The sequence below is a fragment of the Lachnospira multipara LB2003 genome (assembly GCF_000702205.1).
GTDB classification, from domain to species: Bacteria; Bacillota; Clostridia; order Lachnospirales; family Lachnospiraceae; genus Lachnospira; species Lachnospira multipara_A.
In genome coordinates this window covers 57,672-115,342 of sequence record NZ_JNKW01000007.1, presented here as the reverse complement: position 1 = coordinate 115,342, position 57,671 = coordinate 57,672, and the positions used below count along the sequence as shown (strand labels likewise).

General features: G+C 31.9%; 51 protein-coding genes (2 of these 51 cut by a window edge). All 51 read right to left on the bottom strand.

Annotated features, from left to right (window positions below):
- A protein-coding gene (locus T537_RS0105925; RefSeq protein WP_031556700.1) for a FliH/SctL family protein crosses the window boundary here: on the bottom strand, positions 1–453 show its beginning. Its footprint begins 624 nt before the window's first position; 453 of the gene's 1,077 nt are visible here — the first part of the coding sequence; the start codon lies at positions 451–453; the stop codon falls past the left edge of the window.
- Positions 446–1,471 carry a flagellar motor switch protein FliG gene (gene fliG, locus T537_RS0105920; protein ID WP_027437850.1) on the bottom strand — a complete coding sequence of 342 codons (1,026 nt, stop codon included), beginning with the start codon at positions 1,469–1,471 and terminating at the stop codon, positions 446–448. The genes T537_RS0105925 and fliG overlap by 8 nt, the downstream gene beginning before the upstream one ends.
- Positions 1,472–1,488: 17 nt before the next feature.
- Complete coding sequence (locus T537_RS0105915; RefSeq protein WP_031556699.1) at positions 1,489–3,102, bottom strand: flagellar M-ring protein FliF C-terminal domain-containing protein; 1,614 nt, start codon at positions 3,100–3,102, stop codon at positions 1,489–1,491.
- A 37-nt stretch (positions 3,103–3,139) separates the two neighbouring features.
- Positions 3,140–3,478 (bottom strand): flagellar hook-basal body complex protein FliE, encoded by a 339-nt coding sequence (locus T537_RS0105910; RefSeq protein ID WP_031556698.1) that lies wholly within the window; start codon positions 3,476–3,478, stop codon positions 3,140–3,142.
- 80 nt (positions 3,479–3,558) lie between these two features.
- On the bottom strand, positions 3,559–4,047 hold the full coding sequence (gene flgC / locus T537_RS0105905) for a flagellar basal body rod protein FlgC (RefSeq protein ID WP_031556697.1): 489 nt from the start codon (positions 4,045–4,047) through the stop codon (positions 3,559–3,561).
- Between the two features lie 23 nt (positions 4,048–4,070).
- Positions 4,071–4,463: a flagellar basal body rod protein FlgB gene (flgB, locus tag T537_RS0105900; RefSeq protein WP_027437846.1), complete on the bottom strand. Its 393-nt coding sequence runs from the start codon at positions 4,461–4,463 to the stop codon at positions 4,071–4,073.
- A 264-nt stretch (positions 4,464–4,727) separates the two neighbouring features.
- Positions 4,728–5,486, bottom strand: a complete 759-nt coding sequence (gene codY, locus T537_RS0105895; protein ID WP_031556696.1) for a GTP-sensing pleiotropic transcriptional regulator CodY — start codon at positions 5,484–5,486, stop codon at positions 4,728–4,730.
- Positions 5,487–5,502: 16 nt separating this feature from the next.
- Positions 5,503–7,575 carry a type I DNA topoisomerase gene (gene topA, locus T537_RS0105890; RefSeq protein WP_031556695.1) on the bottom strand — a complete coding sequence of 691 codons (2,073 nt, stop codon included), beginning with the start codon at positions 7,573–7,575 and terminating at the stop codon, positions 5,503–5,505.
- Between the two features lie 61 nt (positions 7,576–7,636).
- On the bottom strand, positions 7,637–8,782 hold the full coding sequence (gene dprA / locus T537_RS0105885) for a DNA-processing protein DprA (RefSeq protein WP_051637175.1): 1,146 nt from the start codon (positions 8,780–8,782) through the stop codon (positions 7,637–7,639).
- Between the two features lie 7 nt (positions 8,783–8,789).
- Positions 8,790–10,337: a YifB family Mg chelatase-like AAA ATPase gene (locus T537_RS0105880; protein WP_031556693.1), complete on the bottom strand. Its 1,548-nt coding sequence runs from the start codon at positions 10,335–10,337 to the stop codon at positions 8,790–8,792.
- A gap of 141 nt (positions 10,338–10,478) precedes the next feature.
- Positions 10,479–13,058, bottom strand: a complete 2,580-nt coding sequence (locus T537_RS0105875) for a DUF5057 domain-containing protein (protein ID WP_031556692.1) — start codon at positions 13,056–13,058, stop codon at positions 10,479–10,481.
- 9 nt (positions 13,059–13,067) lie between these two features.
- Complete coding sequence (locus T537_RS0105870; RefSeq protein ID WP_027437840.1) at positions 13,068–13,709, bottom strand: PilW family protein; 642 nt, start codon at positions 13,707–13,709, stop codon at positions 13,068–13,070.
- Positions 13,710–13,724: 15 nt separating this feature from the next.
- Positions 13,725–14,297, bottom strand: coding sequence for a pilus assembly FimT family protein (locus tag T537_RS0105865; RefSeq protein WP_031556691.1), 573 nt, complete (start codon positions 14,295–14,297; stop codon positions 13,725–13,727).
- Positions 14,297–16,813, bottom strand: a complete 2,517-nt coding sequence (locus T537_RS0105860) for a hypothetical protein (protein WP_031556690.1) — start codon at positions 16,811–16,813, stop codon at positions 14,297–14,299. The genes T537_RS0105865 and T537_RS0105860 overlap by 1 nt, the downstream gene beginning before the upstream one ends.
- Positions 16,814–16,821: 8 nt before the next feature.
- Positions 16,822–18,081 carry a prepilin-type N-terminal cleavage/methylation domain-containing protein gene (locus tag T537_RS0105855; protein ID WP_031556689.1) on the bottom strand — a complete coding sequence of 420 codons (1,260 nt, stop codon included), beginning with the start codon at positions 18,079–18,081 and terminating at the stop codon, positions 16,822–16,824.
- A complete protein-coding gene (locus T537_RS0105850; RefSeq protein ID WP_031556688.1) occupies positions 18,074–18,808 on the bottom strand; it encodes a hypothetical protein in 735 nt (244 codons plus the stop codon). Before T537_RS0105850 ends, T537_RS0105855 begins: the two co-directional genes overlap by 8 nt.
- A gap of 18 nt (positions 18,809–18,826) precedes the next feature.
- On the bottom strand, positions 18,827–20,398 hold the full coding sequence (gene pilM, locus T537_RS0105845; RefSeq protein ID WP_031556687.1) for a pilus assembly protein PilM: 1,572 nt from the start codon (positions 20,396–20,398) through the stop codon (positions 18,827–18,829).
- 11 nt (positions 20,399–20,409) lie between these two features.
- On the bottom strand, positions 20,410–21,183 hold the full coding sequence (locus tag T537_RS0105840; RefSeq protein WP_027437834.1) for a prepilin peptidase: 774 nt from the start codon (positions 21,181–21,183) through the stop codon (positions 20,410–20,412).
- Positions 21,184–21,197: 14 nt separating this feature from the next.
- Entirely contained in the window at positions 21,198–21,704 is a 507-nt protein-coding gene (locus T537_RS12385) for a type II secretion system protein (protein ID WP_051554950.1), read from the bottom strand.
- A 53-nt stretch (positions 21,705–21,757) separates the two neighbouring features.
- Complete coding sequence (locus tag T537_RS0105830) at positions 21,758–22,963, bottom strand: type II secretion system F family protein (RefSeq protein ID WP_027437833.1); 1,206 nt, start codon at positions 22,961–22,963, stop codon at positions 21,758–21,760.
- A 135-nt stretch (positions 22,964–23,098) separates the two neighbouring features.
- Entirely contained in the window at positions 23,099–24,163 is a 1,065-nt protein-coding gene (locus T537_RS0105825; RefSeq protein WP_027437832.1) for a type IV pilus twitching motility protein PilT, read from the bottom strand.
- Positions 24,164–24,169: 6 nt separating this feature from the next.
- Positions 24,170–25,885, bottom strand: a complete 1,716-nt coding sequence (locus T537_RS0105820; RefSeq protein ID WP_027437831.1) for a GspE/PulE family protein — start codon at positions 25,883–25,885, stop codon at positions 24,170–24,172.
- A gap of 122 nt (positions 25,886–26,007) precedes the next feature.
- On the bottom strand, positions 26,008–27,219 hold the full coding sequence (locus T537_RS0105815) for a hypothetical protein (RefSeq protein ID WP_031556685.1): 1,212 nt from the start codon (positions 27,217–27,219) through the stop codon (positions 26,008–26,010).
- 3 nt (positions 27,220–27,222) lie between these two features.
- Positions 27,223–29,031, bottom strand: coding sequence for an aminopeptidase P family protein (locus T537_RS0105810; protein WP_031556684.1), 1,809 nt, complete (start codon positions 29,029–29,031; stop codon positions 27,223–27,225).
- A 62-nt stretch (positions 29,032–29,093) separates the two neighbouring features.
- The gene (locus T537_RS0105805) at positions 29,094–30,356 is read right to left on the bottom strand and encodes a peptidase U32 family protein (RefSeq protein WP_031556683.1); all 1,263 of its coding nucleotides are present in this window, start codon (positions 30,354–30,356) and stop codon (positions 29,094–29,096) included.
- 32 nt (positions 30,357–30,388) lie between these two features.
- A complete protein-coding gene (locus T537_RS0105800) occupies positions 30,389–31,030 on the bottom strand; it encodes an O-methyltransferase (RefSeq protein WP_031556682.1) in 642 nt (213 codons plus the stop codon).
- 27 nt (positions 31,031–31,057) lie between these two features.
- Complete coding sequence (locus T537_RS0105795) at positions 31,058–31,423, bottom strand: hypothetical protein (protein WP_027437826.1); 366 nt, start codon at positions 31,421–31,423, stop codon at positions 31,058–31,060.
- A 43-nt stretch (positions 31,424–31,466) separates the two neighbouring features.
- Positions 31,467–31,817, bottom strand: a complete 351-nt coding sequence (locus T537_RS0105790) for a YlbF/YmcA family competence regulator (RefSeq protein WP_027437825.1) — start codon at positions 31,815–31,817, stop codon at positions 31,467–31,469.
- 89 nt (positions 31,818–31,906) lie between these two features.
- Positions 31,907–33,577, bottom strand: a complete 1,671-nt coding sequence (locus tag T537_RS0105785; protein WP_027437824.1) for a ribonuclease J — start codon at positions 33,575–33,577, stop codon at positions 31,907–31,909.
- A 46-nt stretch (positions 33,578–33,623) separates the two neighbouring features.
- Positions 33,624–33,878 (bottom strand): DUF1292 domain-containing protein, encoded by a 255-nt coding sequence (locus T537_RS0105780; protein ID WP_031556681.1) that lies wholly within the window; start codon positions 33,876–33,878, stop codon positions 33,624–33,626.
- A gap of 99 nt (positions 33,879–33,977) precedes the next feature.
- On the bottom strand, positions 33,978–34,436 hold the full coding sequence (gene ruvX / locus T537_RS0105775; protein ID WP_051637173.1) for a Holliday junction resolvase RuvX: 459 nt from the start codon (positions 34,434–34,436) through the stop codon (positions 33,978–33,980).
- Between the two features lie 6 nt (positions 34,437–34,442).
- On the bottom strand, positions 34,443–34,700 hold the full coding sequence (locus T537_RS0105770) for an IreB family regulatory phosphoprotein (RefSeq protein ID WP_027431389.1): 258 nt from the start codon (positions 34,698–34,700) through the stop codon (positions 34,443–34,445).
- Positions 34,701–34,944: 244 nt separating this feature from the next.
- The gene (locus T537_RS0105765; RefSeq protein WP_031556679.1) at positions 34,945–36,168 is read right to left on the bottom strand and encodes an NAD(P)-dependent oxidoreductase; all 1,224 of its coding nucleotides are present in this window, start codon (positions 36,166–36,168) and stop codon (positions 34,945–34,947) included.
- 158 nt (positions 36,169–36,326) lie between these two features.
- A complete protein-coding gene (locus T537_RS0105760) occupies positions 36,327–40,109 on the bottom strand; it encodes a hypothetical protein (RefSeq protein WP_031556678.1) in 3,783 nt (1,260 codons plus the stop codon).
- A gap of 159 nt (positions 40,110–40,268) precedes the next feature.
- Positions 40,269–40,964: a DUF4956 domain-containing protein gene (locus T537_RS0105755; RefSeq protein ID WP_034244330.1), complete on the bottom strand. Its 696-nt coding sequence runs from the start codon at positions 40,962–40,964 to the stop codon at positions 40,269–40,271.
- Entirely contained in the window at positions 40,916–41,716 is an 801-nt protein-coding gene (locus T537_RS0105750; protein WP_031556676.1) for a polyphosphate polymerase domain-containing protein, read from the bottom strand. Before T537_RS0105750 ends, T537_RS0105755 begins: the two co-directional genes overlap by 49 nt.
- A 177-nt stretch (positions 41,717–41,893) precedes the next feature.
- The gene (locus T537_RS0105745) at positions 41,894–42,253 is read right to left on the bottom strand and encodes a hypothetical protein (protein WP_027437819.1); all 360 of its coding nucleotides are present in this window, start codon (positions 42,251–42,253) and stop codon (positions 41,894–41,896) included.
- Positions 42,254–42,341: 88 nt separating this feature from the next.
- The gene (locus T537_RS0105740; protein ID WP_027437818.1) at positions 42,342–43,271 is read right to left on the bottom strand and encodes a hypothetical protein; all 930 of its coding nucleotides are present in this window, start codon (positions 43,269–43,271) and stop codon (positions 42,342–42,344) included.
- A 197-nt stretch (positions 43,272–43,468) separates the two neighbouring features.
- Complete coding sequence (locus tag T537_RS0105735) at positions 43,469–44,140, bottom strand: ABC transporter ATP-binding protein (protein WP_031556675.1); 672 nt, start codon at positions 44,138–44,140, stop codon at positions 43,469–43,471.
- 2 nt (positions 44,141–44,142) lie between these two features.
- A complete protein-coding gene (locus T537_RS0105730) occupies positions 44,143–45,252 on the bottom strand; it encodes an ABC transporter permease (protein ID WP_027437816.1) in 1,110 nt (369 codons plus the stop codon).
- An 18-nt stretch (positions 45,253–45,270) separates the two neighbouring features.
- A complete protein-coding gene (locus T537_RS0105725) occupies positions 45,271–46,473 on the bottom strand; it encodes an ABC transporter permease family protein (protein ID WP_027437815.1) in 1,203 nt (400 codons plus the stop codon).
- A gap of 12 nt (positions 46,474–46,485) precedes the next feature.
- Positions 46,486–46,776, bottom strand: a complete 291-nt coding sequence (locus T537_RS0105720; RefSeq protein ID WP_027437814.1) for a LytTR family DNA-binding domain-containing protein — start codon at positions 46,774–46,776, stop codon at positions 46,486–46,488.
- A 94-nt stretch (positions 46,777–46,870) separates the two neighbouring features.
- Entirely contained in the window at positions 46,871–47,230 is a 360-nt protein-coding gene (locus T537_RS0105715; protein ID WP_027437813.1) for a hypothetical protein, read from the bottom strand.
- A gap of 183 nt (positions 47,231–47,413) precedes the next feature.
- Positions 47,414–48,154, bottom strand: a complete 741-nt coding sequence (locus tag T537_RS0105710) for an amino acid ABC transporter ATP-binding protein (protein WP_027437812.1) — start codon at positions 48,152–48,154, stop codon at positions 47,414–47,416.
- Positions 48,144–49,679: an ABC transporter substrate-binding protein/permease gene (locus T537_RS0105705; protein WP_027437811.1), complete on the bottom strand. Its 1,536-nt coding sequence runs from the start codon at positions 49,677–49,679 to the stop codon at positions 48,144–48,146. The genes T537_RS0105710 and T537_RS0105705 overlap by 11 nt, the downstream gene beginning before the upstream one ends.
- A gap of 183 nt (positions 49,680–49,862) precedes the next feature.
- On the bottom strand, positions 49,863–50,750 hold the full coding sequence (locus tag T537_RS0105700) for a mechanosensitive ion channel family protein (RefSeq protein ID WP_051554948.1): 888 nt from the start codon (positions 50,748–50,750) through the stop codon (positions 49,863–49,865).
- Between the two features lie 14 nt (positions 50,751–50,764).
- Positions 50,765–53,215: a 1,4-alpha-glucan branching enzyme gene (gene glgB, locus T537_RS12000; RefSeq protein WP_034244327.1), complete on the bottom strand. Its 2,451-nt coding sequence runs from the start codon at positions 53,213–53,215 to the stop codon at positions 50,765–50,767.
- A 29-nt stretch (positions 53,216–53,244) separates the two neighbouring features.
- The gene (locus T537_RS0105690; protein WP_031556674.1) at positions 53,245–54,168 is read right to left on the bottom strand and encodes an alpha/beta hydrolase; all 924 of its coding nucleotides are present in this window, start codon (positions 54,166–54,168) and stop codon (positions 53,245–53,247) included.
- 13 nt (positions 54,169–54,181) lie between these two features.
- Positions 54,182–55,417 carry a DUF1015 domain-containing protein gene (locus tag T537_RS0105685; protein ID WP_031556673.1) on the bottom strand — a complete coding sequence of 412 codons (1,236 nt, stop codon included), beginning with the start codon at positions 55,415–55,417 and terminating at the stop codon, positions 54,182–54,184.
- 257 nt (positions 55,418–55,674) lie between these two features.
- Positions 55,675–57,015, bottom strand: coding sequence for an MATE family efflux transporter (locus T537_RS0105680; protein ID WP_027437806.1), 1,341 nt, complete (start codon positions 57,013–57,015; stop codon positions 55,675–55,677).
- Positions 57,016–57,095: 80 nt separating this feature from the next.
- Positions 57,096–57,671, bottom strand: partial view of a phosphoglycerate dehydrogenase gene (locus T537_RS0105675; RefSeq protein ID WP_027437805.1) — the end only. Its footprint extends 588 nt past the window's final position; 576 of the gene's 1,164 nt are visible here — the last part of the coding sequence; the start codon falls outside the window, past its right edge; it ends in the stop codon at positions 57,096–57,098.

The window sequence follows — 57,671 nt, the reverse complement described above, 5'->3', positions numbered from 1 at the left end:
TTCACTATTAAATTCACTATTTAGTTCACTATTAGAATTACTAACTTGTTCACTGCCATTATCAGCTTCTAAACTAATACCCTTAGCCTCCATTAGTATTTCAGCCTTTTGCTGCATTAGCTGTTCTCTTCTATTAGCCCTTGCTAGGTTTATAGCTTCTATTTCCTCATCAGAAACATCCGGGCCAAAGCCTCTTTTTTCCATTTGGTCTAGTCTTAATAGTTCTTCATCTATATCTGCAGTTAAATCAGCATATTCATCGGCATCCTCAAAAAGCGCATCATAATCTGGTAATTCTACTTCTTTTGCATCTAAGCCATTTACGAAGCCATCCTCGTCTTTTCTTTGCATTTTTTCTTTAACGGCTAAAATCTTTTTTTGTATTAAATCATTATAATCAATTACTCTTTCATCTTTATTTACTATCATTCCTCGTCTTACTAGATTAGACAATGATTTCGTCACCTCCACCTCTAGCAATAACAATTTCTGCAGAATCCTCGAGTTTTCTAATAATATTAACAATCTTTTGCTGTGCTTCTTCAACATCCTTCATACGAACAGGACCCATAAAGTCCATATCTTCCTTGATCATAGAAGCAAGACGGCTTGAAAGGTTGTTAAGAACAACATTTTGTACTTCCTCAGTAGCACCTTTAAGGGCAAGTGAAAGGTCTGCATTTTCAACATCACGAAGAACTCTCTGAATTGATCTATCATCAAGTGAAAGAATATCTTCGAATACGAACATCTTCTTTCTGATTTCATCAGCAAGCTCTGGCTCTTCAACTTCAAGAGTTTCCATAATATGTTTTTCAGTACCTCTATCAACTGTATTAAGGATTTCAACAATGGCATCAACACCACCAACAATTGTGTAATCCTGGTTAACAAGACTTGATAATTTACGCTCTAATACCTTTTCTACCTGCTTAATTACATCTGGACTTGTTCTATCCATTAAGGCTATACGCTTTGCAACATCTGCCTGTTTTTCTGGTGCAAGGGAACCTACAACCATTGAAGCCTGACTTGCAGGAAGATAAGATAAAATAAGGGCAATGGTCTGTGGATGTTCATCCTGAATAAAGTTAAGAAGCTGTGAAGAATCTGTTTTTCTAATAAACTCAAATGGACGAACCTGTAAACTTGCTGTTAACTTACCAATAACATCCTTAGCCTTATCTTCACCAAGGGCTTTTTCAAGAAGTTCCTTAGCATAAGAAATACCACCTTCGGCAATATATTGCTGAGCTAAACATACTTCATAGAATTCAGAAAGAACAGCTTCCTTAGTCTGTGGTGAAACACTACTAGTATTGGCAATTTCAAGGGTTAACTGCTCAATTTCCTCTTCCTTTAAATGTTTAAAAATCTTTGCTGATTTTTCTGGTCCAAGGGCAATTAAAAGTGTGGCTGCCTTCTCAACGCCATCCATTTCATGCTCTCCATTACTATTTGTCTTAGCCATAGGCTACACCTCCCTTATTAATTCCAATCTTCATTAAGCCAGTTACGAAGTAGCAGGGCCACCGCTTCTGGATTTTCATCCACGAATTTTTCAATAGCAATTCGAGTTTCTGATTTTTCTTGAACATCAATATCATCAACTGTCTGTTGGGCAGTTGCTTCCTTAGTTGTAGCTAACATATCTTCAACGGATAACTCAGGCTCTGTTTCCTCAACTGTAAGAGGTCTAGTACTTCTAAGAACAACTAAGATAAGAATCACAAGAATAGCAATTGCAAGTAAGACCTGAATCCAGAAACTTGCTGTGCTTAAGATATTGCTTGCTGGCTTATCTTCAAAATATGGCACCTGGTAGGCAACAACTGAAATATTATCAGTATTTGTAATACCTGTACCTTTAGCAATAATTTGAACCCAGTCATTGTCCACATCTAGTTTTACTGATTCCGCATTATCTATCTTATACTGTTCCCATGTAGTACCGTCTAAGAGTCCAGCATCCTTCACCTCCTGTTCTTTATAAACCACCTTTTGAATAAGAGTTACACCTATAGTCGATGAATCATATATTATTTTTCCTGGTTCACCATTAGTAGTTTTTACAATTTCATTTGGCATATATGAATATTGTTTAACTGTATAGGTTGATGTGGAATTGTTTCCATCTGTAATATCATATGTAGTCTCATCATTACTTGTGGTTCCAGGAGTTCCACTAGCACCTGTTGTGCCAGTAGACTCTAATTCATATGATTCCTTATAAAGTCCTTCTTCTCTACCTTCCTGTGCTGTATATGTTGTGGCAATTTCATTAACCGTATCCCAGTCAAGGTCTAGATTAATTGCAATATTTGCCTCATCATATAGGCCACTACTTGTTATTGCCTTTTGTAGTGATAAAGTAACTGTATTTTCAATTGTTGACTTGTATTTCAATCTTGAATTTAGGGTAAAAGTTGATGAGGAACCTGAATTGATTCCGCTAAATAACACATCACCATTATCATTAGTAATAGTGACGTTATTAGTTGTTGAATTACCTACTGATGCTGCCAAAAAAAGTGCTATTGCTTCTGCAGATTCTTCATTGAAAGCACCTGTAGTTGTTAATTTTGCAGCAACAACTGTCTCAGCTGTCTTGGCATAAAAACTTGATGTATCCTCTGGAATTGTAACATTAACCTCTGCTGCCTTAATACCATTGTAACCTGTTAAATCCTTAGCCAATTTACTTCGCAAAAAATTAGCATACTTTTTTAATCTGTCAGAATCTGTAGTTGTTAAGTTATTAGACATTGCCTCTTCAAAAGTATATCCATCAGCTGTAAAATTTCCAGACGCAATCTTTATTTTAGCATTGGTTAAGTCCTTTTTCTCAACATAAATAGTCAAGTTGTCGATTTTATGATGTATACCTTCTGATGTAAGTAACTCATCTACCTCTCCAAGAGTTTCATAATCAGCACAAGTTTTTAAAATCTCATACTTGGGCCTAGATAATACAATCGACAAAATGGTTACTGCTACAATAAAAACAGTAACCCCTATGGCAATTATAATTTTTTGAACCTTAGAAAGGCTCTTTAACATCTCAAGTATCCTAGTCGGTATTTCCCTCAATCTCTCTAACATAATTTACACCCCAAATCCTTCAAAATTGGTTTATCCCTTAAATGTTCATATTCATAATTGTGTTATAGCTCTCAAGAGCCTTATCTCTTATAGCCACTGTATATTGAAGAGCTATATTAGCTTGCTGCTGATAAACCCCTAATTCATGTGGATTTTTAATATTACCAAGGGCAAAATCCACTTCAGCCTGCTGTGCTTTTTCAATATAGTCATTGGTGCTTCCAAGTAAGCTTGATACAGAAGAATAAACTGCACTAAAAGCATCTCCACTTGTTTTAGCTGCAGCTGTACCTCCTAGCACTCCTGCTTTCATTGCATCTTTAACCTTTACGACATAATCGGAGTTTAAGGCTGATACTGCATTAGTTAGCTCCATAGCACACCTCCATCTTTAATTACAAAATCCAAATCTCTTTATATTATCTCTTTATATTATCTCTTTATCTTTAAAAATAATTATTGTTCCCCTATTGTTAGGCCCTTTTGAGCCATTGCTTTAGCTGCATTAAAAGCTGAAATATTAGCTTCGTAGGTTCTTGATGCATCAATTAAATCCGTCATTTCCTGAACTACATTTACATTTGGATAGGTTACATATCCATTCTCATCAGCATCAGGATGATTTGGATCATATACAATATTCATATCCTGATTAGTATCCTCATAAATTCTTGTAACCTTAACGCCATTGCCTACGACTCCACCATTTGCCATTCTTAGTGCATCTGCAAAAGAGGAATAGCCACTATATACACTCCCCTTTTTACCAAGATATGTTCCTGTTAGGGTTTTTTCTGTAAATACAACGTTTTTCTTAACATAAGGTTTACCAGTTGAAGTTCTTGTTGTATCAGCATTGGCAATATTTTCAGCAATAACATCTGTTCTTAATTGTTGTGCTGTCATACCCGACGCACTTATATTAAAGCTTGTAAAAATAGCCATAAATCACGCTCCATCCTTAAAACTTACTTAATTACATAGCCAAATCTTTTAAATTCGTTATTAATACTATCAACTAAGCCTGTGTAATTTAGTTGTTCTGAAGCAAGTTCTACATTTTCAGTTGATAAATCCACGTTATTACCATCAAGTCTATAAGACAATGTACTATTATCTGTATAAGTTCTAATAGCAATATCGTTATAATTTAGTTTACTCACCCTTTGAGTTAAAGAAGTAGCATCGCTTCCAGCTCGTTGTAATGCGTTTTCTAAAAATGTTGTAAATTCAATGTCTTGCCTTTTATAGTTTGGAGTATCAACATTTGCGATATTGTTACTAAGTACTTCTTCTCTAGCCCAACTGGCATTTGCTGCTGTGGTAAGCAAATTCACATAACCAAATGCTCCCGTTGACATAAATTTCTCCTTTCATAAGAAAAAGCCTTGTATTAAATTTAATTCACGTAAATACTATCTTAATTATAAAATATTTTTAGAAAAACACAAGTTGTTTTTCCCTTACAGCCCTTCTAAAAATAAGACGAAACTAAGATTTTGGGATAAAAACAAAAATGGACCCACTTTCGTGGATCCATCCATTCGTCGCTTCATCCTCCTTGGATAGTACTATTTTACTATTCCAATAGTGAAAAAGCAAGAGTATTTGTTTATTTTATTCTTTTAGAAGGTTTTTATCTCATCAAAGACCAAATCATTAACTACTTTGATATATGTTCCCTTCATACCAGAAGATCTTGTTTCAATTATGTTAGCGCTTTCAAATTTTCTTAGAGCATTTACAATAACTGATCTTGTAATACCAACCTTATCAGCAATACGAGAAGCGACTAATATTCCTTCAAAACCATCTAATTCGTTTAATACTGCCTTCATAGCAATCAATTCTGAAGAGGAGAGGGTTGAAATTGCAAGCTTAACTACCTGTCTTTTTCTTGCATCTGTTGCTGACTCCTCATTAACTGACTGCATAAGACTTAAACCTATAACTGTTGTACCATATTCACTAAGTATAATATCGTCTATATCATAATCATTTTCATCTCTACAAATAAAAAGTGTGCCTAGTCTTTTTCCGGCAATGTAAATTGGTGTAATTAAAGCACTTATATTAGCTATTCTATCTTCCTTAAATCCTAAGGTAGCTAGATTTACATTTTCATTTGTACTAAGAATACTTAAGAGTCGTTCATTTAATGCTTTATCAATAAATCCGCCCTTAGTAATAGCTATATCTAAAATCTGAAAATCATTATGTCTTGCTCTTCCTAAAACTTTTCCCTTCTTAGAAATCACCAAAATATCTGATTTTAGAATATCTGATAAGCAAAGACAGATATCTGTAAAATTTATCCTTAGCATATGGTTATTATGTAATATTTTATTTATTTTACGAGTTTTGTCTAATAATTCTATACTCATAAAAACCACCTATTATTTATTCTTTACTTATTACTTCAACATGACCGCACTCAGGATTTGCACAAGCTAGCTTCTGACCCTTTATAACCATATAGCCGCCGCAATCTGGACATTTTTTTGTTGAAGGTTTCTGCCATGAAACAAAATCACATTCTGGATAACCTTCACAACCATAGAAAATTCTGCCCTTCTTAGTCTTTTTAAGAATAACATCCTTACCACACTTAGGGCAGGCAACACCTATCTTTTCTAGATATGGCTTAGTATTTCTACAATCTGGGAATCCTGGACATGCAAGGAATTTACCATGAGGTCCATATTTTACAACCATATTTCTACCACAATTTTCGCAAATTACATCTGTAACCTCATCTTCAATTGTGACATTTTCCAATTCTTTTTCAGCTAAATCAATAGCTTCTTTTAGGTCTGGGTAGAAGTTTCTAATAATGTCTTTCCATTCCACATTACCCTCTTCTACACCATCAAGTAAGCTCTCCATATTAGCTGTAAACTGTGTATTTACAATAACTGGAAAAGCCGTCATCATTGCATTATTTACTGCGCTACCAAGTTCTGTTACATATAGGTTTTTTTGTTCCTTAGCAACATAGTGTCTAGCAATAATTGTTGAAATTGTAGGTGCATAAGTAGATGGTCTACCAATTCCAAGCTCTTCTAGAGTCTTTACTAAACTTGCTTCTGTAAAATGAGCTGGTGGCTGTGTAAAATGCTGTATGCCTTCAATATTCTCAAGGCTAAGCTTAGTATCAAGGTCAAGGCCCTTAGCTAGGGTATTACTCTTCTCATTATCATCAGCTTCCTTATAAATTGCCATGAAACCTTCAAATTTAACCTTTGTTGCAGCAACTGAGAATCTATATTTACCAGCCTTAATCTTAACTGATGTTGTTTCATAAACTGCGCCTGCCATCTGGCTTGCAATAAATCTCTTCCAGATAAGCTGATATAGTCTAAACTGGTCTCTTGAAAGAGAATCCTTAACAACTACTGGAGATAAACTAAGGTCTGTTGGACGAATTGCTTCGTGAGCATCCTGAATACGCTTTTCATCACCCTTTTTATCAGTTCTTTTACCAGCTGCATATTCTAGTCCATAATTTTCCTCAATAAATTTAGCAGTTGTTTCTACAGCCTCATTAGCAACTCTTGTAGAATCAGTACGTAGGTATGTAATTAAACCAATACTTCCTCTTCCTTCAATTTCCACGCCTTCATATAACTGCTGAGCAATTCTCATAGTTTTTTGTGTTGCAAAATTAAGAGCCTTAGCAGCTTCCTGTTGCATTGTACTTGTTGTAAATGGAAGTGGGGCTTTTTTGTTTCTTTCACCCTTCTTAATTGAATCAACGCTAAATGTATTTTTCTTTACTTCTTCTAGTATTTCTTCCATTTGAGCTTTAGTCTTAATTTCAATCTTGCCATTCTCATCTCCAACAAATTGAGCAACTATTGGCTTTTTTTCATTCTTAATATTAAGAGTTGCCTCCATTGTCCAATACTCTTCAGGAATAAATTCATCTATTAAATTCTCTCTGTCGCAAATTATTCTAAGCGCAACTGACTGTACTCTACCTGCTGATAAACCTCTTTTTATCTTAGCCCATAAAAGTGGACTAATACCATATCCCACAATTCTATCTAAAGCTCGTCTTGCCTGCTGTGCATCAACTAAGTTCATGTCGATTTTTCTAGCATTCTTTAATGATTCTTTAACTGCACTCTTAGTGATTTCATTGAATGTAATTCTATAAATGTCTTTTTCTTCCAATTTAAGTGCAGCTGCTAAATGCCAAGAAATAGCCTCTCCTTCACGATCGGGATCGGTTGCAAGATATATCTTATCAGCCTTTTTAGCTTCCTTTCTTAAGGCTGCAAGTAATTCACCCTTACCTCTAATTGTTATATATTTAGGTTCATAATCATTCTCTACATCAATACCAAGTTGTGACTTTGGAAGGTCTCTTACATGACCTTGCGATGCCATTACTTTATAATTAGATCCTAAAAATTTGCCTATTGTTTTAACCTTTGCTGGCGATTCCACTATAACTAAATACTTAGCCACTTAAAACTTTCCTCCGTTTCTTTAAGCCCAAAATCTGGACTTATTAGCAATAATGCTATTTCTAACTTATCTGTATCTTTGCATAGTAATTCTTAGCTGTTTCCTCTACTAAGCCCTCTAACTCAAGTTCTAATAAATTTTCTACCACGTTACTTAAAGGTAACCCTGTCTTCTTCACTAAATCATCTAAGGAACAAGGATACAAATCGAGTTCACTATACACCATATTTCTAGGGCTTGCAATAGGGGAATTTAAAGAATTGTGTCTAAATTGTGTATTTTGACTTGAAATTGTCTTGCTTTGGCTACTATTAAATAATTTCTCTTTTACTCTTTCACATTTACAAATATCAGCTGGCTCAAGTATAAGATTTGCCCCATCTGAAAGCATTTCAAGACAGCCATATGACAACTCGTCTCCAATTCTTCCTGGAACCACAAAAATATCCTTTCCATTTTCAAGGGCATGCTCAACTGTTATTTTAGTTCCACTTTTTCTTCTTGCTTCAACCACCACTATGGCATCGGAAAGTCCACTAATTATTCTATTACGCATAGGAAAACTTGCTGGAATTGCAGGAGTGTGCGGCTTATATTCTGATAAAACTCCACCCTTTATTTTCAATTTTTCATATAAATCATAATTATATCTTGGATAACATAAGTCCACGCCACATCCAAGCACTCCAAGGGAATAGCCACCATTATCAATAGCTCCCTTTTGTCCATAATAGTCTACTCCAAGTGCCATTCCACTTATTACTTGAATTCCCATCTTAGCAAAAGCCTTGCCAAATTCATAGGCTATCTTTCTTCCGTAATTTGTGCACTCCCTTGTACCTATTATTGATACTATTGGTTTATTCTCATCTGCTAGTTTGCCATAATAAAATAAATTAACTGGATAATCATTTAGATTAAGTAATGCTTTTGGATAATCATTACTTACTGGATATGTAAAATTCATGTCTGATTTTATCAATTTTTTATAGTCATTATATATGTATTCGCTTTTTTTGGCTAAATCAATTTGTTTGGCATCATTAATAGATATTTTAGCTACTTGCGTATAGTCTTTAAAGCTTGCACTATATATATTTTTAGGGCTTTTAAATCTATCAAGAAGATTGTGTATCTTTATATTACCAACTCTTGGTATATTATTTAGCCAATACCAATAAAAGCCTTCTTCTACATCTTTTGTCATAAGCCTCCTATTCATTAACACTTCTATAAGAAAAGCTCTCTGAAATGTGGCTCCATTGTATATCTTTGCATCCTTCTAGATCTGCTATGGTTCTTGCCGTTTTTAATATCCTTGTATAACCCCTTGCTGTAAGTCTCTTTTTTTCATAGAACTTTTCCATTAGTTTTTGTTCCTTTTCTTTCAATTCACAGTATTTATTAACCATTTTGGAATCCATCTGAGAATTAAAATTAATGCTTGTACCTTTAAAGCGTTCAAGCTGAATCTTTCTAGCAGCAAGGATTTTTTCCTTCATTTCTTTAGTACTTAATTCTCCTTTATTATTCTCTTCGTTATTATTATCTTCGTATATATCCCTAAATTTAATTTCATTTGTCTTAATACAAATGTCAAATCTATCCCATATGGGATTACTTATTTTTCCAATATATCTTTTTATTTCATTCTCCTTGCAATGACACCTGTTCTTATCAGGATAATATCCGCATTTACAGGGATTCATTGCAGCTACAAGCATAAAATCTGCCGGATAATCATAGGAATAATTTAGTCTTGAAACCCTTACTCTTCTATCTTCAAGAGGACCTCTAAGACCTTCTATTACCTTAGAATCAAATTCTGTAATTTCATCTAAAAATAATACTCCCTTACTTGCAAGGGTAATTTCTCCTGGTTTGGCATAAACTCCACCGCCCATTAAAGCGCTTGTGGTTATATTGTGATATGGATTTCTAAAGGGGCGTTTTTTTACTAAACCCTTACATTTTATAAGATTTCCTGATATACTTGCAATTTTTGTTACCTGTAGCATTTCATCTCTTGTCATATCTGGCATTATTCCAGGTATTCTACTAGCTAACATAGTCTTGCCACTTCCTGGTGGTCCAATATACATAATATTATGCATTCCTGCTACTGCTATCATTGTGGCCCTTTTAGCACTAATTTGGCCCTTAACCTCACTAAAGCAGTTATAAAGCCTAGTATTATCATCTTCCTCTTCTTCATCTAAAGAGTAAGTCCTATTTATGGGATTAGATGGTAAGCCCTCATTTATTAACTTTACACATTCCCTTAGATTATTGGCAGTAATAATATTTATTCCTTCAACAATTAATCCTTCAGCTTCATTTTCTTTTGGAATAATTACGTTTTTAATTTTCTTATCCTTTGCCATAAGGACGCAGGGTAAAATACCTTTAACCCCTTTAATACTGCCATCTAGACTTAACTCACCAATGCAAAGTGTATCCTTTATGGCATCTAAATTTAAGATTTTTACTGCCGCAAGTATTCCCAGTGCTATGGGTAAATCAAAGCCTGTACCATCCTTTCTTATATCTGCAGGAGAAATATTAACCACAATTTTTTGCGGTTCTAATTTAAAACCAGAATTTTTTATAGCTACCTTTATCCTTTCCTTAGCCTCCTTAACTTCGCTACTTAAAAGGCCACTCATATTAAAGTCTGGCAATCCAAGTGATACATCTGTTTCAACATGAACAAGAAAAGCATCTAGTCCATAAACAGAAGCGCAATTAATACAACTATACATTTTTTCCTTCTTTCCTTTTAATTTCTTTGGGATATAAATTCGAATTGAATAAAAAGAATTGCTTATGAATACAAGCTTTTTCGATAATATCATATAAATAAAAATAAAGCAAATTCTAAGTCGAATTTGCTTTATTAAAATCTAATCAAGATTAAAAAGATCTCTTCTTGATAACTTTATTATAGCTGTTCCCCTAGATTTATAGGCATCCTCTGTTATAACTCCAATATTAAGTGTTCCCTTATTTATGGCATCCCTTAAAGTCTCATTTTGTCCATTTTTTAAATCTAGATAATCTCTTAAATCAATGGCAGTTTCTATATTATTTCTTAAATAGTCCCCATCTTTATATTCCTTTATAATTACATCTATATTAGCATCATAACTTCCATCATTATCCACATCCCAAAATGCAAGACCATATGGAAAGGCACCATTAGATATACCCATATCAATATCTGAAGGAGTAAATCTAACATAATTAGATGCTGTATCTAATGGATTCTCAGAATAAATATCAGTTATTCTTATTGCCTGCTCATAAGTTGTCTTATTTATCTTTACACCTGAAGCAACCACAGAAACTGGAGCTGAATTACCAGATTTAATAGCCTTAACAACTGTATTTACAAAAAGTTCAATTTCTGCATCTCCTGTAACTCCAGAATGTCCGCATCCTGAATAAGTTATATTATTTTTAGAATAAATATAATAATTATTTAGAGCATCTGCACCTGATAAATTGTAGTATGAACTATTACTATCTGAATAAAGAGAATACCATACAACCACATCATCACTTGAATCCAAAAACTTAGAGTTACTTGACTCTAAATCAAGGGTAAACCACTGTGAATGTGTCTTTGAAACATTAATTTTATCGCCAATATTATATGGATATTCTGTAATCTGTCCCTTATTAATACATGTTACTGTTGTAGTTGTAAGAACGGAGCTATTAACCTTATCTGCTATATTAGTATATAGTTTATAAGCATTTCCATTATCACTTCCTCTTCTCATCATAAAAAGATTGGTATATCCTTGGAAATTGTCATTAAATGCATAGCTTTTATTATTCCCTGCTACACTTATCTTATCCTTATTAGATACTCCATATCTATCCATTCCAGCAAGATTTCTAAATCTAGATGTAAGCTTAAAGGCTGTTGATAGATTTTGGTCTGTACTTTTTCCTGAACTTACCTCATCTACCTTAATATTTTCATAAGTATCATCTGAATATGCAGAATAAATAAAATTATCATGCGTAAAAAGGACTGAATTTCCCATATTTATATAGTCTTCTAAATTATTTAGTGCATCTTCATCGCTAATATCCTGTCTATTAAAGTTATCATAAAAACCAATTACTACCATGTCATAATCCATAAGCTTATTTTTCTTACTGTCATAGTAATCTGATGAATTTATTCTATAATTAATATTCTTATACCAGCTATTAAAGGTTTTTGTACTTACTGTATCCACATCTAAACTTATTCCAACCACATCTTCAACTTGGCTAAATTTATTTTGAAACTCTGTTCCTGCTAATAAAAAATTGCCATTGCTTACATTATCAAGGGGTACAATTTGTAATACCTTAACCTCTTCTTTTTTCTCTTCACCTACAATAAATGAACCAGTTGCCTCTCCTGATATTCCATCTGAATTTGTGGCAATAACTTTTATACCAACATAGCCTCTTAATTCTTGTGGAAGGGCTATACTAAATTCAAAATGTCCATTTTTATCAGTGGTTATTTTATTATCATAGGATTTAATTGATGAGTAATAAACCTCATATTCTTCTCCTGGCATTTTTGATAAAATTCCATCACCATTCTTATCAATTAATACTTCAAAATCATAAGTATCTGAAACAGTACCAACATATCCACTAACTAGGAAATACCCTAAAGTAGAAGCATCTATCTTAGTCTGACTTATTATTTTATTTCTATATGAAGCCTTAAATTTAGAATCTAGTACAACATTTGGGCAAAGTATATAATTTAGTTTGGCACTTTCATTATTTTCATTTGCTATATTGCTTGTATTATGTCCGTTTTTTTCAAGGATGTATTTTGATAGCTTATACATATTTACATCATAATTTGTATTTGAAGTACTAGTGTCCTTTGTTATGGAATTTATAATACTATCTGCTAGAATAAGTGGCTTTCCTGCATCAATATATTCTTCTAACTTTAGTAAGGATTTAATGGTTAAATCATTGCCACTCATAGCTGCATAAAAATTATTAGTAGTCCCGCTTTTTGCTAGGTTAAGCATTAAATATTTACCACTAGGCCCATAGATACCATTTCCTTGAATAGCATCCCCTGGCATATAACCACTTGGATTATAATCGCTTATAATTATAAGATCATATATGTTTTTTACATCTCCATTAACTCCAATAAAACCATTAGATGGAAGTGTGGTTATCTCCACATAATTCTTATAATTACTAGAGGTCATTTTGCTATTAGTTATTCCAAGCCATTTTAAAATCTTTTTTGCTCCATTATAGTTATTGTATTTAACAGCACCACTTGGCTCAATTTCTAAGACCTTAATTGGATATCTAACAGTTGTAGTTGCTTTTATGTCGCTTTTTTTAATAACAAGCAAGCTAAAAAGACAAACAATTAATGCAAGTAACGCTACTAATACTATCCATTTTATTTTCCCTTTTAATTTAAAAAGATTCATATCTTACACCTACCATTTTATAAATGCATCTCTCATGTCCTTAGATATTCTAGTAACTTCTGTATCACTCTTATTTATTTTTACAAAGCTTAAAACACCATCATTATTTTCCATTCCAAGATATAAGGAATCCCTAGATTTATTTCTAGTTGTAAAGCTTTTAGTTAATTCTCTTTTTTGTCCATTTATTTCAATCCCAATTTTTACATCCACCATGATTTTTTCAGATAAATCGTTAATTGTAACTCTGCCATCATCATCTAATGTCTGTTTTATACAATCCTTATTTAGTTTAAATTCACAAAGATAAACATTATCTGCTATAAAACTTTCATCACTTCCGTCAATATATATTAAACTTTTGTTGTCTTTATCATATCTAATGCCCAGCAATTCACTAGTTGTATTAACTCTTAAATTGTATTCCCCATTTTCTATATAAATTTGCATTCCTGTGGCATTTAGAATTTCTTTCTCAATTATGCTAAATGAATTATCTAGACTTGTTTGAATCCTTGCATCTATGCTTTCGTTTTTGTAATTTCTTGCACTTTGAGTAACAAGCACACTAAGACCCACAAGGACAATTCCAGAAACAGCCAGGGCTATCACTAATTCTATTAAACTAAAGCCTTTATTATCTGCTTTCATAATAATCCTCCAAATTTACTTAAATAAACCAGTCTTAGTATAAAGCGTTAATTTATTAGTCTTTCTACCCTTAATAATAAAGGTTATATTATTATTATCCTGATAATTTGTTCCCCCATCTATTTTGGTTCTAATATAGCTTATTCCATCCAAACTTTGTGTTTCATTTATTACACTACCATTTAAATTAAAAACACTGACACTACCTGACTCCTTAGAAAACATAATATAAAGACTATCACCCTTTTCTAATTCCTTAGTAGTTGTATTATCTGCATCTGTAAAGCTTAAATTTATTCCTATTCTAGTTCCAAGTTTTTTAGTATATAATAGACTACCATTTCTGTAACTATAAACTACTATTCCCTTATCTTCATTAGATATTTTCACATAAAAATCCTCAGAAATAGCCTGACTATTTATTCTTTCAAGTTCTAATTCACTTCTAATTATTTCAACTGCTGCCTTAGAATCTGCACTTGATAATACTCCTATGCCAATAGTTGCCATGGATACTGTCACAACTATAATTGCAAGTGCAACTAATAATTCCACAAGGCTAAAACCCTTACTATTAACTCTACTCATTAATATCTCCAATTACTAATTTCAACCATGTCCTTATAAGACATTTCTGGATTACCTTTGTTTTCTGTGTTTTGTTTTTCAAAGCCATATAAGAAAATTGACTTAAATGGATATGCATAATCTATAACCTCTGTTGTAACTCCCGTATCTGAATTAATCATATTTAATATTTCAGATTCACTAAGTGAAGTAACTCTTACATTACCCTCTACAGTTATTTTTCCCTTACTTAAAATCACTCCTGTAAAATTAGAGCGCACTACCACATCTCCTGTGGCTACAATAACGCCCTTACTTGTCTTTAACTCCATTCCCTTATAATTGCTTTTTGATAGGCTAGAATCAATTACAACGGCTTTCCCATTAATTCCTTCATTATCAAAAGCTGCCAACATGTAATCCCCGTATAGATTAACTCCATAATTATGGGCAGAAACCCCTCTATTGGCTATGTATTGTCTAAAGCCCTCCATAGATACAAAATTTAAGAAAACATTGTCAGAATATAGGCTTACATCTGGCACATTTTCATTTCCCACGTCTTCATTTTTTAAATAAAGAGTATCTGGATTTTCCACCGGATACAAAATTTTTCTTAAAATATTATATCTAATTGCATAATTCGTATATTTTTCCTGATAGTTACTGTAATCAAGGCTAATACTGTCTCCATTCATATTAACCCCATTATTATATAGATCATAAGTACTATCAGATATGGAATCCATATTGGCAAAAGGGCTTAAAAATATATCACTTTTAGTACTTGCTGAATTAATATTTAGGGTATCATGTAGGGAATTTCTATGATTATCATAGTTTTCTCTCTCCATTGTTGTGGCCTGTTTATAATAAGTGCTTCTGGCTCTATAATTTAAATAAGCCTCATCATCCTCAATTAATTTGGCATAAACTGCCTTTAGGGCAGAATTTTTAAAATTAAGATAATAATATGCACTTCCATATCCGTCACTGCTTTTTAATACCTTCAATACAAAAGGCTTCTCCTCATCTAACAATGGATATGCAAAAAATGAATTATCTAGGCTTATTTCTACATTTTTTCCCTCATATGAAACCCTGCCTGTATTACCTGCAGTATTATAAATAGCCTCAGTTAAAAGAGGCACAGGGTTTACCCTAGAACTTATATAAGCTGATGGCACAAGATAACTTTCCTGATCTCCATAGCTTGCATAGGAAAAACCAGTTTCATAAGGAATTGCCCCTTCATTATATGTAATATAAGCATTACCTGATAAAAGCACATTAGCGCTAGAATTTATATTAATTTTGCTATTATTACTATTAATTATTAAGGAGCTACTGTTTTCATGGCCTCCTCCATTAGTAGCCACGTAACCATATCCATAATAATCCCCATTTATATTTACATTACTATCATTAGCTCTTAATTCAAGGTCATCCTTTGCATAAATATGGGAATTGGCTTGGAAATTTATGCTTGACTTACTAAGGGTAGTAAAAATATTATTAGTCCAAATTCTACCTCCATTAGCATTTACTGACCCACCATTTACAACCAGATCCTTACCACTAATTACATTAGTAGAACCATTTCCATAAATGTTAAAATTAGCCCCATTATTAACTCTAATACCTAGACTTCCACCTCCATAGACACTTCCATATAAATTAAGAGTAGATGGATTTGTTAGTTTATTTGCTGTATTAACCTTATTATCATCACTTCCAGAGACTAATATTCCTTCATTGGCAATAAAGGCATAATTTGCAAAATTAGTTCTTCCCTCTAATTCATTCTCAATTAATGCTACAGTTTCTTGTGGAAAGCCTATATTAATATCAATAGTTACTTCTGAAGTATAGCCTTGTTTATTAAGATAAGACACTGTTAAGTCTGTAATTTTCAAATAATAATTTTCTATATTTGTACTATTAAGATATTCATCCTCAATTTCTTCATTAGAAACTACAACACTTGCAGAAACTAATTCCTTAACATCTAATTTTCCCACATCTTCTTCTAAATAGGTTCTTAATCTATTAGTAAGCTTTTCCTTTTCTACTACATTTAATTCTCTTTCTAACTCACTAAAGCTATTATCCTCTGAATAAATATTATTTAAATAGCCCTCTCTATCACTATCACTAATAATACTTAAATTGCTAAGAAGTCTTGTCATATAGTTTTTTCTTAGTCTTTCATTGGCATAATTATTAGTTATATAGGAAATAGAACCATCTAAATTAATACTTCTATTAGCAGATATATGAGTTAACTCATCAACATAGGCTGCATTAAAGCTATCCATTGAAACCTTACCTAGACTTACATAGATTTCATCAACTGCTTCTTCTGCTGTGTAAAAAGTGGACTTTAAATTGCTCTTTGCCATCTTCATGCGCAAATTAAGCATAACTGTAGAAGTAATTGCACTTGCAAGAATCATAACAAAAGAACACATAATTAGAACCATAATAATTGTGGATCCCTTTTTATTAAGTTTTTTATTCAGACTTAGAAGTTTCATATATCCACCTACCAAACCTTAGTTGTTATCATTGTAGTTACTAAACTATCCTCATTTTTTTCTCTATAATAAACTTTAACAATTAATCTATAGATGTAATTAGTCTGTCCTGTTTGAATTCCCTCATTTAGGTTTAATTCCCAGTTATAAATATTAGAATATACACTTGCCACAAAGTCTTTTGATAGGCCAAAAATCTCACTATTAGCGTTTTTTGACTTAAGTCTATCCTCATAAAAATTAATATTTACATTATCTTTTTTTATTCTTATCTGTCCATTAGTTTCACCCTTATTTTGCTCCACAAGATAAAGGTTTAGTCCTTCAAATTTAACATTTGGATTAAAGTTTTTATCATAGGAATAGCTAATATTTATTTTATCCTTAGCATATTGCACAGGCTTTCCATCAACTATTTCAATAATTCCATTACTATCAAAGTCATTATAAATTGTGTAGAAGAAATATATAGGCTTTGCAAAACTGCTATACTTTGGATTGCAAGAAATAACTAACTCTCCATTAACATCACTTGCCTTAACTGCTTGGTTACCTACAATAAAGCTTCTCTCATAGTCATCTACACTTCCCACATTTCCTGTATTATCATGATATTTATACTTAATTGAGGCTGTTACAGTCTCAATATAATCTGCTAAATCAGAACTAGATGTATCCTTTATTATCTTTACATCAAAATTGGTCTCCTTAGTTATACACTGCTTATTAAAGTAAACACCTGTAGCTTCCTTAAAATAAGTGCTTGCTTCGTTATTAATTGTGTCATCTCTATAAATAATATTAGAATCAGAGCTAACACTATAAGTAGATGTAAGACTGTAAGAATTTACATTATTACTAGCATTAACATCTCCCTTAACTTCTCCATCTGTATAAAAAGTAGGATCAAGAGTTGCTTCTATATAGAATTTTTCATTATTGTTTCCTAGGAAAAAATCCTTATTTTTAGAAGAAATCATATATTTATAAGTCCCATTATCATTGCTTTCTTCTAATTCATAATTGTAATTAAGATTAGACCCTTCTAAATCCTCTAATTTAGTATTTTTAATTTCTTCAATTATATTACTTGCTGCAACCTGAGCATTTTCAACTCTCTTTGCCTTTGAATTTCCTTTGGCTGCCCCTGTAAAAATTGATAGAATTGGCAAAGAAACAAGAGCTAAAATTGCCATAGCAATAAGGACTTCCACAAGTGAGAAGCCCTTTTTATTTTTTATTAGCCTTAATTTCTTTACTCTATTCACTTACCCTTACCTCAACTACTGAATTATTAGTTTCATTGCTAGAAAAAATATTAGCCTTACCTGTTGCAATATTAAAGTCTGGTTCCACAAACTTTCTATCTTCACTAGTTATATAGTACATATTAAGAACCATTGTTCCGCTTACTGTGTTGCTTGATTCATCAAAGGATGCAGAAATAGATTCGATTGTATTTTTGCTAAAATATGAATTTATATAATTAATTAATGCCTTCCACTGATTATAATCTCCTTCATAGCTTATGGTTTGACTAAGTTTAAAGCCTCTCATATCTGTTGTATAACTTGTATAGCCTGAAGGATTAGAAGGCGCTATTCCTCCAAATGTATAATTTACAACAGGAGTTTGAAAGCTTGCTGATCTAATCCATATGCCATTAGTTCCCTCTGCATTAGATAAAAAGCTTAATTCACTTACTATACTGCTGCCATTGGCATAATTACTTATTATTTTTTCTGTTTCTTCATTATAACCCTTGGTATCATCAATATATGTTTTCTTATGTCTGTTTTTTTCATCTAAATCTCTTACCTGTCTTTCAAGAGTAGAAATCTTAGTTTCACTTTTTATGTTTTTTGCTTCCATCTTATTAAAAGCAAAATAATATGACAAAAATACCATTAACACAGCACACGCCACATATAATAGTTTTTTATCCCTTGATGATATTGAAGTTTCAATATTTAATTTCTTAAAAATAGATTTCATAGCAAATATCTCCCTTCCCTATTCCTTATCCTCTGTATTAGCAAAAGAGAAAGTTAAACTAAAGTTCACATATGTTGTATCTGTACTGTCCTTGCTTTCTTGAATACTAGGAACTACTACATTACTAACGCCCTTAATACTATTTAGTTGCTTTATTAATTTAGCCACGGATTCCTTAGAACTTGCCTTTCCTGAAATAGAAACATTACCATTTAAATTAGACATGCTCTCGATATTAACATCTACAGGAATTTTTTCCTCAAGACTTGTTATTAAGTCTCCTAGCTTATCATTATTATTAACTGTAAGGCTTTTAAATGATACAGCATCTAAATAAGCATCCTTAGCATCATAATAATCATTTACAACATTAACGATTTCCTTCTTGTTCTTTATTTGTGTATTTAAATCATCTATTGTTTTTTCTAGGAAAAATCCTCTAAGAATTGGATATACAATAAATACCAAAGATACAAAAATGGCTCCCGTAAGTAAGAGCTTATATGCTCTAAAGCTTTCCTTATTAGTTTCTTTACTTGAAAACTCTTCTGGTATAAAGTTAACAGGTTCAATTAAAGCGCCCACATTGTTTAAATAAGAATGTAGTCTTCTTTTTTCAAAGCCTGTTTTTTTATCACAAACCACATTATTAAGATCAATTATATTAGTTACTTCTTTTCTTATTTCATTAGATAATAACTCATTAAATCCCTTAATTGTAGTTGCATTACCAAGTACATAAGCCCTAGCAATTTCATCGCCCTTATTTCTTGAAGTGTAATAATCCATAATTCTATTAATATTGCCAATTAAATATCTAATGGATTCTGTAACCTCGTCTCCATCAAATTCAGTATGTAATACCTCTTCATTTTGTAATTTAGTAAGAGCTGCTCTGTAATCTAAATTATATTCACTCATTACAGCATCTACTAAAAGAGACTTTCCATAAGGAACCATTCTTTGTAATTTTAAGACATTGTTTTTAAAAATATTAACAACAGAGCCATCATTCTCAATTTCAACCACTAAATTAACATTATTATCTAGTTGATGTCTTACTAATTGATAGGCACTGTTGCCTGTATAATCAAGGTATAAAAGATTCATACCTAATTTGCTTGCTAATTCATAATAACTTTTAGCAGTCTCATCATTTAGAGCTGCCACCATGATTTTTAGCTTATCATTGCCATCCTCATTAATTTTATCAATAACAGAATATTCAACTATATGGTCATTAATATTTACAGGAAAATAATCTGGTGCATTAGTTTCCACAAGTTTTGCGATTTTCTTAGGATTAATATTAGGTATAACAACCTCTTTAGTTGCTATCTTTGTAGAACTAACTGCAAAACAAATATTATTGCTTGTAAAGCCTTTTTCCTTTAAGGCTTCCTTCATCCTTAATGCAAGTTCATCGCAGTCGTTTAAAACTCCATCGTTTACGCATCCCTTTGGAGTTGGTATAGTTACTGCCCTGTGCACAATAATTTGTTTACTAGTTTTAGTAACTTCCATCATCTTAATAAACTCATTATTAAGAACTGCACTTATTAATTTTCCCTTATATTTAATACCAGACATAGTTCCTCCATTTATAAGCTAAAATTTAATAATCCCATGTAAAAATTAAGCATGTCCCATCCAAATAACATACTTATAAATATTCCAGCGCAAAGATATGGCCCAAATGCCAATACATTGCCCACATGTTTAAATCTCATTCTCATTAAATGAATTACACTTCCTAGTATACAGCCAATAAAAAAAGCCAGAACAATCCTTCTTCCTCCTAAGAAAAGTCCTGCGGCTGCCATAAGTTTTATATCTCCTCCACCAAAACAATCAATATTCCTTAATGCCCTAAATAATATTAATAGTAGATACATAAAGCCACTTACTAGAACAAATCCTAAAATACGTTCTAGAATATCCTGTGTAAAAAATAGACTTATTATAGCTATGACTACTAACACTATATTAAGAATATCCGGAATCTCAAAAGTTCTATAATCTATAACTGATATAGCAATTAATATTGAAGAAAAAAAACACATTAAACTAGTAGTTACACTAAAGTCAAATTTTAGAAAGATGATAATATAGATAATTCCATTTAACCCCTCTATTATAGGATACTGAGCACTGATTTTTTCATTACAGTATCTGCATCTTCCCCTCAAGCAAATGTAGCTAAACAGTGGTACTAAGTCGTACCACTGTAATTTATGGCCACATTTTGTACAACTTGAACTCTTTATTACTATGTCTTCTTTTTTTGGTAATCTATAAATTAACACATTTAAAAAACTACCAATTATTATTCCGTAAATAAATATTATAAGATACACGTATATTTCTTGTTGCATGATTTTTGTCCTATTTATTTTACAATAAAGTGTGCATCTGATACTCTAGCACATTCAACTGCATCTGAATCTTCTGGTAATTTAGTTGCATCTGTTGGCTTAGTCTCTGATACTAATACACAGACAGCTGAGTTCTTAGTAATAACAATATAGATATTACCTGACTTGCCTTTAGTTGACTTCATTGTAATAGATGATGTTAGTGTTGCACTTAATTCTTCCTGTAGCTTTGTGTAAGATGATAAGTCAGATGAAGAAAGAGAGGCACTATCCCCTTTGCCTAAATCAATGATAACGCCATTACTTACTTCTGAATATACACTTTCATCTGAAGTAGCTACGACTACAGCTTCTCTAATTGAGTCTAATGTCTGTAAATCAGTTGATTCTCTTGATCTTTCCACACTTCTTAAAAGTGTAGGAGCAAGAACACCAACTAAAACTACCATAATAGCAATAACAACTATTAATTCAACTAATGAGAAACCTTTGTTACCTAATCTTTTTTGTTGTCTTATCATGTTTATCTCCTTTTTTCTTTTTATATAAACCCATAAATAAGGTTTATAGCTAATTAAATACTGTTATAAAGTTGTATCATTGGCTGGTAAATAGCCATAATTAATAAGACTACTAAAACCGCCATAATTATAATAATTAAAGGCTCTAAAAGAGATGTCATAGAAGTTGTTGTAATTTCTACTTCTTCTTCATAATAATTAGCACAGTTGCTTAACATTTCTTCCATATTACCTGTTTCTTCACCTATTCCAAGCATATGAGTTAACATTGCCGGGAATATATCATAGGATTGCATTTGAGTTGAAAGAGGAATACCTAGTGCAATTCCACCCTTCATCTTTTTTAATGCATCCTGATAGTGAATATTATTCATTGTAGCCTCTACAATCTCTATTGCATCAATTATTGGCATACCTGCTTGAATAAGAGTTGCTAAGGTTCTTGATATTGAAGCACAGTTTTGTTTAATACTAAGCTTACCAAAAAGTGGTAATTTAAGCTTTATTCTATCTATTACATGTCTTCCACTATCCGTTCCCTTATAAAGCTTATACAAAAGCACAATTAGAATTACCCCTAAGATATACATATACCAACTATTCATAACACTATGACTTAGTCCAATAACAATCTTAGTAGATAAAGGTAACTCCGTATCTAGCTCCTCAAACATGGTCATAAAATTTGGAACTACAAATGTAAGCATAACAACTAACACACCAATCATTACAAAAAGTAATACAATTGGATACATCATAGCCTTCTTTATAATACCCTTTAACTTAGCTTCCTTTTCATATTGGATAGCCATTCTATCAAGGGATTTTTCAAGACTTCCTGAAGCTTCACCTGCCTTTACCATTTCAACCAAAATCGTTGGAAATGCGTCGTTTCCCCTCATGGATTCTGAAAGGGTTTCGCCTTTCTCAACACCAGCCCTTGCACTTTCAATTCCAGCTTTCAAAACCTTGTCTTCAGTTTGTTCCTCTAACATATTAAGAGCACTAATAATAGAGACACCAGCCCTTATAATGCTTGAAAACTGTCTACAAAAAACTGCTAAATCCCTTGTTTTTACCTTCTTTTTAAAAAAAGTAAAATCTAGGTCTTTGTTTAAAAGTGTCTGCTTACTTACAGAAATAGGTACTAATCCAAGTTCTTTAATCCTTTGACTAGCATCCTTTTCGTTTTGAGCTTCAATAGTTCCTTTTTTAGACTGTCCATCGGAGGTTATGGCTTGATAAATAAAACTTTCCATATCCACCTCACATATTCACTTGCACATTCTTAACAATTTCAATAATCTATGTATATTATAGCAAATATAACTGTTTTATTCAACGTTATGTATCTTTTTAACATATAAAAAAAAGAGAGGAAACTTCTTTCCTCCCTATAATGAATTATTAATTTTTCTATCCACATAAGACATATCCTGTGAAAAACTAAGGGCATCTTCTAAACTTATCTCTCCCTTAAAATACAAATCAACTAAAGAATCATCCATAGTGATCATTCCATCTTTCTTAGATGTTTGCATTATTCCAGGAATTTGATATGACTTAGCTTCTCTTATTAAATTCTTAATAGGAATTGTGGCATGCATAACCTCAAAAGCTGCAACTCTTCCCCTTTTATCCTCAGTAGGTATTAACTGCTGTGATACAACCGCCTCAAGACACACTGCTAGCTGTATTCGGATTTGTTGCTGCTGATATGGTGGAAATACATCTATTATTCTATCTATAGTTGATGCCGCCCCTATTGTATGAAGGGTAGAAAAAACCAAATGTCCTGTTTCAGCAGCTGTTATGGCTGTAGATATAGTTTCAAGATCTCTCATTTCACCAACTAAAATAACATCCGGATCTTCTCTTAGGGCAGCTCTTAGTGCCCCCGCATAATTAGCTGTATCAATTCCTATCTCTCGCTGATTTATCATTGCCTTTCTATGGGTATGTAAATATTCAATTGGATCTTCTAGTGTAATAACATGAGCATTTCTCTCATCATTGATTTTATCAATAATTGAGGCAAGTGTTGTGGATTTACCTGAACCTGTTGGCCCTGTAACTAATACTAGTCCCCTTTTTTTATCATATAAATCTATAACAGACTGGGGAATACCAAGGCTTTCCGGCTTTGGTATATTAGTTCCCACAATACGCATAGAACAAGCAATTGATCCTCTTTGTTTATATACATTTACTCTAAATCGACCTACCCTCGCTATAGAAAATGAAAAATCAACCTCACCTGCTTCTCTAAAAATGCTCATAAGTCTTTCATCCATAATGTCTTCTATTAGTTTTTCACAATCATCAGGTGATAATCTTGGATAATCAAGATTAACTAATTCTCCATTAATTCTAACCTTTGGAGGTAAACCTACAGTAATATGAACATCTGATGCCTTTTTTTCTTTTGCTAACATTAATAGTTGTTCAACTGTTACCATATCTTATCACTCCATATCGTCAGTTTCATAGGTTACCTTAATCATTTCAGCAATTGATGTTACCTTTGATAAAACCGCCTGTCTTGCTGCATCCTTAAGGGTTGTCATTCCTTCCCTTTTTGCCTCTTCATTAATCTTATCAACATCTGCCTTATTAGATATAAGTCTTTTGATATTAGTTGTTATAGGCATTATTTCATAAATACCTGTTCTTCCGTAATATCCTGTATTATTACAAAGCTTACATCCCTTAGCTTCGCAAATTTTTACTTCTCTTGTTTCATCCTCAATACCAAGCATTTTCTTTTCCTGGGGTGTAGCAAATCTATCCACCTTACAACTGCATAATTTTCTTACAAGTCTTTGGGCAATAATACCCACAAGTGAATCCGCTATCATGAAATTTTCTATTCCCATATCCTGTAATCTAGTAACTGATGAAGCAGTAGAATTTGTATGCAATGTTGAAACAACTAAATGTCCTGTAATTGAAGCTCTTACAGCAATTTGTGCTGTCTCTGCATCTCTGATTTCACCAATCATAATAATATCTGGATCCTGTCTAAGGATTGATCTTAGTGCACTTGCAAAACTTAAATTAGCTTTTGTATTAACTTGAACCTGATTAATTCCATCAATATTAGCTTCTACAGGGTCCTCAACTGTAATTATATTAACATCGCTTGTGTTTAATTCACTAAGCGCTGTATAAAGTGTAGTTGATTTACCTGAACCTGTTGGTCCTGTTACAAGAATTATTCCATGGGAATTTTTTAATATTTCATCAAAAGTCTCAAGATCTTTAGGTCCTAAACCTAGCTTTGATTTATCCTTATTAAAGCCTTCCTTTGCCGCAATTCTCATAACTACCTTTTCGCCATAAACAGTAGGTAGAGAAGAAACTCTTATATCATATTCTTTATTATCTACAAGCATAGTAATTCTACCATCCTGAGGAATTCTTTTCTCTGAAATATCCATACCAGAAATAATCTTAATTCTAGTAATAATTGCTCCAAGTAAGCTATTATCGTAACTAAGTATTTCCTTTAAACTTCCATCAATTCTATATCTAACTCTAATTTTATCTTTACATGGCTCAATATGAATATCTGAAGCTCTGTTTCTAACAGCTGCTTCAATTAAGTTATTAATAAGCAACACAATAGGAGCAGATTCAATATCTGCCTGTCGATTTTTTTCCTTATTTAATTCCTCTTCATTGAGTTGTAATTCCTGCTCTTTTTTATATTTATCTACAATGCTTTGAGCCTCTTTAGAGCTTAATTTTCTATCAAGAAAGGCCTTAATTGCAGATGCATCTGCAAGGCAAGGTATAACCTGCTTTCCCGTAATTATATTTACATCATCCATTGCATAAATATTGGTTGGGTCAGCCATTGCTAGTCTTAGCATATTAACGTCCCCATTTTCAAAATTCAATGGAACAATTAGGTCTTTTCGCATTACAGACTCATCTAGCAAATTAAAAACTTCATCAGGAACATCTACTGCTCTCATGTCAACAAAATCAATACCTAAGTTTTCGCATAAAGCTTCATTGATTTGTTTTTGATTAGCAAAACCTAGAGCTATAATCGTTTCACCAAGCATTAACTTTCTAGTTTTTTGCTCCGATAAGGCCTGCTCTAGTTGTTCACTAGTAATAACATTTTTTGAGACAAGTAAACTACCAAGCTTAACTTTTTTTCTATAATTCATTAGTAGCCTCCTAGAAAAAACAATATTCAATTCTACCAAACTTTTAATTAAATGATAGCATCTGCCCCCTTTAAAGTCAAGAAAAGGAGAAGATAGACACAAGTCTACTTCTCCTATATTTACTAGAAATCCTTTAATTCTGTAATTGTATATCTACTATTTTGAGAATTAACAAGGGAATTTATTAGGGCATTACTATCTGTACTTACCTCATAATTTTCATTAGACATTCCTCTTGTCATTTCAAAATTTCCATCTGGTGTTAAATAATTATTGTAATATGAAAAAGCAAAATATACCGTCTCGCTTTTTTCCTTATTACTAACAGTGGTACTATAGATTAATATAATCACATTATTATAATCGCTTCCATTAGTACCATTATATAATAAATATTTAGACATTAACTGTATATCTGTTACAGTTTCTTCATTGGTTTGCTTTAAATAATCCTTATTCTTTGTAGCCTTATATAGCATTCTAAAGGTTGTATTATTAGTTTCACTAGTTATTGCATCACTAGCTTCCTTCTTTATTTGATTAAATACATCTTTATTGATATCATTAACTCCATTTATATATTTACCTAGCTTATCAGCTGTATATGTAGCATAATCAGAATCAATAATATATCCATGCCTTTTTATATCATCACTAGATGTATCGCATCTAACAGTTATTGTATCTCCAAAGGCTATATTCTTTGTCTTATCTGCACTAAATGTTAAACTCTTTAGATATTCATCCTCGTTTTTATTAGTTATTGTAACACTTGCCTCTGGACTAATACCATTAAAGGTAACTTCAATAGTGTCAAAAAGAGAGATTTTCTTACCCGATGATACACCGCTTACCCTTAAATCAAATTTTGTTAGATTAAGTTTTACCTTAGCAATATCCATATATGAACTATCATAAGAAATATTTACTTTTATCTTATCGCCATTTGATACATCAGTACTATTAGAGCTTACCTCCATAGAATTAACAAGGTTATTAATTGCTAATAGCTTTTGAGAATCCTTAGAATCCCCTATTAGTCTTGTTTTTAGGTTTTCCTTATCAATAGTAAATTGCGGTGTGGCATATCCATTAGCTCCCACATAACTTACCTTAATATAATCTCTTATATCAAATCTGTGGCTATGAATAATTACGCCTATCACAATTCCTATAATGGCGACACCTACTAATATAGCTCCTAAAACCTTTATTGGAACCCTACAAGATGCCTTTTTATCAGAATCCTTTTCAACTCTAATTTTTCTTGATGTATTATTAATTGCAAGCTCAACCTTTTCTTTATTATCAGATTTAAACTTATATTTACTCATTAATTATATCGCCCTTGTAGCCATCTTTAATTCTTCTAATTCTTCACCTTCAAAGAATTCTTTAATATTCTCATATACAGTTGCATGATAATTATTAAGTCTTTCAATGTCAGTCTTATCAAGATATGCCTTATCCACAAGCTCAAGATCAATAGGTGCCATTGTAAGATTATCAAAGCTTAAGAATGTACCATATTCATTATCATAATCCTTCTTTGTGACAATTTCATTCTCAATTCTAATACCAAATTTACCTTCTTCATAAACACCTGGTTCATCAGATGTTACCATACCTGGTTCAAGAACTGCTAAATCATTAACTCCAGGAATGTGCTTCCATCTAAAACCATTAGGTGATTCATGAACATTAAGTAAATAGCCTACGCCATGACCTGTTCCACATCTATAATCAATGCCATCATTCCATAATGGACCACGAGCTAGAATATCTAGACTAAATCCATTACAGCCATGTAAAAATCTAGCATTTGAAAGATTTAGCATTCCTTTAAGTGTAAGAGTAAAGCACTTCTTCATTTCCTCTGTTACGGGACCTAGTGCAAAAGTTCTTGTTACGTCTGTTGTTCCTCTTAAATACTGTCCGCCTGAATCAACAAGTAACATTCCCTCTGGCTTTAATACGCTGGCATTTTCCTTAGTTGCATGATAATGCATCATAGCAGCATTAGGACCTGTAGCTGAAATTGTATCAAAGCTAAGTTCAATATAATCACTAATCTTAGCACGAAGCGAGTCAAGATACTCTGCTGCATCAGCCTCAGTTATCTGCTTTCCTTCTTTAACTGCTTTCTTAGTCCAGAAGATAAATTTAGTTAAGGCTGCTCCATCTTCTCTATGTACTGATTTTAAATTAGCAATTTCAGTTTCGTTTTTTATAGCCTTAAGTAAAACACTTGGGTTCTCCTTAAAAATACATGTTAAGTCACTGTTAGCATTGCAAATATTATAAAGACGAGTATTAATTCTCTTAGTATCAAGTAATAACTTTCCCTTTAATTTAGCTGCATCTTCATAAACACTATTATATGGACGAATCTCCACATTGCATTCCTTAAATTTAGCTAAGATTTCATCATTAAATCTATCTCCATCTGTATAAAGAATAGCCTTTGATTCATCAATATATGCATATGCCATAATCACTGGATTACACCAAACATCATTACCTCTAATATTAAATAACCAGCACACATCATCAAGACTTGCAATAATATGGCAAGTTGCATTTGCTTTAGTAAGACTTTCTCTAATAGCCACAAGCTTTTCCTTTATTGTAGCTCCAGAATATTTTTCATCTAAATAAAAAGCCTTACTTTCTGGGAAAGGAGCTCTAGATTCAAAAATAGGAGCAATAGCATCAAAATCATCATTAATTGTGGCATTTTTCTTAGCTGCAATATCTAATAATTTAAGTCCCATTCTTGCATCAACAGTTCTACCATCAAATGCAATGCAAGCACCATCGCTTAATTGCTGTTCTACATATTCAGTAACACTAGGAACTCCAACTGAACCATCCTTCATAAGTTCAAAGCCAGTTCCATCAATTTCTTTTGCTGCCTGAACATAATATCTACCATCAGTAAATAATTTTGCTTTATCCTTCATAATTACAGCTGTTCCTGCAGATCCAGTAAATCCTGTGATAAATTCTCTTTCTTTAAAATAATCTCCTGAATATTCAGAGATATGATAATCATTTGTTAATACGAGATAAATATCGACACCTGTCTTAGCCATTGTTTCTCTAACAGCTGCCAATCTCTCTTTAATTGTTTCTACCTTCGACATAAGTAAACCTTCCTTCATAAATGTTCTCACTAGCTATTTTACTACAAGTAAGGAATATTATGTTAAGCAATTTCTTTATTTCCTTCTTTTCTTCTTAAAATATCAAACTCATTAAGCTCAATTCCTAAATCAATGAATAACTGCTGCTTTGGATGTGGACAGCTTTCCATATCATGTCCAAATTCATCAACAATTCTTTTAACTACTACAGGAATGTTATCTCCGTTAGGTCTCATAACTTCAATTGTTTCACCTACAGAGAACTTATTACGCTGTTCAATATTATAAAGACCTTCGCTATTCTTCTTACCAACAATACCAAGATACTTATATTCTGTAACATAAGTGTTGCTATCATAAATCTGAGTTTCCTCTGTTGGCTTATTAAAGAAAAAGCCTGTTGTAAACTGTCTATATGTACACTTTCCAATTTCTTCTTTATAGAATGGAATTCTAGCCTCATACTTCTTAGGGTCTTCTAAGAAATCATCAATTGCAAGGCTGTATGTTCTTGCAACTGTTGCTACGTAAAGAGCAGTCTTCATACGACCTTCAATCTTAAAGGAATCAATACCTGAGCTTACCATCTCTGGAATATACTCAATCATATTAAGATCCTTAGAGTTAAAGATATATGTTCCTCTTTCATTCTCAAATACTGGCATATATTCACCAGGTCTATTTTCTTCAACGATTGAATACTTCCATCTACAAGGATGTGTACAAGCACCTCTGTTAGCATCTCTACCTGCCATGTAGTTAGAGAGTAAGCATCTACCAGAATATGAAATACACATAGCACCATGCATAAAGCTTTCAATTTCCATCTCATCAGGAATATGTTCTCTAATTTCCTTGATTTCTGCAAGGCTTAATTCTCTTGCTGATACAACTCTTGTTGCACCCTGCTTCCACCAGAAATTATATGTAAGATAGTTAGTGTTATTAGCCTGAGTTGAAATATGAATATCAATTTCAGGACATACTTCTTTAGCTATTGTAAACATACCAGGATCAGAAATAATTAAGGCATCTGGTCCGATTTCTTTAAGCTCTTCAAAATACTTTCTAGCACCTTCTAAATCATAATTATGTGCTAAGATATTAGCTGTAACATAAACCTTAACATCTCTTTCATGGGCAAACTTAATACCTTCTCTCATGTCATCAGGTGAGAAGTTTTTAGCGTTAGCTCTAAGACCAAAAGCCTCACCACCAATATAAACTGCATCAGCTCCGTAAAGAACTGCTATTTTTAATACTTCTAAACTGCTTGCTGGAATAAGTAATTCTAATTTTCTTCCGTTATAAACTCTATTTCTCATAATAATCCTTTCCTTTGTAACACATAAAAAATCTATTTCTTTATACTTAATGTTATTCCATCACCAATAGGAACTATTGATGTAATAAGCTCATCACTATGTGTAAGTGTATAAACATATTCTCTTATTCTTTGATGAATTGTTCTATCTCTTCTGCTTACTGTATAGTGGGACTCAACAATTTCGCCTTCCTGTAAGATATTATCAGAAATAAGCAATCCGCCCTTATTTAATAATCTCATAATATCAGGTAAGAAATTTATATACTGTCCCTTAGCTGCATCCATAAAAATAAAATCGTATGTCTCATCTAATTCTTTTAAGACTTCTGTGGCATCACCCTCAATTAGCGTGATTCTATCAGTCATATTAGCTCTTTTAAAGTTATTTTTTGCTATTGGTATTCGCTTTTCATAATTCTCGATAGTTGTAATATGGCAATCACTAGGCATATTCTCGGCCATAAGAATAGATGAGTAACCTACTGCCGCACCTACTTCTAAGATGCGTTTAGGTTGCTTTAAAGAAAGCAACACTTTTAGTAAATTCCCCATCTCTTTTCTAATGATTGGAACGCCTGTTTCAATCGCTTCTTTTTCTATTGTATTAACAATATCTGAATTACCTCTATCTAAAGAATTAATATAAGCTACCACTCTTTCATTAACTATCAATGGTATCCTTCTTTCTTTAATCCTTTATTAATCTTCTACGCAAATTACTTTAAGCATGTCTGTTGGTAACATATCTGTTGTTAATTTATATGTACCATCCACCCACTTATCCTTATAATCTGAAACTAAAATCTGGTAATAAAAAAGCTTCTTATCGTTAACTAAGCCCTTCTCATAAAAAGTATTAGCTAATTCCTTAGCAGAAATACCTGAATTAATAGTAACCTCAACTTCTCTAGCATTATTGCTTGTATCAGCTGAAACCTCATTAAAAATGTTATTACCAAAATTGTAAGCATCACTTCCAACTTTATATATAACTATAATTCCTATAAGAATAACTAGTACATTAACAGAAACTGCTGTAATAAGTCTAATATTTTTATTGCTCATGTAATCCTCCGTTTGTTGTCTATCACAAGCTATAATAAGGGTTTTAACGTAAAAAATCAAGTTCCATATCTATAGGGTCAACTATAGACTTAATAACATCCTTAACTAGACTACTAAAACAGATTTCTGCAGTTAAATATCTATTAACCAAATCCTGTCTTCGCATATCAGAATATTCAATATTAAGGTTAACCATTGCAGTATATGCATCTTCTATATCATCATTATTTACTACTTCAAAAACCTTTTTTCTAAATTCATCCACAGCTCGTCTAAGATCAGGATTTCTGCCTATTTCTTCATCCAGCCTTTTATATTCCTTATATTCTGCACTTTCTAAGATAGAATTTGTTAATTCCTTTTTTAGCTCTTCTATTTTGTCCTGCTTTCCCATAAGCGTCCCCTCCAATTGACAAAAACCTTACTTTAACCCTATTTAAAGGCAAAAGCGGCTATTATAAAAATAACTAGCCGCTTTTAATTTTAAATATCTGCTTCCATAATAATTGGAAGAATTAAAGGATTTCTCTTCATCTTCTTCCAAAGGAATTCTGATAAATCATCTTTGATAATATTTTTAATTTTACCCCAGTCTGATATTCTGCTATCAATACATTTTTGAACTGAATCATTAACTACAAGTCTTGATTCATCAAGTAATTCTTCAGCACCTCTTACATATACAAAACCTCTTGATACAATATCAGGTCCTGCAATAAGCTGTCCTGAACCCTTCTCGAATGTAAGAACAACAATAATAATACCATTCTCTGCTAAATTCTGTCTGTCTCTAAGTACGATATTACCAATATCACCTACTCCAAGACCATCAACCATTACTTCACCAACAGGAACTTTTCCTGTAATCTTAGCCTCTTCATCTGATAATTCAATTACATCACCAGATTTAGCAACAATAATGTTCTCCTTAGGATATCCAAGTCCCATTACAAGCTCTTTTTGAGCAATTAAATGACGATATTCACCATGTACCGGAATTGAATACTTAGGTCTTACTAAGGAATAAATAAGCTTAATTTCTTCCTGACAGGCATGTCCTGATACGTGAGTATCCTGGAAAATAACCTTAGCGCCCTTCATTCCTAATTCATTAATAACCTTAGATACTGATTTTTCATTACCAGGGATAGGAGTTGAAGAAAATACAACACAATCTCCTGGCATAATTGATACCTTACGATGAATATTAGCTGCCATTCTTGAAAGAGCTGCCATTGATTCACCCTGGCTACCTGTTGTTATAAGTACAATCTGTTCTGGATTGTAATTTTTCATTTCTTCTGTTTCAATTAATGTTCCCTCTGGGAATTTTAAGTATTCAAGATCTTGGGCAACTTCAATAATATTTACCATGCTTCGACCTTCAACACATACCTTACGATCATATTTAACAGCAGTATTAATAATCTGCTGAACTCTATCTACATTAGATGCAAATGTTGCAATAATAATTCTTGAATTCTTATTATCAGCAAAAATCTTATCAAATGTAGCACCAACTGTACGCTCAGACATTGTAAAGCCTGGTCTAAGTGCATTAGTTGAATCACACATTAAAGCAAGAACACCCTTCTTACCAATTTCACCAAGTCTAGGTAAATCAATAGGATCACCATCAACTGGAGTATAATCTACCTTAAAGTCACCTGTATGAATTACAGTACCTGCTGGTGAATAAATAGCAAGTGCTGCTGCATCAGCAATACTGTGATTTGTTCTAATAAATTCAACTCTGAAGTTACCAAGAGAAATAGACTGTCCATATTTAACAACCTTTCTCTTTACTTCCTTCATCATATTGTGTTCCTTAAGCTTTGATTCAATTAAGGCAATTGTAAGCTTTGTACCATAAATTGGAACCTTAACATCTTTTAAAATATAAGGAATTGCTCCAATATGATCTTCATGACCATGGGTAATTACAAAGCCCTTTACCTTATCAATATTATCCTTTAAAAATGTTACATCAGGAATAACTAAATCAACACCTAACATATCATCATCTGGAAATTTAAGTCCACAGTCTACTACTATAATACTATCTTCATAACAAAAAGCTGTTATGTTCATACCAATCTGCTCTAAACCACCAAGAGGTACTATTTTTAAGGTGGAATTCGCTTCTTTTTTCATATAACACTCCTTAATTATATATTTATGACATTATGTCAATTATTTCTTATTTAATATCTACATCATCAAGCAATTCGCTAAATACCTTAGCAACTGCATTTAATTCATCATCATCTTCCACAAATTCATAAATAGCATCTTCTTCACTATCCTTAGAAGTATCCTTTAGAATGTAAACTTCTGCTTCATCATCGTCTTCACTCTCGGATGCTAAAATATAATTAATACCACTAATTCTGGTCTCTTCAAGAATAAAAAGCTCGATTTTGTCATCTTCTGACATTAAAGTAATCTTTTCCATAAACTCTCCCTTATTTTTGTTTCCCTTTTTTTCTTTTAACAAGATTTTTAATTTTTAGACAGCAAAATAACCTAATCACAGTACAACTTCTCCCCATGATTAGCTTTCGCTTTTATTGATAATCTCTTTTCTAGCCTTATCAGCCTCATAATCGAGATAACCTTGTAATATAAAGGCTGCTGCTATCTTATCTATAACAGCTTTTCTGTTCTCCTTTCTAACGCCAGCTTCACTTAGAACTTCATCTGCTGCAACTGTAGTTAATCTTTCGTCCCACATTACAATTTCAATCCCAGTTCTTCTGTGAATATTTGCTGCAAAATCCCTTGCAAGTAATGCTCTCTCACCTTCCGTATCATCCATATTCTTAGGCAATCCAACCACTACTTTGCTAACCTCATACTCTTTTATTAATTCTTCTATCCTTGCATAAGTCTTACGTAATTTATTCTCTTCTTTTCTAGTAATTGTCTCTAGGGCTTGTGCTGTCCAGCCAAAAGGGTCAGACAGCGCAACACCTACAGTCTTACTACCATAATCTAAGCCTAAATATCTCATTAATATTTATAAGCCTTTACCTTCAATAAAATATCTAATTACTTCCTCTACAAGTTCATCACGTTCCACCTTCATAATTAGGCTTCTAGCATTATTATGACTTGTAATATATGTTGGATCCCCAGACATAATGTATCCAACAATCTGATTAACAGGATTATATCCCTTCTCCTTTAAAGCAAGATATACTTGCTCTATAATTCCTTCAACCGAAATAGTCTTTTCTGGCTGAGTCTTAAAAAATTGAGTATTGTTATCTGCCATCTAAATCACGTCCTTCCTAATATATGTATTAATAATATAATAAATCTAGTTATTTAACAAGTACAAACTCAAAACGCATATTGTATATTTATGCCAGTATAATTTATATCCATTACTTCCAACTTATCTGTATATAATTATAACATACTTTTTCTTAATATCCCAATAATATAAGTATAAAAATCCTACCCATACTAAACTTTTCTTCTGAAAATTTAATACAGGTAGGTTTGTGTTTAATATTTTACTTATTTCTTCTCTTTGTTAAATATTCATCCATAGCTTCTGCTACTTCTTTAGAATACTTAACAGCTTCAACTACTGTTCTTGCTCCATTAACAACATCACCAGCACCAAAAATACCATCTCTTGTTGTGCTTCCTCTTTCATCTGTATGAAGTAAGCCCTTGTCAGTTGTTTCAATACCAGTTGTTGTGCTTACAATTCTATTCATAGCGCCCTGACTTGCTGCAACTATAATGCTATCTGCTTCAAAGAATTTTTGTTCACTCATAGATAATACATTATCTTCTTCATCCATTGTAGCAATCTTATAAAGTACGCCATTATCAGTAAATTCATCAGGTCTATAACCATAAAGAATCTGTACTCCATCTGCCTCTGCATACTCAAGTTCCCTAACTGATGCAGCTGCATGACCTCTACGACAGAATACATAAACCTCTGATACGCCCTTTCTTGTAGCTGTTCTTGCCACATCCATAGCAGAATTACCAGCACCAATAATTACTAGTCTTTTTCCTAATTCATATACATCTGGATTTGCAAGATAATCAATTGCAAAATGTACATTTCCTAAGCTTTCGCCCTTTATTCCTAGTTTCTTTGGTCTCCATACACCAGTTCCAATAAAGATTGCCTCATAGCCATCTCTTTCTAAATCATCGATTGTAAGGGCATGTCCCACAACTGTATGTGGTCTAATCTTAATTCCAACCTTTGATAACTGAGCCTGATATCTATCAAGTACTGTCTTTGGTAATCTAAATTCTGGAATACCATATCTTAAGACGCCACCAATCTTATCTCTAGATTCAAAAATAGTTACATCATAACCTCTTTGAGCAAGTATTACTGAAATTGTAATACCAGCAGGGCCACCACCAATAATGGCAACCCTCTGGTTTTTGCTTTCTTGTCTTGTTAAATTAAGATGATCAAGATAAGCATCTGAAATATAATTTTCTATACTTGAAATATGTACAGGAGAACCCTTTCTTCCTAATACGCAATTACCTTCACATTGTTTTTCATGATTACATACTAAGGAACAAATTGCTGAAAGTGGATTATTCTCAAATAACATTTTTCCAGCTTCATCTTTTTTAAATTCCAAAAATAATTTATTCATTTCCGGAATATTTGTAGAAATCGGACATCCTTTTCTACACATTGGTACTTTACACTGTAAACATCTCTTAGCTTCATCTACTACATTAATCGCCATTTTCCTACACTCCATTCATTTTTTACATTTACCACTTGGTAAAGATATTTTTCCATAATTAAAGATTTATATCAATGTTAATTTTGCATAAAAAAGACATGGAATCTAGCTGCTATTATTGTAGTTTTAACTGTGTTAAGTATTTAACCTGTCCCGCTTTATTTTTCTTTAGTCATCTTATATGAAATGCTCATTATTGCAAGCATAAATGTCATTAAAGTTACTAAAATAATTAAATTATTATTATCTCCTGTAGCAGCTGCCACTTCATTTCCTGTACTAGCTTTATCAGTTGTTACTGCTTCTACATTTGCTGTATCTGCTGCCACTTTATTGTCTAGGCTATCATTAGCGTCTATTACTGTTACATTAGCGACTGCAAGTCCATCATTTGATACAATCTCAATTTTGTGATTAGCAGCTTCTAATGTATTAATGAAGTCTTCATTAATTTCAACAACAGTAGAACCAGAATATGCCTTATAGTTAGATGGATCAATTTCCTTACCATCAAGCTTTACGCATACAAACTTACTAAAGTCTGCTGCTGAACGAAGTATGAGTTTTTCGCCCTTTCTTACACTAACATCACTACCTGAGAGCATCTCATATGCAATTCCTGTATCTGCTGCCACTTCACCAGATGGAGTTTCACTAGGTGTTTCTGGCTCCTTAGTTGTTGGTTCTTCTGTAGTTGGTTCTTCACTTGGCTCTTCATAAGCCTGTGTAGTTAATTCAAGACCCTTAACTGTCCAGTTATAAGAAGCCATCTTATCAAAGTTCCCCATTGTCTTAGCAGCTTTCCACCATGTATCTCCAGCCTGAACTGTAATTGTATGAGACTTAGTTGTATCTACATCTGTTAATTTAATTTCTGTCTTATTAGTTGTATAAGCACCATTTACAGGATTGAAAGTATCTGTTGATTCATCTGTATAAACAGCTACGCCATCTACATAAACTCTATAACCAGCAACTGCTGTATCATCTACTGCCTCATCCCAGCTTAAATCAATTGTATTATCCTTATTTGCAACTGCTGTAATCTTAGCAGTAGCTGCAAATACAGGTGCCTTGTAATCATAATTACCAAGAGTTGTTACATATACAGGATCATATTTGTATTCCTTACCAGAATCTGTAAAGGCTACAACACTTACTTCATTATTAGTACCTGCTGTTAATCTACCAACCTGGTTTGAAATGCTAGCAGCATTCTTGTAATCTTTTATCTGATAGTTATAAATTGTCTTTACTAATGTACCATTAGCATAGATTTTATAACCTCTTACTCTATTGTCATTAGCATAAGCAGAAGCAAAGCTTGCCTGTGCACATGTGTAAATTGGATTTGTTAAAGTAACTATTGTAGATTTTGGAACTACAATGCTTTCTGTATCTTCACCATTTGTTTTAACAGATACTTCATTAATTAAAGTCTTATTGCCTGTCTTATCTGATACATAAACCTTGAAAGTATAATCTACTCCTGGGCTTAGTGAGCTAATAGTTGTCTGTGTGTCTGATAAGCCTGATACAAAATCAACCATTTTGCCATTTACATAAGTATCTACTCCATAAGTCATAGAATAGTTATCCTTTTGTGTTGCCCAAGACAAGCTAACGCTCTTTCCATCTTCAGCACTTGTAGCTGTAATATTATTATCAATTACTTCTGGTGCCTGCATAGCATTTTCCACATTAGAGCTTTTAATATTTAAGCTCTCAAGAGTTGTTCCTTGGAAAATGATATTCTTACAGTACTTTATATTGGTCCAAGCAGCGTCTGTAGCTTTAGATACTGCTTTACTATTATAAGATACTGTCTTTACATTATAGAATACAGCATTTTCACAGCCTGTAAGTGTATCCCAACCACCGTAATATTTATAGCCGCCATTTTTACCTACATCACCAAATGTAATATCCTGGAAATATAAATTGTGATGCTTGTGTGCTGGCTTATTAGGTGCATTATCATAGTCAACATCTGCATAAACACAAATTGTATTTTGTGTTACCCCATACACTGATACGTCATATGCTGCAAAATTATAAAATTCTCCAATTTCAGCTGCTTCTGTTGAAGATGCTGAGTTAGGATCTGAGTAAGATGTTGTTAATACCCAAGCCTGATTTGTATCTGCAATAGCACAATCACGCATTGTAATATTTGCAGCAAAACCACCATTAGTAGGTGCTGACTTAAATCTAAATGCCATATCAATATGATTCATTACTGTATCTTCAAATAATACATCCTGAATACCGTTACCTGTATGAGAACCAGCAGCAAGACCGCCATGTCCTTCACGAAGGAAGTTATTAAACATCCAAAGTTCTGAGTTTGTCTGAATATTACAATCTCTTGCGCCTTCACCTACAGAAGCGCCAAAGCCTAAGTTATCATCACCTGTGTCTGTAAAATTATTCCAACAAACAACATTCTGAGAACAACCATAGCCAAGGCCATCACCGTTGTTTCCATCATAGGAGAATACCTTAACGTTAGTTGTAGCGATATTTCTTGAATCAAGAATATTTACTGAATGATTTGATGGATTTTCCACTGTAATATCTGAAACGTATACGTTTGAAATATTTCTCATAATTAAAAGTGAAGCTCTTGTAGCATAAGCATCCTTTAAATCTTGTGTTGCAATACTTGACAACTTATCACTCTTATTAGCTTTAATCTTTGAAGTCAAGCTCTCAATTAACTCATCTGAATATTTTCTTGTTCCATCTTCATTATATAAATTACTTAGGTATTTTTTTGCAGAATCTGCTGCCTGAATACCATAATAGTAAACCTTAGTATTACTACCGCCCATATATCTTGGAAGTGCAAAATCAGATTGTGTAGCGCCTACGTCTGGATCACCTGCCTGAGTATTTACTCCAAGATTAGATGTATAACCATCACCATACATTGTATCGCCTGCACCATACTTCCAACCATTACCGTAAAGAGTACCATTACCTGTAATTCTAATGTTTTCTAGTGGTGCATTCTCATCTTGAGAAACTGCATTAATAAGGCCCCAATCTCTTGTATCTGTGTAGAATGGATACATAAGGAAACCAATTTCAAAATGATCTGAGTTTGGTGAAGCCCAAAGTGTTCCATCTAGTTCAAGAGTCATATTAGAATGAAGCCAAAGAGCACCAGATACTAATACAAGTCCCTGGTCATTATCTGGAATAACTAATTTACCACCTTCAGGAACTGCATCAATAGCAGCCTGAATAGCCTTAGTGTTATCTTCAATTATCTTATTGATTTCATCATTATAACTTGTATAACCTTCTGTATATTTAACACCATAATCAAGAACATTAACTACTTCTGGTGTCTTAGTTGTTGTTGCAGTAATTGAAACCTTATTACCAAGTTCATTACCATCCTTATCAATTGCAACTACACTAATTTCATAACTTGTCTCTGGACTTAAATCTGTTGCTCTAAAAGAATGGATATCTACATTTACCATATCTACATCAGAAGCTGTCTTATAATAATCGTAGAAAGACTGCATGTAGGTATAAGTCCATTTAGCATTTTCTTTAAAATTTTCCCTAGCTGTTTCCTGTAATTCCCCGTTAATATATACATGATAATCAGCTACATTTTCATAGTTTTCTGGTTTTTCCCAAACCAAGCCTATGCTTGTATCATCATAAGCTAATGTTGGTACTTGTAGATTAGTAATATCATAACTACCAATATTTTTTGAAAAAAGTGGACTATCAAGTGCTGTTGTACCAAAACTATCACTTGATATTACTGAAAACACATCACTATTGACATAAGTATCATGGCCAGTAGTTGATGGTAACCCCGATGCACTAGTTAAGCTACAATTTGATCCTACTACCCCAAGGATCATGGCATTTGCCATAGCTAGCGCTAATGCTTTACGCAAACTTTTAGATTTCATTTGCATACCTCCCTATACATTATATACTAGCTTTTTTTCAAAATAAGTTTTATAAACATACTTTAAAAAAGCTAATTTCATATTAGCATTTTCTTTTTTAATAATCAATATCTTTTAGTAAAAATAAGAAAAAGCAGGCGATTATCGCCTGCCTTTAAGTTAACTATTAAGTGTATCTGTGTTTGCAACTGGTAACATTCCTAGTACTATATTTAAATTACCATTTCTTGTTCTAATTTCATCTATAAATTTTTTCTCCTCTGCTTCATCCCTTATGGCTATTTCATAGCTTAACTCATACATGGTTCCCATATTTGTTGTCTTTACTCTTGTTAACTTATTGCTATCTGTATATTTTTCAAAAATATCTGAAAATACATTTGTGTAATTTAAGTTCTCTGGAATTGTTACTCTAAGCTGCTTCTTGTTAGATGACTTTTTTGCAAATGTACTTAAGCTTAAAATAATTAATAGAATTACTGCTATTACTGCGAAAATTGCTGCATATCCTATATAACCTAAACCACATCCTAGGCCTGTTGCCATAGATAAAAATACTACTGAAATGTCTTTAGCATTACCAGGAGTAGATCTAAATCTTACAAGTGTAAGGGCTCCTGCCATTGAAAATGCTCTTGCTACATCACTACCGATAAATAAAATTACTGCTGCCACAACTGTTGGTAAAATTGATAAACCCACGATAAAATTCTTAGAATAACCGTCATTCTTGCAAGCTACCATATAAGCAACGCCAATAATTAAACCTAAAACAACAGCTACTACTTCGGCAATTAAAAACTCATTTACAGTGAAGCTACTGCTTGTAGCTGAGGATAAAATTGATTCGAACATATTATTTCTCCTTTATTTTCAATAAATTCTCTTTGAGTATTCTCTAATACATATCTCTTGTACTCCGTTCCGTACTTAGAAAATGATACTGGATAGACTCTTAATTCTGATAAAATCTTAGTAAACCACATTGGAACCGCTCCACTGATTTTAATTTCCATTAAAACCTGGTCTGCTTCTAGTAGCTGACTTCCATACTGGCCTTTTTCTAGTGCAAGATCATATCGTCTTGTCTGAATGTTTGTGTCAAATGTTACTCTGAAATCGCCATCATTTTTTTCAAAGTATGCATATCTATCATAAGAAAGATATAGCTTAGGTTTTACCTTGTAGAAATCTTTAAAATAGTCGATTTCATGTAAAACTTGAGTATTAATCTTTCCTGAAGCGGGTGTTGGTGGATTGTCTTTAAGTATGTAATTATAGGCATCTTTAAGAGTCATAGAAGTACGTCTCTTATTAACTATGCCGTCATACTTCTTCTTTATTTCTATAAAAACCTTATCATCTAGTGATGGTGTGCCATATGCTCTCATTCTTAATTTTTCTTTATACACAGGCTTTTCGATAGAAGATCTTATAAGGGCATCATTATCTGTATCAAAATAGATATTACTTATTGTGTATGGCTTACCATTTATATTGTATTTATCCATATCCATATGATCTTCGATTCTAGTTAAAAGCTTTCTAAAACTTTTCTTTGTCAGCATGTACTTTTTTTCATATCTATTAAATACTTCAATAGCCATAACTACTCCTTTCAATTTAACACTAATGTATCTCCTCTTTACATTTATTATGTTAATTAAAAAATGTGTTTTAATTGTGGATGAAAAAAGACTTCTTTGTGAACAAAAAGGGCTGTGAAAAAATGAGATAATCATTTTTTCACAGCCCCTTGTTAAATTTATAAATATTAATTGCTTTTACTCATACAATGTAATGTCATAAACCTTATATGCACCCTTATATGTTCTGTGTTCCGTTACATAATCTTCTATGTATTCATAACCGCTTGTGTAATTAACATCTTCATTTCTCACACCAGAAGATTCTATTTGAACTTCACCATCATAATATGTTTTTATTACATTAATTGATGATTGTTGTGCACCATTTTTTCTTACTGTACCAGCACTTATTTTATATACTCCATCTCTTCCTTCTACATTTCGATAGGCATATCCATATGTTCCATCATTATACCCTGCATATACCAATGCTAATGATGACATTATAACTGACGATGCCAATAATGTTGCCACAAAAAATCTTTTTAGCTTCATAAATCCCTCCTATTTCATAAAAAAATTTATAAATTTATATTATCACCATTTTTATATATTACAATAGTTTGGCTTTAATCGGTTAAAATTAATTTATAAACTTATCTTTATTATCCTCTCTCCATTTCTGATATGCATTTTCATCTTCCACTATATATCCACCACTTCCATAAATATTATATGTAATGTTATCCACAGATTTATCTGTCATAACTAAATAATAATCCTCATATGCATCGTTATATTGTGTAAAATCTATATAATAAACACCTGATTCATCTAAATTATAGCTAGATAAATGATCAAAGCTTTTATAATCTTCTTCTATTCCTTTACAATATTCTTCATATTGTATCGATGAATATGTATACGTTCCCAATTTATCATTAAAGTATTCTTTTGATACTCCATAAATATCAAGTTGAAAGCTCATATCGCATTCAAAAAAATCCTCATATAAAGCTGCTGAAAAAGGTAAAACATCACATCTACATCGTGTATGATTTGTTATTATTGTCCTATAATTATCAGGATTAAATTCGAATGATGTACTTTCTCCAACAACTCCATACAAAATACAAGACATGATTGCAGAATTCATATTATTATAATAATCTACAATTTCATCATTCTGTATAATTGGCAATTTACCATTTTTAACAAATAACACACCCTGACTAGCATACTCCTCTTTTTTCTTTGTTCCATTCGGAACATTTATTATCACAGGCTTATTATCAAAGGAATCTAATAACGAATCTACGCCACTTTCAAAATATTGATTAGGAAAGTATGCTTCTATCAGATTATTTTGTGTATCATGAAAATCAAGTTCTGGTATTCTAACCCAGCTATTAACATTATAATATTTTTGTCCACTATTATCTATTAACTCAGATGTTTGTTCATAAGTGAATTCTTCTGATAATTTTTCTTCTGTTTCACTTTCACTTGTTTTACTACATGCTGTTAAAAACAAAAGCATTAAACTTAATGTTGTACACAATATTTTTTTCATACATTCCCCCCATTACTATTTAATTAATAATTTAATAGTATCATAAATATAGTATTTAACAACGCTTTGGCTTTAATCGGTCAAAATCATTTTTCATATATATACTAAAAACAAAAAGAAGGGGCTGTGAAAAAATGAGATAATCATTTTTTCCAGCTCCCTTTTTATATCATTTCTAATCTTTGATTTTACCTAATCTAAACATTTTTTATATCATCTATTATTTTTCCATCCATTAGCTTAATAATTCTATCTGTTTTATTAGCCACCTTTTCATCATGTGTAACAATAATAACTGTTTTTCCTTCTTTATTAATACTGCGTAAGATGTCTGTTACTTCTTCACCCATTTTTTGATCTAATGCACCCGTAGGTTCATCAGCAAGAATTAAATTTGTATCAAGTGCTAGAGCTCTTGCAATTGCTACTCTTTGTCTTTGTCCACCTGATAATTTATTAATTTTTTTATTCTTCTCTTCTAACAAATTCATCTTTTCTAATAAAGATAAGGTCTTAGCCTTTCTTGATCTTACTTTGTTAATTAATAAAGGTAATTCTACATTTTCATAACATGTAAAATTCTCAAGTAAGGCATAATCTTGAAATATAAAGCTTATATTGTCTCTTCGAAATTTTTCTTTTTTATTTCTTTTAAGTGAAGTTATATTATTATCATTTATATACACCTCACCTTTACTTGCATCATCAAAGCATGCAATAATATTTAGCAAAGTAGATTTTCCTGAACCAGATGGCCCCATTATAGAAACCATTTCTCCATCATTGATTTTTAAATTAATATCATCTAAAGCGACTTTATTATAATCACCATCTTTAAAAACTTTTGTTAACCCCTTAATATCTATCATAACTACTCCTTTAATCTCATGCTTGTAATATTTAATTTTGTCATTTTTATATATGGATATATCATAGATAAAGCTGTAACTAATAATATAACTATAAACATACTTATTATATTCTTAGCACTAACACTAAAATACATTAATCCATTCATTCCAATTGTATTTAACAATGTAGCAACTAATCCATATAGAATCAATGTAAAGCTACTAATAACAACAAATGATATCATTAATCTTTTTATGATAAATGAATTTTTTGCGCCAAGAATTTTATAAATTACTATTTCTTTTTTATAGTCTAGGAAATAGAATTCCGATATTACAATACAATTGCATAAACTAAATAACAAAATACATATTTTTTTGTTAATGTTATTTCTAGTTAAAGTTTTTCTAATTTCACTTTCCCCACTACCATATAGTTTATATGAATCTATAGCAGCGTCATTATTACATGTTTTTATTGCCACATAAATATCTTCATAAATATCACTTACATTAATTTCATTTGATAAAATCTCTATATTAAAATACGTAAGCTCGTTAATTCTACTTATTACATTATCTCCAATATTATTTACATTTAATATAATTTTATAATCCCAAAAATCTGAATATTCACTTCCTAATATACCACATACCTCATATTTTTCGTTATCAAGAGTAATATATTTTTTTCCATTTTCTTCATATGTATATTTACATTTATCTCTACCTATTGCTACAAGATTTTTCCCTTTATCATCTGGATCTGTGCCTGGTATATGTCCTTCTATTAATTTGTATGGCAATTCTTCATTTAAAGCTATAATAAGGTCTGCTATATATGACGAATTTGCTTCTTTATAATTTACAGCCAAGCCTTTTGTAATAATAATATTAGCTTTATCAATATTCTTTAAATCCTCTGATATCAAAGAGGAATCAAAAGATTTTATTATTTCCATTTTTATCCTTGATTTATATACAGATTCAATCCTATCTTTTTCTTTTAATTCAGCAATATTAAGTGTATTTAGAATTCCAAATACGCTTATATAGATTGCAAATTGCCCTATCATAACAAATATTAATATCATTTTATGTCTAAAAAGTATATTTATTATTTTTTTCATTTCTAATCCACCTCTAGTTTAATTATTACTATGAATTAACTCTGGTATTTTATATCTATTTATTAGAATAACCGGAATCATACTTGAAATTACTATAATAAGAGATGCAATAAGAAATAATACTAATGGCAAAATAATCATTGTACTATATAATGTTATCTTATAAAGCAAATTTGATGGGTAGTCTGCTAATTTTATAATAATGCTTCCATTATATAACTTTTGATTAATGGCCCAAGCAATTATTGCTGCTAAATAGACTATAATTGCATTCTGTTTGATGATTAAAAATGATATCTTTCTTCTACTATATGTACATATAGATAAAATACCATATTGCCTTTTTTCAATCATTACATATGTTATTGTCATTATAGTTATAGTAATTATATTAACTAGTAATACTACAATTAAAATATAAAAATTGGGACTATGAAGAATATTATTATCTTCCTGTGCTTCTAATATTTCCTCTCCCCTATTTATAACTTGTATATTGATGTTATCACTTTCTGCAATTTTTAAAATTTCCTCTTTTGCAAGATTATAATCACCTTCATCTACATAGAAATTTATATAATACCAATTAAAAAAACGAAAATCCTCTACATTATCTACAATAGCAACAAATGAATCATCCAAATTATATAAATCGGAATTAGTCCATCCCACAAATAATTCTTGTTCATGATACATAGAATCATCTTTAGCTAAATAGCCATAAACCCTATATTTATTTCCAATAGTTGAATCAATAACATCACCTATATTAAACTTATTCCTTAAATTATAACCTACTACAACCGGTATATATTCTGTATCTTTTAACATATTCTCTTTTAATTCATTATCCACACTAATATTATATGAAGCTAACATACTTTCATCAATAAAATAAACTTCTGCATTTATCCCTTCATAAATATAATCTGAGGAATTAAAACCAATACCTTTTATATATTCACTATTTTCAAAATCTTGCTTTACTTTTTTTATATCAATATTTCCTGATTCAACATCATCAGTCATTTTTATCAATCCAACTCGACTTTCATTTATTGAAAACATATTGTGAATTCTTTGAGTATAAACTTTATTAGATATACTTTCCATCAATTCATTGGAAATCATATAAAAAGAAATCATTGACATTATTGTCATAACAAATATAGATAATGGTCTTTTCATAAATATTCTGTATATTAATCTAGCATCTACCATATTCACCCTCTATTATATTACCTTTTTTAAATCTATAATCTTTAGTTTTCTTCGACTTATTTCAATACATTTACCACTTTTTAAATATAAATATCTGCTTTTTTTTCTAGTATCTTCCACATGATTTTTATTAACCATAGTAGATTTATTAACCCTTAAAAATTCCTTGTTTTCTAAAATCTCATAATTTTGTCTTAATGAACCCCTAATTTTATGTTCAAAATTATCACTAATAAAATATAGATAATGGCCCCTCACTTCTACATACTCTACAAGTGATAAATCAATCTCTTGAATTGTCATACATATCCTCCCCATTCTTGCTACTTTGATTTTATTAATAACAAGTGGATTATTATATCCACTTGTTATTATTTCATAATAATATCTATTACTATTACTTATACAATGTAATACTATACACTGGGCAAGAATTCTTATATGTTTTGTGTTCCGTTACATAATCTTCTATGTATTCATAACCGCTTGTGTACATAACATCGTCATTTTTCACACCAGAAAGTATTGTTTCAAAATCACCATCCTCATATGTCTTTGTTATTTTGTATGATGATTGTTGTGCACCATTTCTTCTTACTGTACCAGTACTTAATTTATACAATCCATCTCTTCCTTCTACGTTATGATATGCATATCCATATGTTCCAACACTCTCCCCTGCATATACCAATGCTAATGAAGACAATATAACTGACAATGTCAATAACGCCGCTACAAAAAATCTTTTTAGTTTCATAAATCCCTCCTATTTATAAAAAAAATTTATAAATTTATTTTATCATAATTTTTATATATTACAATAGTTTGGCTTTAATCGGTTAAAATCATTTTTCATGTATATACTAAAAACAATGGGTAAAAAAAGAAAGGCGAGCACTCGCCTTTCCTTCACCTTTTCATTATTCTTTTACTATTATCTTTAAAGCACCTTACTTAAGAAATCCTTTAATCTATCTGACTTAGGATTATTAAAGATTTCATCTGGTGTACCATCTTCAGCAATTACACCATCGTGAATAAATAATACTCGATTTGCTACTTCTCTTGCAAAGCCCATTTCATGAGTAACTACAACCATTGTCATACCATCAGCTGCAAGTTCCTGCATAAGACTTAATACTTCTCCTACCATTTCTGGATCTAGGGCAGATGTTGGTTCATCAAAGAGCATAACATCTGGATTCATAGCAAGAGAACGAGCTATAGCTATACGCTGCTTTTGACCACCTGATAACATAGCAGGATAGCTATTCCCCTTTTCTAATAAGCCTACTCTTTCAAGTAATTCATCAGCCTTAATAGATGCTTCTTCCTTTGTCATCTTTCCTAGTTGAACAGGAGCTAGCATAATATTTTCCTTAATTGTCATATTAGGGAATAAATTAAACTGCTGGAAAACCATACCAATTCTTTCCCTAGTCTTGTCTATATCTACGTGAGCTGCTGTTATATCATTTCCTTCAAATGTTACTGTTCCCTTTGTTGGAACTTCTAATAAATTAAGAGAACGAAGGAATGTTGACTTACCACATCCTGAAGGACCAATTATTGCAATAACCTCGCCCTTACTAATAGTTGTTGAGATTCCCTTTAATACCTCATGCTTATCAAATGTTTTATGTAAATTATCGATTTTAATTAATACTTCATTATCGTTCATTTTTTCTTAGGCTCCTTTCGAGTTTAGAAACAAGCGCTGTTAATACTGTTACAAGTAAAAGATAGATTAATGCTACAACTGTAAGTGGAAGCAATGCTTCATATGTTACACTTCTAATAATATCACTACCCTTTGTTAAATCCATAAGTCCAATATAACCACTTATAGATGTTTCCTTAAGTAATGTAATCATTTCATTACCAAGGGCTGGTAAAATATTCTTTAGAGCCTGTGGTAAAATAATCAATCTCATTGTTTTGTTATATGGAAGACCAAGTGAACGTCCTGCCTCAAACTGTCCCTTATCCACTGACATAATACCTGATCTAACAACTTCTGCAACATAAGCTGCGGAATTTAAACCAAAGGCTATAATTGCAACAAATACCTTATTTACATTTACAGATGCAAATACAACATAGTAAATAATAAGCAACTGTACCATTGTTGGTGTACCACGAATAACAATTAAATATACTCTTGCGAGGAAATTAAGTATTGTAAGTCCACCATTTCTATCATGGGTTGTTCTTATAATAGCGATTAAAGAACCAAATACAATACCAATTATTACAGCAAAGAATGTAATAATTAATGTATTTTTAAGACCTGTTAAAAGGTAGTTATATCTTCCATCTTCAATAAAGTTCTGCTTAAATTTTTCTGCAAAAGAAAGTGTATTACTTGCACTATGTGTGTTAACAATAACAACCTGCTTAGCTTCTGTATAAGAATCTGTAAAATCCACATTCTTCTTTCTATCTTCAGTTACTGTCATACCAGCAGCACCTACATCTGCCTTACCTGTTCTAATAGAAGTAATAATAGAATCAAATTCCATATCTTCTACCACAAGCTCATATCCTAATTTATCGCAAACGGCCTGCATAATATCAATATCAATACCTACAATACCATTTGAATTACTATTATCATAATATTCATATGGAGGGAATGTTGCATTAGTTGCTACAACTAATTTTCCATTAGTACGTTCCACATCCTTTTTTAAATATGGAGTCTGTCCTTTTTGTTCATCTGAACCAATATAGTTATTAATAATAGAACTAATTGTTCCATCAGCTTTTAACTCAGAAAGAGCTCCATCAATTTTTTCTGTTAATTCGTGATTTGATTTAGAAATTGCAAATGCATATTCTTCCTCTGCATATGCCTCATCTAAAATAGCAAGTGAAGGATTCTTACTTATATAGGATTTAGCAGGCTGCTCATCTATCATTACCAAATCAGTCTTTCCCTGAATCAATGCCTGAATAGCATCTGCCCCCTTATTAAATCTTTCAATTTTAGTACCTGCATCGTCTCCCTCAAAATCATCAGATACATAAATATCAGCTGTTGTACCAAGCTGAACACCAACAGTAGAACCGCTAATATCATCAATTGATGAAATCACCTTAGCATTTCCATTATTAGTTAGTCTAATGCCCACAGTTATTGCCACTGCAATTAAAGCAATTATGACTATTGTTATAGCAATGTGTTTTGATTTATTTGCCTTCATTAGTGCCCTCCTAAATTTTTATTGTACGATTTCATATATTACTGCATAATTATGCAAAAGTAAAGGTATTTTGTGAATATTTATGCATAAATTGTAAAAAATATTCATTCTCTAGTATAAAAAAATAGGATAATTACTGCTAATTGCAATAACTATCCTAGTTTTAAGCTATTATTAATATGCCTATTCACTTATTAAATGAACATCCATCTGATTAAATGGAATACTAATACCATTTTTATCCAGGCCTTCTTTGAATTCTTCAAGCAATTCAAATCTTGTATCCCAATAATCTTCTGTTTTTAACCATGTTCTTGTCTCAAGTGTAACGCAAGAATCATCTAAACTCTTTACAACTACTCTTGCTTCCTTACCAGGTATTTTAAGAATTGATTTCTTCTTATCAATAATTTCTGATAAAACTCTCTTAGCATCCTTAATATCTGCCTCATAAGAAATACCAATTTCAATATCAAGTCGTCTATAATTCTCAGCTCCCACATTAGTAATATTAGAATTACTTAGTGTACCATTTGGAAGCATAATAACCTTATTATCTACTGTTCTTAACTTAGTATAAAGTATACCAATAGAGACAACGCTACCTTCATTAGTTCCAACCACAATATAATCTCCAATTACAAAAGGCTTAAATATAAGAATTAAGATTCCTCCTGCAAAATTTGATAAACTGCCCTGTAATGACATACCAATAGCAAGGGCACCAGTACCAAAAAGTGTTATTAGGGATGTTGTCTGAAAGCCTAAGGTATCAACAACAATAATAAATAGGAAAATGTATAATAACACTCTTGTTGCAGATAGAGTAAAGGTCTTAACTCCTTCATCAAGCTTACCCCTATCAAGCATTCTTCTTAAAATCTTAATTACTGTCTTAATAACCTTTTTACCAATTAGCCAAATAACTAAGGCAAGAATAATAGTTGCAACTGCACTTACTGCCCAATTTCCAAAATCATTTAAATGCGACATTAAATTGTTTTTAGAAAAAAAATTCGAGACTTGCACTGTTGCATCATTTACTGATGTCTCATTTAATACTTCTAACATTTCTTACTTCCTTCTTATTTTCTAGTTGCTTTTTTAGTATCTTTTTTAAATACCTTGTTTTTTAATTCTTCTAGTAATACTTTTGTTTCTTCATCAATTCTAATAGCTTCACGCACTGCATCATCCGCCTTTTTTTGTGCTTCATTCTTAGCTTCAAGAGCTAATCTTGCAGCTTCCTCTGCCCTTTTTTGTGCCTCAAGGGCTGCTATAGCTTCTTCTTTAGCCTTTGTTGCAAGTTCCTTAGCTACCTTTACCTTATCTTCTGCATTTTTCTTAGCAACTGCTGCTTCTTTTAAAATTCTGTTCTCTTCAATTTCTCTTTCTGTATATTTTTCACAGCTAAAGACTAACATAGAAAGCCCTGGTATATCAATATCTATATAGTCTAATTCCTTTGGATTTTCATCATTTTTATCTGATTTAAAAATTTCCTTAGTTAGCTTCTCATCTCCACCATATTTTTCTTCATTAGTATTAAAAATCATGCTATATTTTCCAGCTTCTAATACATGTAGGCGATATTTAACTCTTTCAACAGGTGTAAAATTAAACACTGCAGTTAATGTCTGTCCATTTTTTCCAATTCGTGCAAAGCCAAGAATTGTCTCTTCGCTATTGCAATCCTCCACCCATCTAAAGCCATCTTCCTTTGTGTCTTGATCAAAAACTTCACTATTACTTGTAATAAAATGATTTAAGTCCTTAATAAAGGCTATATCCTCATCACTAGCATCCCATTTAAGGGCCGGATTAGTTAAATCAAGTCCTAGTTCCTGACCAAAGGTAATCATCTTAGCTCCTGGATATAAATATAAATATGCAAGGGCAAGTCTTACATCCGACTTTTTCTTAACTGCATCATTTCCTGCTGCAAGTGCGTAAAGAGAAACTCCCGTGCCATATAAATCATCGGCACTAAATTTTTGTATAAATCTCTCATTGTAGTTATAAACCATTGGCAAAATAAGATTGTCATAAAGGCCTTTTCTAAATAATGGATCCTGCTCCATAAATTCAAGATAATCGTTAGTCCAATTCTTATTTAAGACATAGTCAAAACCTAGATTATCCCCGTCAAAATCCTTAGTAATTCCAATCCAACCACTAGATTCTTCAGCAATAGTAATTACATTTTCCTTAGCAGCCATTTTGTTTAGATTTTTTATGAATTCTATAGCAGCTAAATTTTCATTACCACCATACATATTAGGAATCCAACTTCCCGGCTCCTTACCGTAATCTAAATAAAGCATAGATGCAAGACTATCTATTCTAATACCATCAATGCCAAAATTACTTATCCAATAATTAAAGCTACTATAAAGGAATGACAATACGCAATTGTTGTAATAATCATAAGTATAGACATTCCATGTTTCATTTTTTTCTAGGATTGGTGATAGACCACCATATAAATTAGTCTTATTAAAATTATGAAGTCCTCTAGTATCTGTGCCAAAGTATGCGCAGTTAAAATCAATAATTACACCTATATTTTTACTATGCAAAATGTCAATAAATTCCACAAAATCATCTGGATTGCCAAATCTCTTTGTTGGAGCAAACATACCTATTGTTGTATAGCCATAAGTATCCTCATTAAAATACTCTGCTACAGGCATAAGATTTACATAATCAAATCCTAGCTTACTAAGATAATTGGCTATATCTTCTGCAAGTTTTGCATATGTCTTAATCCCACTTTTCTTGCTCCATTCAAGTAAATTTAATTCATAAATTCGTGGTGATGTAGTTTGCTTTGTTTTTAATTTCTTGGCTGTCTTTTTTAATGGACTTCCAACAACACTATAATTTTCCTTACCCTTAGTGAATTCTGTTGCATAAGGATCAATTTTATAGTATTCCTTCTCGCCCCTTACCTTTAATTCATAAAGATATTTATCACCTTTACAAACTCCTGGAATAAAAAGTCTATATATGCCCCTATCATCGATTTCTTCCATTTGATGGATTTTTCCATTCCACTTATTAAAATCTCCCACAACACTTACTCGTGAAACCTGTGGCGCCCAAATTGTAAAAAGTGTTCCACTAACTCCATCAATGCTAATTTCCTTACTGCCAAAGATTTTATTAGCATCATATTCATGTCCTGCAAAAAAGTTCTTAAATTCATCATTCTTTGGCTTTAAATCAAAAGAATAAGCATCCTTAAAAGTTATTGTTTTGCCCTTAACATCTTCTAAAGTAACTAAATAATCTAGCTTCTTTTTTCTTGAAGGAACTAAACATGCAAAAAAGCCTGATTCATCCACTTTTTCTAGTTCATAAGTCTTAGTATCAACCTTTATAGACACGCTTACGGCATCAGGTCTATAAATCTGTATTAAATTTCCTTCTTTAATTAAATGGCTACCAAGCATATTCATGGGATTTTTACAATCCGCATAAACAATTCCTTCAATTTCTGGCCAATTCATAACATTGTACAACTTCTTATTCATATTTCTTCCTCCCCTTTTTGACTAAATAATTAGTCCATAACAAAATCCTTAAACATATCAGTCCATATAGAAACTCTTGGTTCGTAATGACCTAAATTCTTAGATGCAGTTTCTTTAGTTCCAAGTGCTAAGCCATGACTTCCCTTTGGAAATACATGATATTCAAATGGAATATTATTAGCTAATAAAGCCTGTGCAAATAAAAGTGAATTATTAACTGGTACAGAAGCATCTGTAACTGTATGCCACATAAAAGTCTTTGGAGTATCACTTGTTACGCATTTTTCAAGAGACAATTCTTCGTAGAGGTAGTCTCTATCTCCACTTACCATTCCGCCAGTTAAATCTCCATCCTGACCTGCAATTCCCACAAGTTTTTGACCCTCCAATTCATTTTTAGTGCCGCCATAAATAAGTCTTTCAAAGGATGCCCTGTGGGCAAATTCTCCCGAACTAATTACAGGATATCCAAGCATCAACTTATTAGGTTTAATAAATTCATTATCGCACTTTAACATATTAAGAATAGGCTTAACTTCCTTACTGTTCCATTTAGTAGCAAGTAAGCCTGCTACATGTCCACCAGCAGAAAAACCTGCAATTACAATATTATCCGGGTTCACATCCCATTTACTTGCATTAGTTCTTACATAATGCATAGCATAAGCAGCCTCATAGAGCTGACAAGGATAGGTATTTGGCATAAGACTGTATCTTACTATAACAGCATTAAAACCATAATCTAACATCTTAAGAGCAATAGGCTCTGCCTCTCTTACAGATGTGTGATGGTATCCTCCACCAGGAAAAATCACAATCAATGGACGATTAAATTTATCCTGATCATTTGGATATGAATCCTTTATATATGTTGTAATTGTAGCCCTTGATTTGTCATGTTTAATTCCTAAACTATTATAATCAATGGCAATTTCTAGTGTTTCATGTATCATTTTGTTACCTCTTTTATATTTTATGTATAAATAAACCTGAGCGTAGCTTAGGCTCAAACCAAGTTGATTTAGGTGGCATAAGTTTATTAGCATCAGCAACCATAAATAATTCATTTATTGATGTTGGATACATTAAAAAAGCAAGGCAAAAATCTTTACTGCATTTTCTTTCAAGCTCCTTAATACCCCTAATTCCACCTACAAAATCAATTCTTTTATCCGTCTTTGGATCAGTTATATTTAATATAGGTCCTAAAATATTGTTTTGTAAAATAGAGACATCTAAGCCATCAACCACATCACTAGATTTAATACTATCCTTAGCTGTAAGTATATACCACTTATTATCTAAATACATGCCAAAAGTCCCCTTTTTATCAGGTCTTTTAGCACTTTCACATGGACTAATAATAAATCCTTGTTCCTCTATTTTTTGTAAAAATTCATCAGAACTTAATCCATTTAAATCTCTAACTACTCTATTGTAATCTAAAATCATTAATTCTTCATCAGGAAATAATACAGAAAGGAAAAAATTAAATTTCTCATCGCCATTATATGATGGATTTTCTTCCCTTCTTTTTAGACCAACACTTACAGCAGATGCAGCTCTATGATGTCCATCTGCAATATAAATAGAATCTATCTTAGCAAATTCATTCTCTATTATTCTTACACTTTCCTTATTAGAAATTTTCCATACTTGATGTCTTATTTTATCATCTGATGTAAATGAATAAATTGGACATTCCTTCTTAGCCCTATTAACTTCCCTATTAATAATATCATTAGAGCGATATGCCAAGAAAATAGGACCAGTCTGTGCTGATAAGCTATCAACATGTTTAATTCTATCAAGCTGTTTATCCTGTCTTGTGTTCTCATGCTTTTTTATAACATTAGCTAAATAATCATCAATTGACGCTGTAGCAACAATACCTGTCTGAGTTCTATTATCCATTGTAAGTTCATAGATATAAAAGGATCTATCCTTATCTAAAAATAGTGTTTTATCACTAACTGCCTCATCAAAAAGCTTTTTTGCCTGTGCATAAACCTCATCCGAATAAATATCCACATCAGCTGCTAATGTAGTTTCTGCCCTATCTATTTTTAAAAAAGACTGAGGGTTATTCATAACCTCTAATCTTGCTTCCTCCCTATTGTAAACATCATAGGGTAGTGCTGCAAATTTATTAGCTATCTCATCATTAGGTCTTAAACACTGAAATGGTCTAATATTTGCCATACAAATCCTCCAAATTGTAATTGTTTTATGTCTTTTTTAGACATTTAAAAATCATTTTCCTCGTTTATTATTGTAACATTGATGTCTTTTTATTACAATTTAATTTATTCTTTATGTATTGAAAATGTAAGTTAATTACGATTTTTTATTTTATACGTATATATGAAGTTTCCCAAATTTAAAGATAAAAAGAGATAGAAAATGGATATTTACCAATTCCTATCTCTTAAAATTTTTATAGATTTTTATTTATTAGTTTATGCTATTTTATGCCTCTTAAAATAGATAAATAGAATTATGCTACAACAAATCCAACCTGCAGGATAACCCCATGCAATAGGAATAATAGAACTTGTAAGCATAGAAACTATTTTTAAATAGATCTGTCTAAATACTACAAAGCTAAATATCATAACAATTGATGGTACAATGGCATTACCCACGCCTCTAAGAGCACCAGCATGAATCTGATTAGTACATGCTACTATATCAAAAAATTCATTAACTCTTATAAATGTTGTGGCATAAGCTATTACTAGTGCTTCTTTGTTAAATAAGCTTGCTATAGTTGGAGCAAATATAACTAATGGCGCACAAATAATTGTTGTGATTACCACTGCTATAACTAGGGCTATCTTAATTCCATCATTAATTCTCTTTTTCTTATTAGCACCGGCATTTTGTCCAACATAAGTTGTAATTGAAAGTCCCATACTTTGTAGAGGTAGTATTGCAAAGGCATCAATTCTAGTATATACACCCCAAGCCGCAGCTGCGTCTGCACCAAAGTGATTAATATATGATTGAACAAATACATTAGAAAATGACACAATTGCTGTTTGAATACCAGCAGGGAAACCAATCTTTACTATTTTTTTCAAGATATCAAAATCTATACACAATTCTCTAATTCTAAGGCTATATACATCCTTACTTCTAAATAGAATAAAAAGGACAACAAAGCTAGAAAGGAACTGGGCAATAATTGTTGCAAGAGCTACGCCAAATACCCCTAATTTGAATACAATAACAAATAATAAATCTAAGATTATATTCATTACTGAACTAAAAATAAGAACATAAAGAGGTGTCTTAGAATCCCCCACAGCTCTTAATATTCCTGATGCCATATTATAAAGCATAAGTCCAAGAATACCTAGAAAATATGTCTTTAAATATTTATCTGCATCATTCATAACTGAATTAGGTGTATCCATGAATCTTAACATTACTGGTGTTATTAAATAACCAATAATCATAAATAGAATTCCAAGAATTATCGTAAGCATAATCGCTGTATGAACACTTCGTCTAAGAGATTTAGTATCCTTGGCTCCAAAGTACTGAGAAACCACAACTCCAGCACCTGTTGACATACCCATAAAAAAGCCAACTAACATAATAGAAATCGGTGATGTACTTGTAACAGCAGCTAGGGCATCCTTACCAACGTAATTACCAACAACCACACTATCAATTGTATTGTAAAATTGCTGAAAAATATTACCTACTAAAAGAGGTATCATAAAAACAATAAGCTGTTTCCATATATTTCCAGTTGTCATATCTTTAACTGTAGAGTTTACTTTATTATTCATACAAACTCCTTAAATTACCAAAATAAAAATGAGGTATTGGCTAGTCTCCAATACCTCATGGGATTATAACACTTATATTTTTACTTTACAACTCTAACCTTTATAACACCTTCAATAGTTGCAAGTTCAGTAATTACGCTATCTTCTATAGTCTTATCAAGATCAAGTAATGAATATGCATATTCACCTCTAGATGCATTTGCCATAGATTCAATATTTACATTAGCCTCACCCATTACATTTGTTATCTTAGAAATAACAGCTGGAACATTTTTATGGCAAACTGAAACTCTAGCTGCTGTCTGACAAATGCCAAGGTCACAAGCAGGATAATTTACTGAATTTCTAATATTACCATTCTCGATGTAGTCCTTAATTTCATTAACTGCCATAATTGCACAATTATCTTCTGCCTCTGCTGTTGAAGCACCAAGATGTGGGAAGCATAAAACTCCATCTAAATTAGCAGTTGTTGGATTTGGGAAATCTGAAACATAGCACTTAACCCTGCCTGACTCTAGATATTTACCAATTACACTCTCATCAACTAATACATCTCTAGCACAGTTAATAATAACTGTTCCATCCTGCATAAGTTCAAAGGCATCTTTACCTATCATTCCCTTTGTCTGATCTAGTGCTGGAACATGAACTGT

Coding starts and splice junctions, on each gene's coding strand:
- fliG (WP_027437850.1), bottom strand. CDS start 1,471: ATGGCTAAGACAAATAGTAATGGAGAGCATGAAATGGATGGCGTTGAG.
- T537_RS0105915 (WP_031556699.1), bottom strand. CDS start 3,102: ATGTTAGAGAGATTGAGGGAAATACCGACTAGGATACTTGAGATGTTA.
- T537_RS0105910 (WP_031556698.1), bottom strand. CDS start 3,478: ATGGAGCTAACTAATGCAGTATCAGCCTTAAACTCCGATTATGTCGTA.
- flgC (WP_031556697.1), bottom strand. CDS start 4,047: ATGGCTATTTTTACAAGCTTTAATATAAGTGCGTCGGGTATGACAGCA.
- flgB (WP_027437846.1), bottom strand. CDS start 4,463: ATGTCAACGGGAGCATTTGGTTATGTGAATTTGCTTACCACAGCAGCA.
- codY (WP_031556696.1), bottom strand. CDS start 5,486: ATGAGTATAGAATTATTAGACAAAACTCGTAAAATAAATAAAATATTA.
- dprA (WP_051637175.1), bottom strand. CDS start 8,782: ATGACAAAAGATGTAGAAGAAGGCTTTTATTGGTATTGGCTAAATAAT.
- T537_RS0105880 (WP_031556693.1), bottom strand. CDS start 10,337: ATGTATAGTTGTATTAATTGCGCTTCTGTTTATGGACTAGATGCTTTT.
- T537_RS0105875 (WP_031556692.1), bottom strand. CDS start 13,058: ATGAATCTTTTTAAATTAAAAGGGAAAATAAAATGGATAGTATTAGTA.
- T537_RS0105870 (WP_027437840.1), bottom strand. CDS start 13,709: ATGAAAGCAGATAATAAAGGCTTTAGTTTAATAGAATTAGTGATAGCC.
- T537_RS0105865 (WP_031556691.1), bottom strand. CDS start 14,297: ATGAGTAGAGTTAATAGTAAGGGTTTTAGCCTTGTGGAATTATTAGTT.
- T537_RS0105860 (WP_031556690.1), bottom strand. CDS start 16,813: ATGAAACTTCTAAGTCTGAATAAAAAACTTAATAAAAAGGGATCCACA.
- T537_RS0105850 (WP_031556688.1), bottom strand. CDS start 18,808: ATGAAATCTATTTTTAAGAAATTAAATATTGAAACTTCAATATCATCA.
- pilM (WP_031556687.1), bottom strand. CDS start 20,398: ATGTCTGGTATTAAATATAAGGGAAAATTAATAAGTGCAGTTCTTAAT.
- T537_RS0105840 (WP_027437834.1), bottom strand. CDS start 21,183: ATGCAACAAGAAATATACGTGTATCTTATAATATTTATTTACGGAATA.
- T537_RS12385 (WP_051554950.1), bottom strand. CDS start 21,704: ATGATAAGACAACAAAAAAGATTAGGTAACAAAGGTTTCTCATTAGTT.
- T537_RS0105830 (WP_027437833.1), bottom strand. CDS start 22,963: ATGGAAAGTTTTATTTATCAAGCCATAACCTCCGATGGACAGTCTAAA.
- T537_RS0105825 (WP_027437832.1), bottom strand. CDS start 24,163: ATGGTAACAGTTGAACAACTATTAATGTTAGCAAAAGAAAAAAAGGCA.
- T537_RS0105820 (WP_027437831.1), bottom strand. CDS start 25,885: ATGAATTATAGAAAAAAAGTTAAGCTTGGTAGTTTACTTGTCTCAAAA.
- T537_RS0105815 (WP_031556685.1), bottom strand. CDS start 27,219: ATGAGTAAATATAAGTTTAAATCTGATAATAAAGAAAAGGTTGAGCTT.
- T537_RS0105810 (WP_031556684.1), bottom strand. CDS start 29,031: ATGTCGAAGGTAGAAACAATTAAAGAGAGATTGGCAGCTGTTAGAGAA.
- T537_RS0105805 (WP_031556683.1), bottom strand. CDS start 30,356: ATGAGAAATAGAGTTTATAACGGAAGAAAATTAGAATTACTTATTCCA.
- T537_RS0105795 (WP_027437826.1), bottom strand. CDS start 31,423: ATGAGCAATAAAAATATTAGACTTATTACAGCAGTTTCTGTTAATGTA.
- T537_RS0105790 (WP_027437825.1), bottom strand. CDS start 31,817: ATGGGAAAGCAGGACAAAATAGAAGAGCTAAAAAAGGAATTAACAAAT.
- T537_RS0105785 (WP_027437824.1), bottom strand. CDS start 33,577: ATGAAAAAAGAAGCGAATTCCACCTTAAAAATAGTACCTCTTGGTGGT.
- T537_RS0105780 (WP_031556681.1), bottom strand. CDS start 33,878: ATGGAAAAGATTACTTTAATGTCAGAAGATGACAAAATCGAGCTTTTT.
- ruvX (WP_051637173.1), bottom strand. CDS start 34,436: ATGAGATATTTAGGCTTAGATTATGGTAGTAAGACTGTAGGTGTTGCG.
- T537_RS0105770 (WP_027431389.1), bottom strand. CDS start 34,700: ATGGCAGATAACAATACTCAATTTTTTAAGACTCAGCCAGAAAAGACT.
- T537_RS0105765 (WP_031556679.1), bottom strand. CDS start 36,168: ATGGCGATTAATGTAGTAGATGAAGCTAAGAGATGTTTACAGTGTAAA.
- T537_RS0105760 (WP_031556678.1), bottom strand. CDS start 40,109: ATGAAATCTAAAAGTTTGCGTAAAGCATTAGCGCTAGCTATGGCAAAT.
- T537_RS0105755 (WP_034244330.1), bottom strand. CDS start 40,964: ATGTTCGAATCAATTTTATCCTCAGCTACAAGCAGTAGCTTCACTGTA.
- T537_RS0105750 (WP_031556676.1), bottom strand. CDS start 41,716: ATGGCTATTGAAGTATTTAATAGATATGAAAAAAAGTACATGCTGACA.
- T537_RS0105745 (WP_027437819.1), bottom strand. CDS start 42,253: ATGAAGCTAAAAAGATTTTTTGTGGCAACATTATTGGCATCGTCAGTT.
- T537_RS0105740 (WP_027437818.1), bottom strand. CDS start 43,271: ATGAAAAAAATATTGTGTACAACATTAAGTTTAATGCTTTTGTTTTTA.
- T537_RS0105735 (WP_031556675.1), bottom strand. CDS start 44,140: ATGATAGATATTAAGGGGTTAACAAAAGTTTTTAAAGATGGTGATTAT.
- T537_RS0105730 (WP_027437816.1), bottom strand. CDS start 45,252: ATGAAAAAAATAATAAATATACTTTTTAGACATAAAATGATATTAATA.
- T537_RS0105725 (WP_027437815.1), bottom strand. CDS start 46,473: ATGGTAGATGCTAGATTAATATACAGAATATTTATGAAAAGACCATTA.
- T537_RS0105720 (WP_027437814.1), bottom strand. CDS start 46,776: ATGACAATTCAAGAGATTGATTTATCACTTGTAGAGTATGTAGAAGTG.
- T537_RS0105715 (WP_027437813.1), bottom strand. CDS start 47,230: ATGAAACTAAAAAGATTTTTTGTAGCGGCGTTATTGACATTGTCAGTT.
- T537_RS0105710 (WP_027437812.1), bottom strand. CDS start 48,154: ATGAACGATAATGAAGTATTAATTAAAATCGATAATTTACATAAAACA.
- T537_RS0105705 (WP_027437811.1), bottom strand. CDS start 49,679: ATGAAGGCAAATAAATCAAAACACATTGCTATAACAATAGTCATAATT.
- T537_RS0105700 (WP_051554948.1), bottom strand. CDS start 50,750: ATGTTAGAAGTATTAAATGAGACATCAGTAAATGATGCAACAGTGCAA.
- glgB (WP_034244327.1), bottom strand. CDS start 53,215: ATGAATAAGAAGTTGTACAATGTTATGAATTGGCCAGAAATTGAAGGA.
- T537_RS0105690 (WP_031556674.1), bottom strand. CDS start 54,168: ATGATACATGAAACACTAGAAATTGCCATTGATTATAATAGTTTAGGA.
- T537_RS0105685 (WP_031556673.1), bottom strand. CDS start 55,417: ATGGCAAATATTAGACCATTTCAGTGTTTAAGACCTAATGATGAGATA.
- T537_RS0105680 (WP_027437806.1), bottom strand. CDS start 57,015: ATGAATAATAAAGTAAACTCTACAGTTAAAGATATGACAACTGGAAAT.